The organism is Neisseria flavescens (assembly GCF_005221285.1).
Lineage (GTDB): Bacteria > Pseudomonadota > Gammaproteobacteria > Burkholderiales > Neisseriaceae > Neisseria > Neisseria flavescens.
This window is the reverse complement of sequence record NZ_CP039886.1, coordinates 286,163-343,293: the sequence shown is the minus strand read 5'-3', so window position 1 is coordinate 343,293 and position 57,131 is coordinate 286,163. Positions and strand designations below refer to the sequence as shown.

At 48.3% G+C, this 57,131-nt stretch carries 58 protein-coding genes and 1 pseudogene (2 of these 59 running past the window's edge); 19 read left to right on the top strand and 40 right to left on the bottom strand.

Going from position 1 to position 57,131, the window contains the following annotated elements; translation table 11 throughout:
* From FAH67_RS01815 to FAH67_RS01695, 24 genes are all read right to left on the bottom strand, one after another.
* On the bottom strand, window positions 1-1,503 hold the 5' portion of the coding sequence (locus tag FAH67_RS01815) for a CTP synthase (protein ID WP_003681948.1). The gene continues 132 nt to the left of window position 1, outside the view; the window shows 1,503 of its 1,635 coding nt (coding positions 1-1,503); it begins with the start codon at window positions 1,501-1,503; the stop codon falls past the left edge of the window.
* 124 nt (window positions 1,504-1,627) lie between these two features.
* Window positions 1,628-3,283 (bottom strand): AMP-binding protein, encoded by a 1,656-nt coding sequence (locus tag FAH67_RS01810; RefSeq protein WP_003681956.1) that lies wholly within the window; start codon window positions 3,281-3,283, stop codon window positions 1,628-1,630.
* Between the two features lie 92 nt (window positions 3,284-3,375).
* Window positions 3,376-4,479, bottom strand: coding sequence for a tRNA 2-thiouridine(34) synthase MnmA (mnmA, locus tag FAH67_RS01805; protein ID WP_003681958.1), 1,104 nt, complete (start codon window positions 4,477-4,479; stop codon window positions 3,376-3,378).
* A gap of 126 nt (window positions 4,480-4,605) precedes the next feature.
* On the bottom strand, window positions 4,606-5,085 hold the full coding sequence (locus FAH67_RS01800; protein WP_003681960.1) for a copper chaperone PCu(A)C: 480 nt from the start codon (window positions 5,083-5,085) through the stop codon (window positions 4,606-4,608).
* A gap of 131 nt (window positions 5,086-5,216) precedes the next feature.
* Window positions 5,217-5,600: a diacylglycerol kinase gene (locus tag FAH67_RS01795; protein WP_070838421.1), complete on the bottom strand. Its 384-nt coding sequence runs from the start codon at window positions 5,598-5,600 to the stop codon at window positions 5,217-5,219.
* 64 nt (window positions 5,601-5,664) lie between these two features.
* On the bottom strand, window positions 5,665-6,621 hold the full coding sequence (gene gshB, locus FAH67_RS01790) for a glutathione synthase (RefSeq protein WP_112890703.1): 957 nt from the start codon (window positions 6,619-6,621) through the stop codon (window positions 5,665-5,667).
* A 115-nt stretch (window positions 6,622-6,736) separates the two neighbouring features.
* Window positions 6,737-8,398: a DNA repair protein RecN gene (recN, locus tag FAH67_RS01785; protein WP_003681966.1), complete on the bottom strand. Its 1,662-nt coding sequence runs from the start codon at window positions 8,396-8,398 to the stop codon at window positions 6,737-6,739.
* Between the two features lie 199 nt (window positions 8,399-8,597).
* On the bottom strand, window positions 8,598-10,613 hold the full coding sequence (locus FAH67_RS01780; protein WP_003681969.1) for a BCCT family transporter: 2,016 nt from the start codon (window positions 10,611-10,613) through the stop codon (window positions 8,598-8,600).
* A gap of 246 nt (window positions 10,614-10,859) precedes the next feature.
* Window positions 10,860-11,468 carry an SMC-Scp complex subunit ScpB gene (scpB, locus tag FAH67_RS01775; protein WP_003681972.1) on the bottom strand — a complete coding sequence of 203 codons (609 nt, stop codon included), beginning with the start codon at window positions 11,466-11,468 and terminating at the stop codon, window positions 10,860-10,862.
* Window positions 11,469-11,537: 69 nt separating this feature from the next.
* Window positions 11,538-11,771 carry a glutaredoxin family protein gene (locus tag FAH67_RS01770; RefSeq protein WP_039864303.1) on the bottom strand — a complete coding sequence of 78 codons (234 nt, stop codon included), beginning with the start codon at window positions 11,769-11,771 and terminating at the stop codon, window positions 11,538-11,540.
* Window positions 11,772-11,920: 149 nt separating this feature from the next.
* Window positions 11,921-12,121 (bottom strand): (2Fe-2S)-binding protein, encoded by a 201-nt coding sequence (locus tag FAH67_RS01765; RefSeq protein ID WP_003681978.1) that lies wholly within the window; start codon window positions 12,119-12,121, stop codon window positions 11,921-11,923.
* Window positions 12,122-12,348: 227 nt separating this feature from the next.
* Entirely contained in the window at window positions 12,349-13,227 is an 879-nt protein-coding gene (gene xerD / locus FAH67_RS01760; protein WP_003681980.1) for a site-specific tyrosine recombinase XerD, read from the bottom strand.
* 75 nt (window positions 13,228-13,302) lie between these two features.
* The gene (locus FAH67_RS01755; protein ID WP_003683206.1) at window positions 13,303-13,746 is read right to left on the bottom strand and encodes a peroxiredoxin; all 444 of its coding nucleotides are present in this window, start codon (window positions 13,744-13,746) and stop codon (window positions 13,303-13,305) included.
* Between the two features lie 36 nt (window positions 13,747-13,782).
* A complete protein-coding gene (locus FAH67_RS01750) occupies window positions 13,783-14,418 on the bottom strand; it encodes a deoxynucleoside kinase (RefSeq protein ID WP_003681985.1) in 636 nt (211 codons plus the stop codon).
* Window positions 14,419-14,515: 97 nt separating this feature from the next.
* Entirely contained in the window at window positions 14,516-15,004 is a 489-nt protein-coding gene (folK, locus tag FAH67_RS01745) for a 2-amino-4-hydroxy-6-hydroxymethyldihydropteridine diphosphokinase (protein ID WP_003681987.1), read from the bottom strand.
* 15 nt (window positions 15,005-15,019) lie between these two features.
* Window positions 15,020-15,394 (bottom strand): SirB2 family protein, encoded by a 375-nt coding sequence (locus tag FAH67_RS01740; protein WP_003681989.1) that lies wholly within the window; start codon window positions 15,392-15,394, stop codon window positions 15,020-15,022.
* A gap of 55 nt (window positions 15,395-15,449) precedes the next feature.
* Window positions 15,450-16,019, bottom strand: coding sequence for a tRNA 5-(aminomethyl)-2-thiouridylate-methyltransferase MnmM (gene mnmM, locus FAH67_RS01735; protein WP_003681991.1), 570 nt, complete (start codon window positions 16,017-16,019; stop codon window positions 15,450-15,452).
* 78 nt (window positions 16,020-16,097) lie between these two features.
* Window positions 16,098-16,394 carry an RNA chaperone Hfq gene (hfq, locus tag FAH67_RS01730; protein WP_036491923.1) on the bottom strand — a complete coding sequence of 99 codons (297 nt, stop codon included), beginning with the start codon at window positions 16,392-16,394 and terminating at the stop codon, window positions 16,098-16,100.
* Between the two features lie 298 nt (window positions 16,395-16,692).
* Window positions 16,693-18,150 carry a ribosome biogenesis GTPase Der gene (gene der, locus FAH67_RS01725; RefSeq protein WP_039864300.1) on the bottom strand — a complete coding sequence of 486 codons (1,458 nt, stop codon included), beginning with the start codon at window positions 18,148-18,150 and terminating at the stop codon, window positions 16,693-16,695.
* Window positions 18,151-18,291: 141 nt separating this feature from the next.
* Window positions 18,292-18,921: a YfgM family protein gene (locus tag FAH67_RS01720; RefSeq protein ID WP_003681999.1), complete on the bottom strand. Its 630-nt coding sequence runs from the start codon at window positions 18,919-18,921 to the stop codon at window positions 18,292-18,294.
* A complete protein-coding gene (hisS, locus tag FAH67_RS01715) occupies window positions 18,922-20,217 on the bottom strand; it encodes a histidine--tRNA ligase (protein WP_003682000.1) in 1,296 nt (431 codons plus the stop codon).
* Between the two features lie 117 nt (window positions 20,218-20,334).
* Window positions 20,335-20,991, bottom strand: coding sequence for a C39 family peptidase (locus FAH67_RS01710; protein ID WP_003682002.1), 657 nt, complete (start codon window positions 20,989-20,991; stop codon window positions 20,335-20,337).
* 55 nt (window positions 20,992-21,046) lie between these two features.
* Window positions 21,047-21,271, bottom strand: a complete 225-nt coding sequence (locus FAH67_RS01705; protein ID WP_003682004.1) for a hypothetical protein — start codon at window positions 21,269-21,271, stop codon at window positions 21,047-21,049.
* Between the two features lie 273 nt (window positions 21,272-21,544).
* Complete coding sequence (locus FAH67_RS01695; protein WP_003682008.1) at window positions 21,545-21,832, bottom strand: hypothetical protein; 288 nt, start codon at window positions 21,830-21,832, stop codon at window positions 21,545-21,547.
* Between the two features lie 219 nt (window positions 21,833-22,051).
* Between FAH67_RS01695 and FAH67_RS11715 the strand changes: the two genes are divergently transcribed.
* From FAH67_RS11715 to FAH67_RS11705, 3 genes are read left to right on the top strand one after another with little or no spacing between them, the layout of a single operon-like run.
* Complete coding sequence (locus FAH67_RS11715; RefSeq protein WP_115287603.1) at window positions 22,052-22,315, top strand: transposase; 264 nt, start codon at window positions 22,052-22,054, stop codon at window positions 22,313-22,315.
* A gap of 17 nt (window positions 22,316-22,332) precedes the next feature.
* Window positions 22,333-22,539, top strand: coding sequence for a transposase (locus FAH67_RS11710; protein ID WP_112890721.1), 207 nt, complete (start codon window positions 22,333-22,335; stop codon window positions 22,537-22,539).
* Window positions 22,496-22,816, top strand: coding sequence for a transposase (locus tag FAH67_RS11705; RefSeq protein WP_208648188.1), 321 nt, complete (start codon window positions 22,496-22,498; stop codon window positions 22,814-22,816). The genes FAH67_RS11710 and FAH67_RS11705 overlap by 44 nt, the downstream gene beginning before the upstream one ends.
* A 24-nt stretch (window positions 22,817-22,840) precedes the next feature.
* On the opposite strand, the pseudogene FAH67_RS01675 reads toward FAH67_RS11705, so the two are convergent.
* From FAH67_RS01675 to grxC, 3 genes and pseudogenes are all read right to left on the bottom strand, one after another.
* A pseudogene (locus FAH67_RS01675) lies at window positions 22,841-23,578 on the bottom strand (TonB-dependent siderophore receptor); the annotation flags it as partial.
* A gap of 257 nt (window positions 23,579-23,835) precedes the next feature.
* Window positions 23,836-24,270 (bottom strand): protein-export chaperone SecB, encoded by a 435-nt coding sequence (gene secB / locus FAH67_RS01670; protein WP_003682271.1) that lies wholly within the window; start codon window positions 24,268-24,270, stop codon window positions 23,836-23,838.
* A gap of 21 nt (window positions 24,271-24,291) precedes the next feature.
* On the bottom strand, window positions 24,292-24,549 hold the full coding sequence (grxC, locus tag FAH67_RS01665; RefSeq protein WP_003684090.1) for a glutaredoxin 3: 258 nt from the start codon (window positions 24,547-24,549) through the stop codon (window positions 24,292-24,294).
* A gap of 237 nt (window positions 24,550-24,786) precedes the next feature.
* Here grxC and FAH67_RS01660 point away from each other — a divergent pair, with 237 nt between their 5' ends.
* A complete protein-coding gene (locus FAH67_RS01660) occupies window positions 24,787-26,280 on the top strand; it encodes an Rne/Rng family ribonuclease (protein WP_039864361.1) in 1,494 nt (497 codons plus the stop codon).
* A 57-nt stretch (window positions 26,281-26,337) separates the two neighbouring features.
* On the opposite strand, the gene FAH67_RS01655 is transcribed toward FAH67_RS01660, so the two are convergent.
* From FAH67_RS01655 to FAH67_RS01640, 4 genes are all read right to left on the bottom strand, one after another.
* On the bottom strand, window positions 26,338-27,006 hold the full coding sequence (locus tag FAH67_RS01655) for a membrane protein (RefSeq protein WP_003682278.1): 669 nt from the start codon (window positions 27,004-27,006) through the stop codon (window positions 26,338-26,340).
* A 30-nt stretch (window positions 27,007-27,036) separates the two neighbouring features.
* The gene (gene purN / locus FAH67_RS01650; protein WP_039864363.1) at window positions 27,037-27,663 is read right to left on the bottom strand and encodes a phosphoribosylglycinamide formyltransferase; all 627 of its coding nucleotides are present in this window, start codon (window positions 27,661-27,663) and stop codon (window positions 27,037-27,039) included.
* Between the two features lie 96 nt (window positions 27,664-27,759).
* Window positions 27,760-28,575: an FKBP-type peptidyl-prolyl cis-trans isomerase gene (locus FAH67_RS01645; RefSeq protein ID WP_003682282.1), complete on the bottom strand. Its 816-nt coding sequence runs from the start codon at window positions 28,573-28,575 to the stop codon at window positions 27,760-27,762.
* Window positions 28,576-28,735: 160 nt separating this feature from the next.
* Window positions 28,736-30,001 (bottom strand): Glu/Leu/Phe/Val family dehydrogenase, encoded by a 1,266-nt coding sequence (locus FAH67_RS01640; protein WP_039864365.1) that lies wholly within the window; start codon window positions 29,999-30,001, stop codon window positions 28,736-28,738.
* Window positions 30,002-30,422: 421 nt separating this feature from the next.
* On the opposite strand from FAH67_RS01640, the gene FAH67_RS01635 reads away from it, so the two are divergent.
* The 3 genes from FAH67_RS01635 to FAH67_RS11465 all read left to right on the top strand — a co-directional run bounded on the left by FAH67_RS01635 (window position 30,423) and on the right by FAH67_RS11465 (window position 31,934).
* Complete coding sequence (locus FAH67_RS01635; RefSeq protein WP_003682286.1) at window positions 30,423-31,136, top strand: phosphoglycolate phosphatase; 714 nt, start codon at window positions 30,423-30,425, stop codon at window positions 31,134-31,136.
* A 99-nt stretch (window positions 31,137-31,235) separates the two neighbouring features.
* Window positions 31,236-31,697 carry a recombination regulator RecX gene (gene recX / locus FAH67_RS01630; protein ID WP_003682288.1) on the top strand — a complete coding sequence of 154 codons (462 nt, stop codon included), beginning with the start codon at window positions 31,236-31,238 and terminating at the stop codon, window positions 31,695-31,697.
* 75 nt (window positions 31,698-31,772) lie between these two features.
* A complete protein-coding gene (locus tag FAH67_RS11465; RefSeq protein ID WP_003682290.1) occupies window positions 31,773-31,934 on the top strand; it encodes a hypothetical protein in 162 nt (53 codons plus the stop codon).
* A 96-nt stretch (window positions 31,935-32,030) separates the two neighbouring features.
* Here FAH67_RS11465 and FAH67_RS01625 read toward each other — a convergent pair whose 3' ends face one another.
* The 3 genes from FAH67_RS01625 to gmk all read right to left on the bottom strand — a co-directional run bounded on the left by FAH67_RS01625 (window position 32,031) and on the right by gmk (window position 35,168).
* Window positions 32,031-34,187 carry a RelA/SpoT family protein gene (locus tag FAH67_RS01625; protein WP_115287602.1) on the bottom strand — a complete coding sequence of 719 codons (2,157 nt, stop codon included), beginning with the start codon at window positions 34,185-34,187 and terminating at the stop codon, window positions 32,031-32,033.
* Window positions 34,188-34,291: 104 nt separating this feature from the next.
* Complete coding sequence (gene rpoZ / locus FAH67_RS01620) at window positions 34,292-34,498, bottom strand: DNA-directed RNA polymerase subunit omega (protein ID WP_003682294.1); 207 nt, start codon at window positions 34,496-34,498, stop codon at window positions 34,292-34,294.
* Between the two features lie 52 nt (window positions 34,499-34,550).
* Complete coding sequence (gmk, locus tag FAH67_RS01615) at window positions 34,551-35,168, bottom strand: guanylate kinase (protein WP_003682295.1); 618 nt, start codon at window positions 35,166-35,168, stop codon at window positions 34,551-34,553.
* Window positions 35,169-35,336: 168 nt separating this feature from the next.
* Between gmk and FAH67_RS01610 the strand changes: the two genes are divergently transcribed.
* Window positions 35,337-35,897 carry an adenine phosphoribosyltransferase gene (locus FAH67_RS01610; protein ID WP_003682296.1) on the top strand — a complete coding sequence of 187 codons (561 nt, stop codon included), beginning with the start codon at window positions 35,337-35,339 and terminating at the stop codon, window positions 35,895-35,897.
* A gap of 47 nt (window positions 35,898-35,944) precedes the next feature.
* On the opposite strand, the gene FAH67_RS01605 is transcribed toward FAH67_RS01610, so the two are convergent.
* The 3 genes from FAH67_RS01605 to FAH67_RS01595 form a co-directional block, all read right to left on the bottom strand.
* Entirely contained in the window at window positions 35,945-36,682 is a 738-nt protein-coding gene (locus FAH67_RS01605) for a toxin-antitoxin system YwqK family antitoxin (protein WP_039863680.1), read from the bottom strand.
* Window positions 36,683-36,907: 225 nt separating this feature from the next.
* Window positions 36,908-37,807 (bottom strand): 50S ribosomal protein L3 N(5)-glutamine methyltransferase, encoded by a 900-nt coding sequence (prmB, locus tag FAH67_RS01600; protein WP_003679938.1) that lies wholly within the window; start codon window positions 37,805-37,807, stop codon window positions 36,908-36,910.
* Between the two features lie 95 nt (window positions 37,808-37,902).
* Complete coding sequence (locus tag FAH67_RS01595) at window positions 37,903-40,158, bottom strand: nitric-oxide reductase large subunit (protein WP_003679936.1); 2,256 nt, start codon at window positions 40,156-40,158, stop codon at window positions 37,903-37,905.
* Between the two features lie 399 nt (window positions 40,159-40,557).
* On the opposite strand from FAH67_RS01595, the gene nirK reads away from it, so the two are divergent.
* From nirK to FAH67_RS01575, 4 genes are all read left to right on the top strand, one after another.
* On the top strand, window positions 40,558-41,739 hold the full coding sequence (gene nirK, locus FAH67_RS01590) for a copper-containing nitrite reductase (RefSeq protein WP_003679935.1): 1,182 nt from the start codon (window positions 40,558-40,560) through the stop codon (window positions 41,737-41,739).
* Window positions 41,740-42,007: 268 nt separating this feature from the next.
* Complete coding sequence (locus tag FAH67_RS01585) at window positions 42,008-42,763, top strand: formylglycine-generating enzyme family protein (protein WP_003679933.1); 756 nt, start codon at window positions 42,008-42,010, stop codon at window positions 42,761-42,763.
* A gap of 213 nt (window positions 42,764-42,976) precedes the next feature.
* On the top strand, window positions 42,977-43,246 hold the full coding sequence (gene rpsO, locus FAH67_RS01580; RefSeq protein ID WP_003679932.1) for a 30S ribosomal protein S15: 270 nt from the start codon (window positions 42,977-42,979) through the stop codon (window positions 43,244-43,246).
* 178 nt (window positions 43,247-43,424) lie between these two features.
* Entirely contained in the window at window positions 43,425-45,518 is a 2,094-nt protein-coding gene (locus FAH67_RS01575; protein ID WP_003679931.1) for an AsmA family protein, read from the top strand.
* A gap of 270 nt (window positions 45,519-45,788) precedes the next feature.
* On the opposite strand, the gene ubiD is transcribed toward FAH67_RS01575, so the two are convergent.
* Window positions 45,789-47,267 (bottom strand): 4-hydroxy-3-polyprenylbenzoate decarboxylase, encoded by a 1,479-nt coding sequence (gene ubiD, locus FAH67_RS01565; protein ID WP_003679929.1) that lies wholly within the window; start codon window positions 47,265-47,267, stop codon window positions 45,789-45,791.
* A gap of 324 nt (window positions 47,268-47,591) precedes the next feature.
* Window positions 47,592-48,101 carry a DUF2199 domain-containing protein gene (locus FAH67_RS01555; protein WP_039863678.1) on the bottom strand — a complete coding sequence of 170 codons (510 nt, stop codon included), beginning with the start codon at window positions 48,099-48,101 and terminating at the stop codon, window positions 47,592-47,594.
* Between the two features lie 286 nt (window positions 48,102-48,387).
* Here FAH67_RS01555 and FAH67_RS01550 point away from each other — a divergent pair, with 286 nt between their 5' ends.
* From FAH67_RS01550 to trmA, 7 genes are all read left to right on the top strand, one after another.
* A complete protein-coding gene (locus FAH67_RS01550; protein WP_003679925.1) occupies window positions 48,388-49,050 on the top strand; it encodes a DedA family protein in 663 nt (220 codons plus the stop codon).
* A gap of 66 nt (window positions 49,051-49,116) precedes the next feature.
* The gene (locus tag FAH67_RS01545; RefSeq protein WP_003679923.1) at window positions 49,117-50,100 is read left to right on the top strand and encodes an asparaginase; all 984 of its coding nucleotides are present in this window, start codon (window positions 49,117-49,119) and stop codon (window positions 50,098-50,100) included.
* A 13-nt stretch (window positions 50,101-50,113) separates the two neighbouring features.
* Window positions 50,114-50,881 (top strand): TatD family hydrolase, encoded by a 768-nt coding sequence (locus FAH67_RS01540; RefSeq protein ID WP_003679921.1) that lies wholly within the window; start codon window positions 50,114-50,116, stop codon window positions 50,879-50,881.
* Window positions 50,882-51,168: 287 nt separating this feature from the next.
* Window positions 51,169-52,437, top strand: coding sequence for an Nramp family divalent metal transporter (locus FAH67_RS01535; RefSeq protein WP_003679917.1), 1,269 nt, complete (start codon window positions 51,169-51,171; stop codon window positions 52,435-52,437).
* Window positions 52,438-52,592: 155 nt separating this feature from the next.
* Complete coding sequence (gene prfA, locus FAH67_RS01530) at window positions 52,593-53,669, top strand: peptide chain release factor 1 (protein WP_003679915.1); 1,077 nt, start codon at window positions 52,593-52,595, stop codon at window positions 53,667-53,669.
* A 161-nt stretch (window positions 53,670-53,830) separates the two neighbouring features.
* On the top strand, window positions 53,831-55,333 hold the full coding sequence (gene pta, locus FAH67_RS01525) for a phosphate acetyltransferase (RefSeq protein WP_003679913.1): 1,503 nt from the start codon (window positions 53,831-53,833) through the stop codon (window positions 55,331-55,333).
* A 117-nt stretch (window positions 55,334-55,450) separates the two neighbouring features.
* On the top strand, window positions 55,451-56,533 hold the full coding sequence (trmA, locus tag FAH67_RS01520) for a tRNA (uridine(54)-C5)-methyltransferase TrmA (protein ID WP_003679911.1): 1,083 nt from the start codon (window positions 55,451-55,453) through the stop codon (window positions 56,531-56,533).
* Between the two features lie 69 nt (window positions 56,534-56,602).
* Here the strand turns inward: trmA and FAH67_RS01515 are convergent, their stop codons facing one another.
* Window positions 56,603-57,131, bottom strand: the 3' portion of a protein-coding gene (locus FAH67_RS01515; RefSeq protein WP_003679910.1) for a zinc-dependent alcohol dehydrogenase family protein. 512 nt of this gene lie beyond the right edge of the window; 529 of the gene's 1,041 nt are visible here — the last part of the coding sequence; its start codon lies beyond the right edge, outside the window; it ends in the stop codon at window positions 56,603-56,605.

Here is a 57,131-nt window from a genome sequence, read left to right as displayed (position 1 = left end):
TTCGACCAAACGTTCGCGTCCGGCAGATACGCCGCCGATAACCAAGCCTGCTTTTTCCAACTGAGGAACGTAGTTGTTGTTGACTTCGTAGCGGTGGCGATGACGTTCGCGGATATGTTCGCTACCGTAGATTTTTGCCGCAAGGCTGCCCGGTTTGAGATCAACTTCTTGCGCACCCAAACGCATGGTACCGCCCAAATCGGCAGATTCGTCACGGGTTTCTACGCTGCCGTCGGCAGTTTGCCATTCGTCAATCAGGGCAACGACAGGCGCGGCGCATTTCAAGTCAAACTCGGTAGAGTTCGCACCCTTCAAGCCTGCAACATCGCGGGCGTATTCGATCAGGGCGATTTGCATGCCCAAGCAGATACCCAAGTATGGTACGTTGTTTTCACGCGCATAGCGTACGGCGGCAATTTTGCCTTCCACGCCGCGTGAACCGAAGCCGCCCGGCACCAAAATCGCGTCCATGCCTTTGAGCATGGAAACATCGCCATTGCCCTTCTCGATGCTTTCGCTGTCGACAAAGGTAATTTGTACATCGGTTTCAGTGTGAATACCCGCGTGTTTCAGGGCTTCGATCAATGATTTGTAGGACTCGGTCAAATCAACGTATTTGCCGACCATCGCGATTTTGACGGTATGTTTCGGATTTTGAATCGCGTGAACGATTTTCTTCCATTCGGTCAAATCGGCTTGTTTGACATTCAGTTGGAGCTGCTCGGTGATAATGCTGTCGATGCCTTGGTTATGCAGCATTTCAGGGCATTCGTAAATACTGTCCACATCGTAGCTGCCCACGATGGCACGTTCTTCAACGTTACAGAACAATGCAATCTTACGGCGCTCGTCCGCAGGCATTTCTCTGTCCATACGGCAGATCAGGATGTCCGGTTGCAAACCGATGCTCAACATTTCTTTGACGGTATGTTGGGTCGGTTTGGTTTTAATTTCACCGGCAGCGGCAATGTAAGGCACATAGCTCAGGTGGGCAAACAATGTATTGTTGCGACCGAGCTGGCTGCGCATTTGGCGGATGGCTTCCAAGAAAGGCAAAGATTCGATATCGCCGACCGTGCCGCCAATTTCGACAATCGCCACATCGTAACCTGCCGCGCCTTCGTGGATGCGGCGTTTGATTTCGTCGGTAATGTGCGGGATGACTTGAACCGTGCCGCCGAGGTAGTCGCCCCGTCGTTCTTTGGCGATGACGTTTTCGTACACCTGCCCCGTGCTGAAGCTGTTGCGGCGGGTCATCGTGGAATCGATAAACCGTTCGTAGTGTCCCAAGTCGAGGTCGGTTTCCGCGCCGTCGTCGGTTACGAACACTTCGCCGTGTTGAAACGGGCTCATGGTACCCGGGTCAACGTTGATATACGGGTCGAGCTTAAGCATGGTCACGTTCAAGCCACGCGACTCGAGAATAGTAGCAATAGAAGCGGCGGCGATACCTTTACCCAAAGAAGATACAACGCCGCCGGTTACGAAAATAAATTTAGTCATGATGTGATACCCATGTTGGAATGTGTGATTTTAACTTGAAGCAGCATATTCTGGCAAACGGCAAAAGTTTCAGGCCGTCTGAAAATAGCGTTTTCAGACGGCCTTATCATACTGATTCTATATATCAGCGCAGCTCGCGGCGCAGGATTTTGCCAACGTTGGATTTTGGCAACTCGTCGCGGAACTCGATGTCTTTCGGCACTTTGTAAGCCGTCAGTTCTTTGCGGCAGAAATCGATCAGCTCTTCCTTGGTCAAAGACGGATCTTTACGTACAACAAAGACCTTAATCGCTTCGCCGGTTTTCTCACTTTTTACGCCAATACAGGCGACTTCCAAGACTTTGTCGCTGCCGGCCACCACTTCTTCGATTTCGTTCGGATACACATTAAAACCGGATACCACAATCAAATCTTTTTTGCGGTCAACCAGCTTCAACCAGCCTTTTTCATCCATCACGGCAATGTCGCCGGTCTCCAAAAAGCCGCGCGCATCGATTGCTTTGGCGGTTTCTTCCGGACGGTTCCAATAGCCTTTCATCACTTGCGGGCCGCGCACCCACAATTCACCCGGTTGTCCGATCGGTACTTCCTTACCGTCCGCATCGCGCAATTCGACTTCGGTGGAAGGAACGGGCAATCCGATGCCGCCGCTGTATGATTCGATGTTTAAGGGGTTGCAGCAGACGCCGGGGCTGGCTTCGGTCAGACCGTAGGCTTCGACAATAGGCGTGCCGGTAATTTTTTTCCATTTTTCGGCAACGGCTTTTTGCGTTGCCATACCGCCGCCCAAAGTCAGCTTCAAACGGGAAAAATCAACTTCGGCGAAATCCGGACGGTTGACCATCGCATTAAACAGAGTATTCACACCAATAAACACGCTAATCGGCTCTTTTTTCAATTCACCGATAAATCCTTTCATGTCACGCGGATTGGTAATCAAGATGATTTTAGAACCAATATTAGCGAAAATCATCAGGTTTACCGTCAAGGCAAAGATGTGGTAAAGCGGCAGCGCGGCGATGACAGTTTCTTTGCCTTCGTGCAGGCTGTTTTTAATCCATTCTTTTGCCTGCAACATATTGGCGCAGATATTGCCGTGACTGAGGACGGCGCCTTTTGCCAAACCGGTCGTACCGCCTGTATATTGCAGCAAGGCAGTATCGTCGCGCGTCAACTCGACCGGTTTGAACGTATTGGCCGCACCTTGCTTCAAGGCCGTCTGAAAAGTGATGGTATTGGGAATGCGGTATTCCGGCACCATTTTTTTCACTTTGCGGATGACGAAGTTCATCAACGCGCCTTTAATCATGCCGAACATTTCGCCAACCGACGCGACAATCACATGTTTGATTTGCGTACGCGGCAACACCAACTCCAACGTATTGGCAAAGTTCTCCAACACGACAATCGTTGTCGCACCGCTGTCTTTCAACTGATGCTCCAACTCGCGCGGCGTATAAAGCGGATTGGTATTCACTGCCACCAAACCTGCCTGCAGAATACCGAAAAGCGCAATCGGATACTGCAAAACGTTCGGCATCATAATCGCCACGCGCTCACCTCGCGGCAGTTTCAATACGTTTTGCAGGTAAGACGCAAAATCGGTCGCCAACTTGCCCACTTCGGCATAAGTCAGCGTTTTACCCATGTTTTGAAAAGCAGGTTTATCCGAAAATTTCTCGACACTTTGACGGAATACGTCGCTGATGGAGCTGTATTGAGAGATATCGATTTCAGGGTTTACACCTTGTTCGTAGCTATTGAGCCAGAGTTTTTCCATATTGTTCAGTCTTTTATTGAGTCGTTTTTTGGAATCGAGGCCGTCTGAAGGCTTTATTCAATCTGCCACTTCGTTTTCAGACGGCCCTTTTATTAAGCAATAATAATGACAGGCTTGTCGGTGGACATGATGATACCGCCGCCCAAGCACACATCGCCGTCGTACAGTACCGCAGATTGTCCGGGGGTTACCGCCCATTGTGGCTCGTCAAAGACAAGCTCGATGTTTTCATCATCCAAGTAACGCAACGTACAAGGCGCGTCGGCCATACGGTAGCGCGTTTTGCAGGTATAGCGTCCTTCTGTCGGACGTTCGGGCAATGTGAAACTCAAATCGTTCATAATCAGGCTTTGCGTATAAAGCAAAGGATGGTCATGGCCTTGTACGACAATCAGTTCGTTTTTGGTCAAATCCTTGGCCGCGACAAACCATGGTTCGCCTGCGCCGCCGATACCCAAGCCTTTGCGTTGGCCCAGCGTGTAAAACATCAAGCCGACGTGTTCGCCGACTACTTTGCCTTCAGGGGTAACCATTTTGCCATTATTGGTCGGCAGGTATTTTTGCAGAAATTCGCGGAATGGGCGTTCGCCGATAAAGCAAATACCGGTACTGTCTTTTTTGGTTGCAGTCGGTAATTTGAATTCTTCGGCAAGACGGCGGACTTCAGGCTTTTCCAACTCACCCAATGGGAAAATCGCGCGCTCGAGTTGGAAAGGTTTGAGGCGGTACAGGAAATAGCTTTGGTCTTTGTTTTGATCCAAGCCTTTGAGCAGGTAATGCACGCCGTTGCGCACTTCTTTGCGGGCATAGTGTCCGGTGGCAATGGTATCGGCGCCCTGCTCTATGGCGTAGTCCAAAAAGCATTTGAATTTGATTTCGGCATTGCACAAGACATCCGGGTTTGGCGTACGGCCTGCGCTGTATTCTTTGAGGAAATAGGCAAATACGTTGTCTTTATATTGTGCGGCAAAATTGACGATGTCGATATCGATTCCGATGATATCGGCAACGGCAATGGCATCAAAAGAGTCTTGTTTGATGCTGCAATATTCGTCGTTGTCGTCATCTTCCCAGTTCTGCATGAACACGCCACTGATTTGATGGCCTTGCTGTTTGAGCAGGGCCGCGGTAACGGATGAATCGACGCCACCGGAAAGGCCGACGATGATGTTTGTTGGTGTGTTGGTAGTATTCATGAAGGGAATGTGGGTTTCAAATACATTTTTTAAAGCGTAATTTTAGCACATTTTGATTTAACGACAGAAAAGGCCGTCTGAAAGCCCAATGACTTTCAGACGGCCTTTATATGCAAATTCAAGCAATTAGTGCTGATGCGCACCACCATGACCATGGCCGTGACCGTGATCCATACCGGATTGCGGTGCAGTTTTCACTTCCAGCTCGACAGTTTGAGGTTTCGCGTTTTTGAATTTCAGGGTTACAGGTACTTTTTCGCCTTCTTTCAATTGCTTTTTCAGACCCATGAACATAACGTGGTAGCTACCTGGTTTCAGCTCAGTTACGCCTTTTGCAGCCAAAGGCACGCCGCCTTTAACTTCGCGCATACGCATAACGCCGTTGTCGTTCAAGTGAGTGTGTACTTCAACACGTTCGGCAACAGGGCTGCTGCCGCCTAGCAAGAAGTCTTGTTTGGCTTCATCGTTTTGGATTTTCATGAATGCGCCACCCATTTTCATACCTTCAACGGTAGAGCGTGCCCAACCGTCTTCAACATGGATACCGGCTGCAGATACGGAAGTTGCCAAGCCTGCCAGAATCAGGGTTGCCATTAATTTTTTCATGTTTTGCTCCTTATGTTTGCCAAATGGCTGGGATATACGGCCTTCATCTTACAACCGAAGGCCGTCTGAAAACTTTGATATAGATTAACTAATACTATCTAATCCTAATGAATTACCATATTACCACATTTCTAAGCAGTTAATGCAACAATCCAAACAATAAATAACATTAACAAAGCCATCAGTTGCGCGGCCGAACCGGCATCTTTGGCACGCTTGGCCAGCTCGTGTTTTTCAGTAGAGGTATGGTCAACGGCTGCCTCGATGGCGGTATTAAACAATTCAGTAATCAGTGAAATAAACGATGCAACAACAAGCACCATTTTGGTAGCCGAGCCGAAATCAAGAAACAACGCCAAGACAATTAAAATCAGGTTCAACCAAAAAACTTGGCGAAATGCGCTTTCATAACGATATGCGGCAGCCAGTCCGTCTTTGGAATAACCAAACGCATTGATAATGCGCTTGATGCCGTTTTTGCCTTTTTTTTCAGATGCGTAGGAAGATGGTTTCATCATATACTCAACATAAAAGGCCATCTGAAAAACGATCGAATCAATTTTCAGACGGCCTTTGGATTTATTGTTTTGCCCAAGATGCCACGGCATCTGCGAACATGGCGGCAACGTCAAAATCTTTTTGCTTCATGATTTCTTGGAATCCGGTCGGGCTGGTCACGTTGACTTCGGTCAGGTTGCTGCCGATAACGTCCAAACCGGCCAGCAGGATGCCTCGCCGTTTAAGCTCGGGAGCCAGAGTCTCTGCGATTTCTCGGTCGCGCTCGCTCAACTCCTGCGCCACGCCGCGGCCGCCGGCAGCCAAGTTGCCGCGCGTTTCGCCGTTTTGCGGAATACGCGCCAAAGCATACGGAACAACTTCCCCGCCGATAATCAGAATGCGCTTGTCGCCATGTACGATTTCAGGAATATAACGTTGTGCCATGATGGTGCGTGAATCAAGCTGCATCAGGGTTTCCAAAATACTGCCGATATTGGGGTCGGATTCGGTCAGGCGGAAAATGCCCATACCGCCCATGCCGTCCAAAGGTTTGATGATGATGTCGCCGTGTTCTTTCAAAAAGGCACGGACATCGGTGGAACGTGTGGTAACCAAAGTTGGCGCGGTAAACCGGCTGAAGTTCAAAATCGCCAATTTCTCATTGAAATCGCGCATTGCCTGCCCGCTGTTAAATACTTTTGCGCCCTGCTGCTCTGCCAACGTCAAAAACTGGGTCGCATACAGATATTGCATATCAAACGGCGGATCAGTGCGCATAATGACCGCATCGAAATCTTTTAAGGCCGTCTGAACTTTTGCCTCTGCTTTAAACCATTCATGATCGTCATCGTTCTTCGCGCCGACAAACTCAAATGCCGCTGCCTGAGCCACCACCAAGCCTTCACGGACGGACAATTCTCCGCTCAAGGTATGAAAAAGCTGCCAACCGCGCTTTGCCATTTCACGCATCATGGCGTAAGTAGTGTCTTTATAGGTTTTAAAACTTACCATCGGATCGGCGATAAACAGGACTTTCATCAAAATTTCCTTGTAAACAGACGATATAATCATACCTTGTATTCTGCCTGCCTGAAAAGATGGCAAAATATAGAAAAGGCCGTCTGAATTCTATTTTAAGACGGCCTTGAGGCTTTTAGGCGGCTGCCAAATGCAAGAGTTCGGCGGCATGGCTGCGTGTGGTATCGGTAATGATTTCGCCACCCAGCATACGCGCGATTTCCTCAATGCGCTGATGATGGTTCAATACGCTGATTTCGCTGACGGTTTGTTCGCCTTCGCTATGCTTGCGCACCTGCCAATGGTTTTCACCGCAAGAGGCGACTTGAGGAAGATGGGTTACCGCCAAGACTTGATGTTTTTTACCTAAGGCACGCAAAGCTTTACCGACCATTTCAGCAACGCCGCCACCAATACCGGTATCCACTTCGTCAAAAATCAATGTCGGCACTTGCGTGTATTGGCTGGCAACCACTTGCAAAGCCAAGCTGATACGCGCCAATTCACCACCGGAAGCCACTTTATTCAAAGGACGGGACGGATTGCCTTTATTCGCCGCCACTTGGAATTGTACTTGTTCCAGACCATGTGCGGTCGGCGAAGACGGCAACAAGACGATGTCAAAACGTGCACCCTTCATGGCCAAATGCTGCATATGCTCGGTGGTCTCTTCGCCCAAACGGCCGGCCGCCTGATGGCGCATGGCGGAGAGAATATGCGCGGCTTCGTGGTATTCGGCAAGATTGCGTGCGACTGTATTTTCCAAGGCCTCCAAATCGGCAGCCGCTTGCAGATTTTGCAGGCGCTCGTCGATTTCTGCCAACTTTTGCGGCAACTCTTCCGGCTCAATGCGGTATTTGCGCGCCATGCTCATCAATTCGCCCATACGGCTTTCTTGTGCGGCCAATTCATTAGGATCGATGTCACTGCGACCGGCCACATCGCGCATATTGGCACTGATTTCACCCAATTCTGCTTCAATACTTGCCAACATATTCAGGCTCTCGGCAAAGCGCGGCTCAATGTTTTGCAGATTGCCCAGCAGTTTTTGGCATTGGTAGATTTGACGTTGGATGCCGTTGTCTCCGTCTATGCTGTCGCCCACCTGCTCGGCGGTTTGCAGCAACTCGGCCGAATGCGCCAGGCTGTCGTGGCTTTGGCTTAAGATTTCCCATTCGTTGGGTTTGAGCTCCAATTGGTTCAATTCATTAAACTGCCATTCCAAACGCTCGCGTTCGATGGCCATGGTTTCTGCCTGCTCTTGCGCCTCTTGCAGTGCCTTTTTTGCATTGACCCAATTTTGATAAAGCTGCTTGACTGTTTCTGCCTGCTCTTTGCTGCCGGCGAACGCATCCAGCAACTCGCGTTGCGCAGATTCTTGATTCAATGAGTGATGGGCATTTTGGCCGTGAATATCGATTAGCTGCTCGCCGATGGCTTTCAGCTGCGCCAATGTTGCTGCCTGATTATTGATATAACTGCGGCTTTTACCCTTGGCATCGATAATACGGCGGATGCTGAGCTCTTCGGCATCTTCTTCCAAAAGGCCTTGCTCCTGCAGCTGCGCTTTCAGTTCGGGCGAACCGCTGATATCGAACAAAGCCGACAACTGCGCTTCTTTAGCGCCACTGCGCACTTGGCTGTAATCGGCTTTATCGCCCAACAATAGGCCAATCGCATCCAGAGTAATCGATTTGCCTGCGCCGGTCTCGCCCGTCAATACGGTAAAGCCGTTTTGAAAATCAAGATTCAGGTTTTCAACAATGACAAAATCACGCAGAGAAAGTGCCAACAGCATTGCAGTATTCCTTAGTAAATTACCCGCGCCTATGCGGAATAGCTTTAGATAAACTGATTATAGCTAAGATTTTTTATATTTTAAATTAGATTTTTCTTATAATTTATCTAAGATATTTATTTTAAACAAATTATTTTTAAAGCAGGCAATAAAAAGGCCGTCTGAATATTGCTACATGTTCAGACGGCCTAAATTTGCTTTACTCTGCCAACTCTACTTGTTCATGCCCCATCAATTCCTGCCCTACTCCGGCAAGCAGGTTCAGATAACGCTCATACTGCTTGAGCATATCGGCAATCAATTCTTTTTGCGTCATATATTGCACATCGTACCCATCGCGCCCATCTGAGAAATACGTCAACGGTATGAACGTTGCCGCATATTTGAAATGAGGCAGGCCGTCTTCGTGAATCAACTGGTCGGTAATTTCCCGCTTTACGGATTTAATCCCATAGACAAAATCCCTTACCGTCCCTTTATGTACCACCAGCTCCACCGACGGCTCATCCTGTTGCAACAGGCAATGGATTTCTACGTCCATATTGTATTTTTCGGTCAATTCGTTTTTCAATTCCTGCATTGCCGGAAGCGCCGTATTTTTCATAAATTTGATGATATCGACTTCCTGCGTCTGATTCATCATTTGGCCAAGTCGTTTCCTCCAATGATCGCCCGACCAGAAAATACTGCCCGGATTGACGGCGGTCGCAAAATATTTGGCATCGTTGTTCAGGGCTTTCCATAAAGATACCATCATAAAAATCAACAACACCGCAAACGGCAGAGACGCAATCAGGGTCATGGTTTGCAAGATGGGCAAACCGCCGGCACCCAGCAACACAATGGCCACGGCCGAAATCAACACGCCCCACATAACCGATTGCCACTTGGGCGAAGCCAGCCCTTTATCGCGCGAAGCAATATTGTTCAGCACATAAATGCTCGAGTCGGCAGAAGTGATAAAAAACAGCGCAATCACCAGCAATGCCACCAAGCTGCTGACAACCGGCCACGGCAGATAGCTCAAAAAGGCAAACAACAATTTTTCAGGCTCGTTGGTCAAGGCAGACAAGGCGCCGTTTGCCACATTCGTGTCCAGCCACAAGGCCGAATTGCCAAATACAGTAAACCACAAAATACTCATCAGGCTAGGCACTGCCAATACGCCGAAAATAAATTCGCGGATGGTCCTGCCTCGTGAAATTCGGGCAATGAACAAACCGACAAAAGGCGACCACGAACACCACCAAGCCCAATACAACACCGTCCAGCCGGTAAACCATTTTGTATGCTCAGGCTCATAGGTATATGACTTGAAGCTGAACGAAACGAAGTTGCTTAAATAAACGCCCAAATTGTCGCTGAATGCTAAAATCAAATACGTCGTCGGCATACTCAGCAAGACAAACAGCATCAAAGCCAGTGCCAATACCATGTTGGTTTCGCTCAAAATTTTTACGCCTTTGCCCACGCCCGAAGTCGCAGAAAATACGGCAATTGCCATGATAACGACGATGATGCCGACCTGCAAGACATAGCTGTTGTCCTGCACCCAGCCCATCTTCAGCAAACCGGAACCCATTTGTGCCGCGCCAAATCCCAAGGTTGGGACAATACCGAACAAAGTCGCAATCAAAGCCATCACATCAATGGCATCGCCCATTTTGCCGTTGATTTTGTCTTTTAAAATCGGGTAAAAGCAGGAGCGCAACGCCAGCGGCAATTTATAGCGGAAACCGAAATACGCCAAGGCAAGCGCAATGATTCCGTAGATTGCCCAGGCATGAATCCCCCAGTGGAACACCGTATGCAGAATCGCCTCTTGCGCATTGCCTTTGGCAATCGGGGAAGAGAAATGCGATAAAGGTTCGGCTACACCGAAAAACATCAAGCCCACGCCCATACCGGCCGCAAACAGCATGGCCAGCCATGATAAAAACGAAAATTCAGGTTCGTCCTCGTTTGTACCCAACTTGATACTGCCGAGACTGCTGATGGGAAGCACCAATAAAAAAATAAGGAATACAGAGAAAGTCAGAATATAAAACCAACTGACATTTTGAAAAACGAACTGCTTCACTGCATTTAACAAAGCCTCAGTATTTTGAGGCCAAACCAAAGCAGCTGACAAAAGCAAAAGGACAAAGAAAAGCGTAATACCGACCACGCTAGGGTTGAAAGAAGATTTGTTTTGAATGAATTGTTTGAATTTCATATCGGTTCCGTAGTTGATACAGCGCATATTTGAAGAACAAACGGGCTGCCGATTGATAAAGAGAGAAACGTTTCCGTATATCTTCTCAAACTATTCCAGAACGAGAGATATTTATTGATTTTTTAAATTATACCACAAAATCAATAAGTTATTAAATTAAATGAAAATTATATTTAAAATCATGATGTTATGTAACAATAAAGGCCGTCTGAAACACGATTGTTTCAGACGGCCTTTGCATTCAAATCAGTTAATCAGTCTGCTTCCTGATGCAACTGCTTCTTCAGCCTCCTCATCGCCTGTTGGCGGCGTTTCCATCAAATCAGGCAACACCAGCTCGCCCAATTCAGTCAGCGGCGGCAATTCTTCCAAACTTTCCAAACGCAAATCACTTAAGAATGTTGCCGTCGTCGCCCACAAAGCCGGACGGCCGACAGAATCACGGTGGCCGATGACTTCAATCCAGCCTCTATCCTGCAAGGTTTGCATGACATTTTGCGACACCGCCACGCCGCGTATGCCTTCGATATCGCCACGCGTTACAGGTTGCTGATAGGCAATAATCGCCAACGTTTCCATCACGGCGCGGGAATACCGCGGCGCGCGTTGCTCTTGCAGGCTGCCCAGTCGTTCAAACGCGGCTTGGGCGATTTGGAAGCGCCAGCCCTCATGGGTATGCACCAGTTGCAAAGCCCTACCCTGCCAACGGGCCTTCAGTTGCGCCAATACGTCAATCAGCTTGTCTTGCGACAACGGCGGCACGCACAATTCGCGCATGGCTTTTTCGTTTAGGGGTTCGATTTGCGTCAACAGCGCCGCTTCAATCAGCGCATCGGGAGAAAGTTTTTCAGTCATAATAAAATCAATGTTCAGACGGCATAAACAACCAAAGGCCGTCTGAAAGACAATATGGTCAACGGTTTGTTACGCGCTCAAATGCGCTTTCAGTTTTTTTTCGTCCAAAAACCAATGGCAGATTTCGGTATCGCCATCCAGCAAAACAGGCACCAGCTCATTGTACTTTTCTTCTAAAACCGGATCTTCATCAACATCGACAATATCCAGCTCAAATCCAAACTGCTCCTGATAAGGCTTTAATTGTTCGCGCATTTTGTGGCACAGGCTGCAATATTCCCGAAACATCAAGGTCAGTTTCATGGCGGTTACTCTCGGAGGGACAAAAACGGCCATTGTATAGCAAAATGCTTCCAAACCATACAGGCATGACAAAGGCCGTCTGAACAGGCGCGAAACGAAATCAAGGATTTCTATCACACCTTCAGACGGCCTTTGTGTATATTCTAAAATTAAGACTGAACGTTGATACCGGCAGTCACGGTATTTTGGGCACTGCTTGCAGTCAAAAATGACGCTGCCAATTCGCCGCAGCAACCGCAACAAGTCGCCACGCCTAATTGAGCCTGCAAATCGCTCATGGTGGTTGCACCGGCGGCGATAGTCTCTTTGATGTCGTGGTCAGTAATGGCATTGCAGATGCATACGAACATGATGTGCTCCAATTATTTTGTTACCCTCTGTAATTGAGAGTAGGATTTATTCTTGAACGTAAATATAAATAAAAACGGTTTGCATTGCAATATTGACACAGCCCTTTTACTTTGAAATTTTTCTATGGAATTTTATATTTTGATTGATATTTTATAATTTTGAAGTTTGATAAGCTTTCAGACGGCCTTAATAACAAAAAGCGGCATCTTCGAGATACCGCCTTTATTTATGAACGGGAATGGTGTTCATCGACCATATTTTTCAAACGGATATTGGCAACATGGGTATAAATCTGCGTGGTGTTGATATCAGAATGTCCCAACATCATCTGGACTGAGCGCAAATCGACGCCGTGATTGACCAAATGCGTGGCAAAAGCATGGCGCAAACCGTGCGGACTGAGCGAAGCAATACCGGCCGCTTCGGCATATTCTTTGACTATCATCCATGCAAGCTGACGGCTGATGCCGCTGCGTTTCTGGCTGACAAACACTTCGTCACAGATTTTGTTTTTCAGCAACAATGGGCGCGATTCGTTGCAATAGCGTTCCACCCAATACGCCGCTTCCTGTCCCAACGGAACCAAACGCAATTTGTCACCCTTGCCTATGGTACGGATACTGCCGCGATGTAAATCGATATCGCTGAGCGTCAATTTGACGGCTTCGGTCACGCGCAAGCCTGTTGCATACATGACTTCGAGCAAGGCTTTGTCGCGCAGTCCGTGCGGCGTTTCCACATCCGGCGCAGCCAGCAGCGCATCGATTTGGGCTTCGGTAATCAGCGTGGGCAGTTTGCGTTCCGATTTCGGCGCTTTGAGAAAACGGGTGGGATTGTCTGCTCTTTGACCCGTTTCTTCCAACCAGACGTACATGCGCTTGCAAGCCGACAATGCCCGCGCTTGGGACGTACTTTTTTCCCCTTCCGCATACACGGCATCAGACAGGGCAAATTCATCGGCGCTCAACCAATCCTGCCCGCCCTCGGCCAAACGCGCAGCAACTTTGACCAAATCACGGCGGTAACTTTGCAGCGTATTGTGGCTGAGCCTGTCTTGCAGCCAAAGGGATTCAAGCAGCTTGTCTATTAAATCGTCCATACTCATCAAACTGTATTGAAAGGCCGTCTGAACGGCATGACTTTACATCCGTTCAGACGGCCTTAGGTTTTCAAAGCCCTATTAAGAGGCTTGAGAGATTGTATCCAAAACTTCCTGCGCGTGTCCGGCCACTTTGACTTTGCGCCACTCATGGGCGATTTCGCCGTTTTCGTCCAGCACAAACGTGCTGCGCTCGATGCCGAGGGATTCTTTGCCGTAAAGCTTTTTCAGCTTGATCACGTCAAACAGTTTGCAGACGGTTTCTTCTTTGTCGCTCAACAATTCAAACTGAAAGCCTTGTTTGGCGCAGAAATTCTGATGCGATTTGACACCGTCGCGCGAAATGCCGACAACGGTATAGCCCAACGCTTTGAATTGCTCCAATCGGGCATTGAAATCCAAGCCTTCGGTGGTACAGCCGGGTGTGCTGTCTTTAGGATAAAAATAGACAACCAACGGCAAATGTTCGGCGGAGTTAAAATCGCTGCCGGAAGAAGATGGGAGTGTGAATTGATATTTTGACATATTATTCCTTTCAGACGGCCTAAACCTAGCCTGCATTTATTTTTCGCTTAAATTCAAATAACTGCGCGTACCTTGAAAATCTTCCAATGCGCGCAACAAAAGCTGGAAGTGGTCGTCATTGCCGGCCAAATCCAACTCATCGGCATTGACGGTCAGCAAAGGTGCGCTTTGATACAAATGGAAGAAATGACTGTATTCGTCATGCACCCGTCCCAAATAGCCTTCGGGAAACAAGCTGATGATGCCTTCGTGACGTTTTTGCAGGCGTTTGCGATTGTTTTCGACGGCGGTTTGCAGATAAATCACCACATCGGGCTCCACGTATTGCGGCAGAATGCGTTGCTTCATATCGGCAAAAAGCTGCTGCTCGTCATCATTCAAAACGATAGGCGTAAAAATACGGTCTTTTTCCGGCAAAAAATCAGCCACAACCATTCCGCCTTGCGCACATTGGTCTTCAATAATATTCACGCTTTCAGCGCGGCGTGTCAGGAAGAAAAGCTCGGCAGCCAAGCCATTATTGGAAACATTGCTGTAAAACTTCATGAGAAACGGATTGTGATCCGGATTCTCCGACAACAGCAACGCGCTGAAATGCTCTGCCAAGCGGCGGCTCAAAGCGGTCTTGCCACTACCGATGGCGCCTTCGACGACAATATAACGAGGATTCATAGTAACTCTTTGTAATGTGTTTCCCAACAATATTTTATAGCAAAAAAGGCGTGTCCAACACGCCCTTTCTTGTTTTCGTCCGTTTTTCAGACGGCCTTTATTCTTTCAACAGGCGAATACCCTGCCCGCCCAAAGCCTGAGCCAAATCAGCCGCACGGCCATGCTCGCCCAACTCGAAATCCGGAAGGATTTCGGCCAGCGGCAACATAACGAAACTACGCTCATGCGCGCGCGGATGAGGCAAAGTCAGATGCGGGTCATCGCTGCGGATACCGTCAAAATCGATGATGTCCAAATCCAAAGTACGCGGCGCATTGCGGAAGGTACGTTCGCGCCCAAATTCGGCCTCGATGCGGTTTAACTCCGCCAACAGTGCCACGCCGTCCAATGAGGTTTTCACGGTACAAACGGCGTTCACAAAATCGGGCTGATCATCATAGCCGACCGGCGCAGTCAGATACAGGGAAGATGTTTTTTCGAGCCGGATATGCGGATGCGCGTCCAATTCGGCCAATGCAGCACGAACCTGTTCGGCAGGATTGGCGAGATTGCTGCCCAAAGCGATAACGGCAAAATGCGGATACATTTCAGACGGCCTCTTTTAAAACGGCAGCGTTTTGGTTTTGGCAAGGAAAACAATCGTGGCAACACACGACATGGCCAAAACGTAGACGATATAGAATTTCGGCGAACGCGGACGCGAACGCATCATAATCATACCCAACACAATATAAACCAGCAACAGCAGGATTTTCATGCCGAGCCACGGCGCATTAAACGGCGAAAAATGGGTAATCTTCATCAGCCACAAGCCGGTAAACAGCAACATGGTGTCGTTCAAATGCGGCATGGCCTTCCAAATGCCTGCCAACGGCTTCTCAGGATGACGCCAAAGCAGGAAAAAACGGATGTTGAACAACAGGATGGTAATGGCAACGAAAATCTGATGGCTGTATTTTACAAACAGATATTGCATGGCAGTTTCTTATATTGAGGGTTGAAAAACAAAGCAGCTATTTTACCGCAAACATCTATTTCTGACGCAACTTTTCAATCGCCAGCAGATAGGGCGGCGCATTGCGGCGGTTGACAAAGCCATAGCGTAACACGGCAAAGGCTTCCTGCGGCAAAGTTTCCGCCCATTGCACAATCGCTTCAGCCTCTACTCGGCCGGCTTCATGCCCCGGGTACAATACCGCCACGGCAAGCCCGCCCTCTTTCAGCAAACCCAAAGTATCCGTCAGCGCACGGATGCTGCTTGCCGCTTCAGTCGTGCAGCTTTTATCTCCACCCGGCAGCCAACCGAAATTAAATACTGCGGCATCTAAAGGCTCATCGATATAAGACGAAAGGTTTTCATGGCCGTCATGTATCAGGGCTACCCGACCATCTACGCCGTTTTCTTTCAGACGGCCTTGGGTCTGCATTAATGCTTTAGATTGCACATCAAATGCCCACACCCTACCCGTTTCACCAACCGACTGCGCCAACAGCAAAGTATCATGCCCATTTCCGGCCGTCGCATCCAAAGCGCGGCCGCCTGCTTTTAAGGCTTGTCGTAAAAGGCAGTGGGCAAAGGGAAGAATATTTTCAAGCAGCATGATAAAGGTCGTCTGAAAATAAAAATACCCTACCGCAAAAGCGGTAAGGTATTGAAAAACAGGAATGCGTTACATCATTTATTCGGCAGGTTGTTGCACAGTCTCAACTTGAACCGGAGCAGCTGCGGTAGCGGCTTGAGGTTGTTTGTTTTCGTGTTGCAGGCTGACTGCGCGTGCAGGAACGATTGTTGAGATAGCGTGTTTGTAAACCATTTGAGTGACGGAAGTATTACGCAGCAGAACAACGTACTGGTCGAATGATTCCACTTGACCTTGCAGCTTGATGCCGTTTACCAAGTAGATTGAAACCGGAACGTGCTCTTTACGCAACGCATTCAAAAAAGGATCTTGTAACATTTGTCCTTTAGCTGTCATATTCTTGAGCTCCATTATTATGATTGTAAAGACGCCAAAATCGGCGTTTGATGGGATTGTAGCCCCGAATAGGATAAATTACCAACTATTTTTTTCTATCACACCGTTTAGGAATCCAGCAATAAGGGAACTTCCCGTCAAACCGACTGTTTCATTTCCATATTCACAACAATCCCCAATCCAAATTTGATGTTTTCTTTAAATTCGGCAAACCCTGTCGAAAATATGCCATGAAGCTCTAATGAGCTGTTTTTCATTATAAAAAGGCCGTCTGAAATGGTTCAGACGGCCTTTGTGCTTATTTGCTGAATTGTTTTTTCACGCTGACTTTGGTTTTTTTCTTGAAGCGGTTTTTCTCTTCCTTACGGCCTTCGCGTTTCTCAATACGGTTGCTCAAGCTGACACGGCGCAGCGGTTTTTTCTTCGGTTTGTCTTCCGCATTTTCATACGGATTTTCCGAAACATTGTATTGAATTCTGAGCGGCGTACCTTGCAGATTGAAGGCTTTACGGAACGTTTGGGTCAAATAGCGCGTATAGCTGTCAGAAATGGCATGCAGCGAATTGCCGTGCACCACAATCACCGGCGGATTCATGCCGCCTTGGTGCGCATAACGCATTTTCGGACGCACCAAGCCGGCACGCGGCGGCTGTTGACGCTCAATCGCGCTTTGCAATACACGCGTAATTTTCGGCGTCGGCATCTTAATCATTGCCGCATTATAGGCAGCCTGAATGCTCTCAAACAAACCGTCTATACCGCGCTCTTTCAACGCAGAAATAAAGTGGAACTTGGCAAAATCAAGGAAATACAGTTTGCGGTTGATATCGCGTTTCACTTGCTCGCGCCGCTCTTCGCTGATGCCGTCCCATTTATTGACCGCCACCACCAAGGCACGCCCTGCTTCCAAAGCGAAACCTGCAATCGTCGCATCTTGGTCGGCGATATCTTGTTGCGCATCCAACACCAAGACGGCAACGTTTGCTGCTTCAACCGCCTGCATAGCTTTAATAACGGAGAACTTTTCCACCGCCTCATCCACTTTGCCACGACGGCGCACACCTGCGGTATCGATGATGGTAAACGGTTTGCCTTCACGTTCAAAATCGATGTGGATACTGTCGCGCGTAGTGCCTGCCATATCGAAGGCAATCACGCGCTCTTCGCCGAGAATGGCGTTTACCAAGGTCGATTTACCGACATTGGGGCGGCCGATTACAGCGAAAACAGGATGTTTCGCTGCTTCCTCTTCCTTTTCAGGCTCAGGGAAGGTTTCCAAAATATCTTCAATCAGATAATACACGCCATCGCCGTGCGCACCTGAAATCACATAAGGGTCGCCCAAGGCAAGTTCGTAGAACTCGGCGGCAAGCACGGCCCTATTACCGCCCTCGCCTTTATTCACGGCCAAATAAACGGGGCGTGGGCTTTGGCGCAAACGGTCGGCAATAATTTTGTCTTGCGGCGTCAAACCGGTACGGCCGTCCACCAAGAACACAACCGCATCGGCTTCATCGACAGCCTGCAAGGTTTGTTTTGCCATTTCGTGCAAAATGCCGCTATCGACAACCGGCTCAAAACCGCCGGTATCGATGACCAAATAAGGTTTGCTGCCGACTTTGCCATGACCGTAATGTCGGTCACGCGTCAGACCGGGCAGGTCGTGCACGAGCGCGTCTTTAGTGCGCGTCAGGCGGTTGAACAAGGTGGATTTGCCGACGTTCGGGCGGCCGACAAGAGCGATAGTGGGTTTCATCATTGAGTCTTTCTGTGTCAAGTGCCGCCTAAAAACGGGAGCGGAACACAAGCAGGTGTTTTAAAAACACGGTTGATAAGGATAAGTGTAGGCCGTCTGAAAAGTCATTGCAACTTCAGACGGCCTTGATTTCAAACAAACTTATTTCAAGCTGTCGATTTTCATTTGCAGCAATTCGCGGCCTACTGCGGTTTGCGGCATTTTGCTCAAAGCAGCTTCGTAACTTTGTACGGCTTCTTTGGTTTTGTTTTGAGCAACGTAAACATCGCCTTTGGTTTCCAGCATCAAAGGCTCGAAATCAGCCTCAACCTGAGTATTCAGGGCATTGATGGCGGCATCGTATTTTTTCTGCTGCAACAGGACAACGCCCAAACGCTGCGCCGCCAAAGCTTGAACCAGCGGTGCATTTTGGTTTTTCAGCACCCAATTCAAATGACCTTCCGCCACATCATAACGGCCGGCATCAAACTCGGTTGCCGCTACCATTAAAGTGGCTTGTGCTGTCGAAATAGAATCAGGATAGTTTTTTTGCAATTCAGCCAAATCGACATTGATGGCTTTGGGGTCAGTTTTTTGCTGCGCCTTTTCCACCATTTGCGCCAATACGGCGGCAGCTTCCTGATCTTTTGAAGCTTTTTGGCCTTGGTAAATGGTGTAACCCAAATATCCCAAAGCCGCCACGATCAGCAAGGCGAAAATCCAACGGCCGGTTTTTTTCCAAAAATATTTAAAGTTGTCTAACTCTTGTTGTTCTTCCAAATGGGCTGCCATTTATGCGTTCTTCCATTGTTGTAAAGTGTCTGTCAAATCAGCGGCGGCAACGGTTTGTTGTTCGTGTTTGCCCTGCATATCTTTCAGGGTAACCGTACCGTTTGCCAGTTCGTCTTGCGCGACAATCAGGGCAAAGCGCGCGCCGCTGTTGTCGGCTTTTTTCATTTGCGCTTTCAGGCTCTGATAGCCGGAATGCTGCATCACATTGAAACCTTGGGCGCGTAAGGCTTGCGCGTATTTCATCACCTGCAAGTCCGCCCCTTCGCCTTGGTGCATTGCATAGACATCAGGCGCGGCGTTTACTTCCAGCGAGCCGTATTCGCCCACCAAAAGCAGCAGCCGTTCGATGCCCATTGCAAAGCCGATAGACGGCGCAGGCTTACCGCCAAGTTCCTCAATCAAACCGTCGTAACGGCCGCCGCCGCACACAGTTGCCTGCGCGCCGAGTTTGTCGGTCGTCCACTCAAAAACCGTTTGATTGTAATAATCCAAACCACGGACCAAGCGCGGATTTTCAACATATTGAATACCCAAACCGTCCAACATCGCCTTGAAGCGAGCATAGTGGTTTTGCGAAGCCTCGCCCAAGTAATCCACCAGACGCGGCGCCGCGTTACAGATTTCCTGCAAATCAGGGTTTTTCGTATCCAAAACACGCAAAGGATTGGTTTTCAGACGGCGTTTGCTGTCTTCATCCAGTTGCGCCTCATAGTGGGTCAAATATTCAACCAATGCCGCACGGTGTGCCGCGCGTTCCTCACGGTTGCCCAAGCTGTTGATTTCCAAAGTCAGGTATTCGCGAATACCTAATTTTTCCCACAAGTCGGCAGACATCGCGATGATTTCCGCATCGATATCCGGCCCTTCAAAACCCAAAGCCTCGATACCGACCTGATGGAACTGACGATAACGGCCTCTTTGCGGACGCTCGCGGCGGAACATCGGCCCCATATACCACAGCTTTTGCGGGCTGTTGTACAGAAGGTTGTGTTCGACCACCGCACGCAGACAAGAAGCAGTACCTTCAGGACGCAGGCTCAAACTCAAAGAATCGTTTGAATCGGAAAAGGTGTACATTTCCTTGCCAACCACATCGGTTTCCTCCCCGATGGAGCGGACAAACAAACCGGTTTGCTCGACAATCGGCGTACGGATTTGCCGGTAACCGTAAGCGCGTGTCCAGAGGTTTACCGTATCTTCAAACGCCTGCCAAAACGCAGCCGTCAGTTTGAAATCTTTTTGTTCGACAGGTAAAAGGTCGTTCATACCTTTGACGGATTGAATTTTTTGTGCCATTTCAATATGGGATAAGCGAAAATCAAATAGTTGGGCATTATAGCTGATTTTTAAGGGTTTGTGAGGTTGGGAACAAATCAAAAGGCCGTCTGAAACAGTTTTCAGACGGCCTTTGACTCACTCTACACGCCTTAGCCTGATTTGTTTGACTGCAAATTCCGTCTGCAGCTTGGGATGATGTGTAAAAAACAATTGATTTGAAATCGTCTCAGCTTTTTTCGGTACAACAGCCAAGATCTTACCTGCCAAATTTCCCTCACGGGTTTTCCAAGCATCCAAAAACTGCGCCCTGCTCATGGAAACATGACCCAGCGACGTGTCGGCAAGCAAAACCGTATTGCTGTCTATGCCGCGCAATACCGGGAAATGATCATCCTTGCGGTATTTCAGATACACGATGATGGGGATTTTCAACTGCGCGAGCTGCTCGAAAGACAGGGCATAGCCTTTCGCTTCAAAACCCAAATCGGGCATAATGCGCCGCATATCCTCAAACGACGCACGCATCTGCCCCTTATCCAGTTTTTCCAACACTTCTTCTTCCGTCAGCTTTTGTCCGTAAAAATTATTCAAAAGCGTCGCCACCGAAGCCGCCCCGCAGGAAAAATCCAAATCCTGCTTTACAATATTGAAATCCCGCCGCGCTTTCCAGCTTTGTATTTTGACTTTGCCGTAGGCTATGGGGCTTTCTTCCGCAAAAGGAAAAGAATGCGCATAAAGCGGCAGGACGGCGGCGAGGAGCAGGGCGGCGGCAAACCGCCTTTTTTGTTCCATCAAAATCCTCCTGAAAGGCTGCCTGAAATTTCCAAGCAGCCTTTTTGATTGCTTATTAATCGGATAGTGCGACAAATATAAAGTAGGCGGCAATCATTGCCGTAACGGCAGCCATAACTGTTTTATTTTTTTCAAACCAAAGCGAGTTGAGAAACATGGCCATCAAGAAATATGATGGTTTTTCAGTTTTGCCGCTGCTTTCTTGAATTAGAAGATAAAATATTAATATGGCAGTTATGCTGATTGCTGCTTTTATTAAAATATATTTGTTTTTTATCATATTTTATGATTTTTAATGCAAGTTTCAACAATAAAATTCGGAATAATACAGAGAGATGTTGATATATCAGATAAATATACAAAACAATTAAGAAAACTATTGGCGGTATGTATATTTTGAATTTCTTTTTTGATGAAATTAAAATAATGAGATATATGGTAAACGTTACAACGGAAGCCTTAGCCTCCCGATTGCAGTATTTCAAATCCAAGATAAATGCCGCATAGAAAAGATAAAATACTCAAATGGTTTTTTAGCGGCTTAAATATCTTCTTATTTAATCTTATTAATTGTTTTTCCAACTGATTCGGCAGTAAATAACAAAAAATAGCATAATAAAGTAACAGAACATGAAAATAAAAATAAATCTTTCATTATCTCGGTAATAAAATTCCAAAGATTTTCCTTATTTCCATCAATAATAAAAATTATCAGTTCATGAATAAAGAATACTGCAAAGAAAATGCTTCCTGCCGTTAGGGATATTCCTAACCTGCTTATTTTACCTTCACTGTATTTACCTGATAAATAGCCTAAAAAAGCTGCAATCAAATCATCCATTTTAAAAATTTCTGCAAAAACAGGTAATGTCTTTAATTCATTTTGTCCAATCCGTTTGCCATTGAGGGGGCGATAATAGACAGCATCATCACGGCTGCGGTGATTTGTTTTTTCATAACAACTCCCTTGGATTGCAACGTTGGAAAATCAAAACCTGCTTAAAACGTATGCTGTATAGAAATTTAGAACCTGTATTCACAAAAATGATAAAATATCTTTATGACTGGAAAATCCTACCCAACAGACTTAACAGATGCCCAATGGCAAGCGATTGAGCCGCATTTTAACCGGCTACGCCACTACAAATGGGATAAACGTAAATTAGTGAATGCCGTTTTGTACATTACCAAAACAGGTTGCCAATGGCGTATGCTGCCCAATGATTTTCCACCTTATCCAACCGTATGGAGTTTCTATCGCAGAGCCAATCAATCAGGCTTATGGGATAGGATTCTTTTGGCATTGGTTCAAAAAAACGTTTAATCCATCAAAAACAAGCGATGCCGACTTATGCCATTATTGATTCACAAAGTGTCAAAACAGCTTCCGGCGCACATGATAAAGGTTTTGACGGAGGTAAAAAAATCAAAGGCCGTAAGCGGCATATAGCTGTTGACACGTTGGGTAACCTATTGTCTGTTGTGGTTCATGCAGCCAATATCCATGACACAAAAGCAGGTATTTTTTGTAGCAAAAAAAGCGTTTGAGACCTATCCTGGTTTAAAAGGTTTCTGTGCAGACGCAGGTTATCGGAATACATTTGAGCGCGAAGTATCGGAGCAATTGGGTTTAACTGTTGAGATTTCAAAGAAAATTCAAGATATTTCTTGGCATATTCTGCCCAAACGTTGGATTGTAGAACGAACGTTTGCATGGTTAGGTTGGTCTCGACGTTTGGCAAAAGATTTTGAGCAGACGAATTTATCTGCTGAAAATTTTGTCAAACTAGGGTATATTTCACAAATATTAAAATTTATCAAATAGTTGTTTGTGAATACAGGTTCTCAAATCCGTATCAATCACACCATAAATCATGTCTTTCTTGTTCCATACACCCTCTTTAAAAGAGCGGTGATCCTCATGAACACCAACCAGCCTACCGCGTACCGTATGTTCATTATTCAAGCTTCCAGATACATCCAAAGCCAAACGCTTGCTGCCCCTATGGTCAGTGCTGATTTCACCTGTATGCTTAAACAGAGCTGTTGGCCGCTTACGGATTAAATTAATGGTTCCACCCGGTTCGGAATTGGACTGAGTAAGACCGGTCGCACCTCTGACAACCTCAATGTGATCATAAACAGCAAGGTCTGTACTGGGTGAGACATCGATTTTTGCCGTATAGCCCGAACGTCCAGACACATTAGTGGTAATCCCGTCTTCACCAATCTGATCCACATAGAAACCACGAGACAAAAAACGAGTTTGTAGGCCTGAATCGCGAACCACGTTGATTCCCGTGGTGTTTTTCATTGCATCTTCTAAAGAATATATTGCTTTATCATCTAGCTGCCGACGCGTCATTACGCTCACCGACTGCGGCGTATCCTTGCCTGAAATACGCAACCCGGTCGCCGTTGCCATCGTTCCGATTGTATAAGACTGACTGCGCTCGGTATTCCTTTGTGCCTGCCGTTTGCCACTGACCTTGACCGTATCCATATCTACATGTTCAACTTCTTGATGTCCCGTATCTGCCAAAACAGTTTGGCAAGGCAGCACCAATAACAAACAAATTGTTTTCATTTGAAAATCAGGTTTCACAACTATTTCCTTAATTAATAGAATCTACTTATTGGATAAAATTCTAATTTGTTGATTTTAAATGATATATAAGCCTATAAAATTTAAAATATTATCGTAATGATAAACGGTATCATTATATACTTATTACATTAATATATGAACTTTTTATTATAGATTTTTCTTATGTCCTAATTTTCAAATAAAAAAGGCCGTCTGAACGCAATGTTTCAGACGGCCTTAATTTAGGTATAACGCGATTAAGCGTTAGCTCCCTGTTGTTCTTGGTAGATTGCTTCGAAGTTGATCGGAGCAAGCAGTACAGGTGGGAAGCCGGCGCGGGTTACGCTGTTGGAAATGGCTTCGCGTGCGTAAGGGAACAGGATGTTCGGACAAGCAACGCCCAACAGCAGTTGTACGTCTTCTTCAGGAATGTTTTCCAGACGGAAGATGCCGCTTTGGGTTACTTCGTTCAAGAACATGGTGCGCTCTTCGTTCAGTTTGGCAGTTACGGTAACGGTCACGTCAACGCTGTAGAAGCCGTCTTCCAGTTTGGTGTTGCCGGTAGAAACGCGCATATCGACTTCAGGCTCGCCTTGTTCCAAGAAGATTTGTGGTGCGTGAGGCACTTCCAAAGACAAGTCTTTTACATACAGACGCTCAACGCTGAATACGGGTTGCAATTCTTCGCTCATTTTATTTTCCTAAGTTAGGGGTTAAGGATTCAGTAATTCGTCCAACTTGCCTTCCTGCTGCAAGCGGTACAAATCGGTAAAGCCACCAACATGGGTGTCGCCGATAAAAATCTGCGGCACGCTGCGCTGGCCGGAAAGCTGCTGCATTTCGGCAAAAACTTCCGGATTGCCGTCGATGCGGATTTCGTTGATTTCTTTCACACCTACCGCCTGCAACAGCCTTTTCGCCATGGTGCAGTACGGGCAATACGGACCGGTATAAACAGTAACGGTTTGCATGATTTCTTCCAAAATACCAATGTTCATGACTATATGGGCATAGGTGTGATTTTACAAGTGTTCCCGCCGTACGGTTGTAAAAAACATTCAGACGGCCTCTTGGCCATAAACATTTGTACAGATGCGGAAAAACCATAATTAAAGTATGATAAGCGCTTTCGCAGAATGACTTTTGCCATTTGTTTTTTGGAGAAGAACACATCGCAAAAGTTTTTCTATTCAAAATCAGGTATCCCCATGCTTTCAGGAATTCCCATCCCCAAAGACGCCGTGCGTCCGTCCGAAACCGTCCTCGTCAACATTACGCCGCAAGAAACGCGTGTGGCCGTTTTGGAAGAGAACAATATCTGCGAGCTGCACATCGAGCGCAACAGCGGCCATAGCTTGGTCGGCAATATTTATTTAGGCGTTGTCAAACGCGTCCTTCCCGGCATGCAAAGCGCGTTTATCGATATCGGCTTGGAACGCGCCGCGTTTTTGCATATCGTCGATGTCCTCGAACAACGCCGCAATCCGGACGAAACCCAACGCATCGAACACATGCTCTTTGAAGGCCAGTCCGTCTTGGTTCAGGTCATCAAAGACCCCATCAATACCAAAGGTGCGCGCCTGTCCACCCAAATCTCACTGGCCGGCCGTTTCCTCGTCCATCTTCCGCAAGAAGACCACATCGGCATTTCCCAACGCATTGAAGACGATGCCGAACGCAGCAGTTTGAGGGAGCGCCTCAACAACCTGCTGCCCGAAAACGCCTGCCACGGCTACATCATCCGCACCAACGCTGAAAATGCCTCCGATAACCAACTGCAATCAGACATCAACTATCTGACCAAAGTGTGGGAACACATTCAAAAACAGGCAAAAATTCAGCCGCCCGAAACCCTGCTCTATCAAGATTTGCCTTTGAGCCTGCGCGTATTACGAGATATGTTCAGCCTTGATACGCACAAAATCCTGGTCGACTCGACTGAAAACCACCGCCGCATGACCCAGTTTGCCGAACAATACGTTCAAGGTGCATTAGGCAGAATCGAGCTGTTCAAAGGCGAACGCCCCCTATTTGAAACCCATAACATCGAGCAGGAAATCGCCCGCGCCCTGCAACCGCGCGTCAACCTCAACTTCGGCAGCTACCTCATCATCGAGTCCACCGAAGCCATGACCACCATCGATGTCAACACCGGCGGCTTTGTCGGTGCGCGCAATTTTGATGAAACCATCTTCCGCACCAATCTCGAAGCCTGCCACACCATTGCCCGCGAACTTCGCTTGCGCAATCTCGGCGGCATCATCATCATCGACTTCATCGATATGGCGCAAGAAGTCCACCGCGAAGCCGTCCTGCAAGAGCTTGCCAAAGCCCTCAGTTTCGACCGCACCCGCGTTACCCTCAACGGCTTTACCAGTCTGGGCCTTGTCGAACTGACCCGCAAACGCTCGCGTGAAAACTTAAGCCAAATCCTCTGTGAACCCTGCCCTTCCTGCCAAGGCCGGGGCCGTCTGAAAACGCCGCAAACCGTGTGCTACGAAATCCAGCGCGAAATCGTCCGCGAAGCGCGCCGCTATGATGTCCAAGCCTTCCGCATTTTGGCCGCTCCGAATGTCATCGACTTGTTCCTAGACGAAGAATCGCAATCGCTGGCAATGTTGATAGACTTTATCGGCAAACCGATTTCGCTGGCAGTCGAAACCGCCTACACGCAGGAACAATACGATATTGTGTTGCTGTAAAGATAAAAGGCCGTCTGAAAACTTTTCAGACGGCCTTCTTGTTTGAGCAAATAAAGATTACGGTTTCACTACTTTACCGTTGATTTTAACGGAAGTCAGTTTCAGGTTGTAGGTTTTGCCGTCATCGGTATAGCTGATTTGCGCAGGGATATTGTCGATATCGGAAGCAAAAGAGTAAGTAACGGTATCGTCGCCACGGCGGACGCGATATTTGCTCACAGGCGTTGTACCGCCGTTCAGTTTATAGCTTTCGCTGCCGATTTTGTTCATGCTGCCGACGGTGTACAGTTTTTTACCGTTGGTAATTTTCAAACCTGACGGCAGGCGCACGTCATTGGCGGCCAGTTGCCATGCCAAAGTAAACAAGTCCATGGCCGGGCCGGATTTTTCGGTTTTCAAATCACCTGCTTTGCCGTAAGTGATGTTGCCGCCGGAGAATTTGGCCTCGGCATACAATTTACCGCCGCGTACATCTTTGTAGTAAGACGGATGCAGGGTCGTGCCGTTGATGCTGCCGCCGGATTCAAAGCGGATATTGTAAAGCGGTACTTTGATGGTAGAGACGATTTTGTATTGGTTGCCGCTGCGTGTGAAGGTCATGGTCGCTGGAATACCGTAGCTGCCTGAGTATTGCAAAACGGCAGATTGCGGCAATTCAGCGGCTTGTGCACCGATAGAGGCAGTAAGCAAGGAAAGTGTCAGCAGGGTTGTTTTAATCGGATTCATGATGTTTTCCTTGTGTGTATCGTGTTTTCATTAAGCCAACAGGCTTTGACCGGCGGCATTGCGTTGTGCATTCAAAACGCGGTTGCCTTCGATTTTCAGACGGCCTGCAACAAAATCGGCAACGGCTTGCGGGAAAAGCCGGTGTTCAACCGTCAGCACGCGTGCGGCAACGTCGTCAGCGGTATCGCCGTCCAAAATAGGAACAATGCCTTGTGAAATAATCGGACCGCAATCCAGCTCGGGCGTCACGAAATGGATGGTGCAGCCTGCCACTCGGCAACCTGCTTCCAATGCGCGTTCGTGGGTATCCAAACCGGTAAAGGAAGGCAGGATGGACGGATGGATATTGATCAGGCGGTTTTCATAATGGGCGCAGAACTCCGGAGTCAAAATGCGCATAAAGCCCGCCAATACAACCAAATCGGGCTGATAGGCATCGATCTTTTCCATCATGGCCTGATCAAATGCCAGACGCGAGTCGAAGTTTTTATGGTTTAAACTGTCAGTGGCAATACCGCGTTCTGCCGCCCATGCCAATCCGGCTGCGGTCTCGCTATTGCTCAATACGGCTGCAATGTTGGCATCGGGAATATTGGCATTCACAATCGCCTGCATATTACTGCCGCGTCCAGAAATAAGTATGACGATATTTTTCATCATAATTCCTTGTTTGTTTGGAACAAAGGCCGTCTGAAACGGAATTTTTCAGACGGCCTTTTATCCGTTGTTTAAGGGCGTAAGCCTTGATTCGGATTATTGAACTTTTTGTACGTCAACTTGTACAGGTTGTTGTGCAGCGGCATCAGGCGCGCCGACTTTAACCAGTTTCACGTCGAATACCAAAGTAGCGTTCGGGCCGATTTTATCGCCGGCACCCACTTCACGGTAAGCCAATTTGGCAGGGATGTAGAATGTTGCTTCGCCGCCTTCTTTCAAGAGTTGGATACCTTCAGTCCAACCTGGGATTACTTGGCTTACAGGGAAGCTTACCGGGCCACCGTTGGCTTTGCTGCTGTCAAATACGGTACCATCAATCAGACGGCCTTCGTATTCAACGGTAACGACGTCGTCTTTAGTCGGTTTTTTGCCTTCGCCTTCTTTGGTGATTTTGTACTGCAGACCGGAAGCGCTGGTTTTCACGCCTTCTTTAGTCGCGTTTTCTTTCAAGAACGCTTCGCCTTTTTCCAAGTTTACTTTGGCATCTTCAGCACGTTTGGCAACAGCTTTTTCTTGTTGCTCTTGCAGGAACTTCATCATCACTTCCTGAGCTTGGGCTTCAGTCATTTTGACTTCTTTACCTTCAAACATGGCTTCCATGGCTTCGGTGAAGACTTTCAAATCGATTTCCGTACCTTGGTCTTTCATTTGTTTCAATGAACGGCCGATGTCCACACCCATTGCGTAGCTGGCTTGTTGGGCAGTAGAACCGATGGCAGAAGCATCTGCAGCCGCATTTGAAGCTGCGGAAGCAGCAGGGGCGTCTTTAGCGGCAGTGTCTTTTTGGTTGCAAGCAGTCAGTGCCAACAAAGCAGACAAAGCCAATGCGCTGAATTTGAAAGTTTTGTTCATGATTATGTCTTTTCCGGAAAGGTCAAAAAAGGGGATTATAGCTGAGTTTGAATGAAATGGAATCAAGGTGGATTAAAATTTGTAAAGGCGCTTATCAAAAACATTAAGGCCGTCTGAAAACAGGTTTCAGACGGCCTACTCTTAGCTATCGGTCAAACAATTAGTACCAGCCGCGCAGTTTCATTGCTTTTTCAACACGACGGATACTCATCATGTAAGAAGCGGTACGCAGATCGACATCGTATTCTTGAGCCAAGTTCCAAATATCGCGGAACGCACGGCGCAGGACAACGGTTTCTTTCTCTTGAACTTCGTCAAACTCCCAGTAATAGCCTTGCAGGTTTTGTACCCATTCAAAATAGGATACCACCACGCCACCGCAGTTTGCCAAAATATCAGGAACAACCAATACGCCGTTTTTACGCAGGATAACGTCTGCCTCTGGAGTAGTCGGGCCATTTGCGCCTTCAACCACGATTGTCGCGCGGACTTTACCGGCATTTTCAGAAGTCAGTTGGTTTTCCAGCGCGCAAGGGGCGAGTACATCCACATCCAAAGCCAAAAGTTCGGCATTGCTGATTTCTTTACCGTAGCCGGCTTCATTGGTGATGAAACCTTTGGTTTGGAATTCTTTGATGATTGCTTCCATATCCAAGCCGTTTTCGTTGTAGATGGCAACGTCAACAGTAGATACGGCAACGATTTTCGCACCGGCTTTGTGTGCATAGTAACCGGTGTGGTAGCCCACATTACCGAAACCTTGAATGGCGTAAGTGGCACCCTTCACGTCTTTGCCCAGTTTTTCCAAAGCTTGGACAGCAGCGAAGTTTACGCCGTAACCGGTAGCTTCGGTACGCGCCAAGGAGCCGCCAAACTCAACCGGTTTGCCGGTGAATACGCCCGGTGCAGAATGTTTCACCACATTTTCATAGGCATCAACCATCCAAGACATAATTTTGCCGTTGGTGTTCACATCAGGGGCTGGAATATCGATTTTCTCGCCGATCAACGGAGAAATAGCTTCGGAATAAGCGCGGGCGATGCGTTCCAATTCCGCTTCGGAATAGTTACGCGGATCCAAAGTGATACCGCCTTTACCGCCGCCGTATGGAATACCTGCCACGCAGCATTTGATGGTCATCCAGATAGACAGGGCTTTAACCTCGTCTAGATTCACATTGGGATGGAAACGCACACCGCCTTTGTAAGGGCCGACGGCATTATTGTGTTGTGAACGGTAGCCGGTGAAGTTTTCTACTGTACCGTTGTCGAGTTTGACAGGAAAGTTGACTTCCAAAACACGTTGCGGCTTTTTCAAGATTTCAAATACTGCTGGGTCGGCATTCAGACGGTCACAGGCAATTTTCACTTGTTTTTGCGCAATTTCAAACGGATTCAGCGTTTCTTTTACAGCAGATGCGGACATGTATTTTTCCTTTTCATACATATGATTAGACGAGAGCCATACACGTTACTATATACAAAAACGGACAAAAATGTAATAGCATGTAGTCGATAAAAAGCAAATCTATTCATTTATATATGAATTTAGTTTGGGACCGTCTGAAAATATCGGCACACTGACCAAAAAATTTTCAGACGGCCTAGTATAAATGCTCATCAAATCATTCAAAAACACACACAAACCCTTTGTTTTTTAATGCCTACCAAACCACCCTTTTTGTTGACAAAATCCCTTCCACATTCCCAATAGGCTGACAGCCTTACACCAACAAAAATTGTTAACAATTTAAACAAATATCCCTTTAAAGAATCAGCAAAACATCGGCAAATCAGGCAAACAATGTTAAAATAACCGCTTAAATAATATGACAGAAAGTTACTCAATGACCACTGCTGCTTTAGAACACGTTCAAGCTGTTGCTTTTGATTTGGACGGTACCTTATGTGATTCCGTTCCCGATTTAGCCGCAGCAGCCCAAGCCATGTGTGCGCACTTGGGTTTACCTGTTTTACCTACCCAAACGGTTGAAAGTTATGTCGGCGACGGCATCAGCAAGTTGGTTCATCGCGTCATTACCAATGATCGTGAAAAAGAAGCCGATCCTGAAATCTGGGAAAAAGGTTTTGTGTTCTTTATGCAATATTATCGCGAGCACTTGAGCGACTTTACCCGCCCCTATCCTGAAACCGAAGCCGGTCTCGGCCTGCTCAAGTCCTTGGGTATTCCATTGGTTGTCATTACCAACAAAAATGAAATTCTGGCAGCCGAGTTGCTGAAACAGCTTAATCTCGATGACTACTTCAGCTTGGTTCTTGGCGGCGACAGCCTGACCGAGAAAAAACCCAGCCCATTACCGCTTCAACATGCGGCTGAAGTTTTGGGCATCGACGTTGCCAATATGCTGATGGTGGGCGACTCTAAAAATGACATTCTTGCCGCCAAAGCGGCCGGTTGCTTTAGTATTGGCGTAACATTCGGCTATGGCGACATGACCTTGCTCTCTCAAGACAAAGCAACCAAACCTGATTTGTTGATTCGCACCCTGCCTGAAATCTACGAAAATCTGCAACCGCAAAAAAACAAAGACGAAGAATAATTCGGCTTTATTTTCAGACGGCCTTTTCGGTGCTTTCACCCAATCAGGCCGTCTGAAATGTAATTCAATGTAGTTAAATCCCTTCCCTTCCATATCCCCATGAAACCTCCCAAAACCTTACGCGCCCGCGCCTTGGATATTCTTTCCCGTCAGGAAGTCAGCCGTGTCGGCTTGAAACGCAAACTGGCCCCACACGCTGAAAGCGAAGAAGAATTGGAAAAGGTTTTGGACGAATTTGCCGAACGGAATTGGCAATCCGACCAACGTTACGCAGAAGCCTATATTCACAGCAAGAGCAACCGTTACGGCACGCTCCGCCTCAAGCAAGCCTTGGCGCAACAAGGTATCGATGCTGATGACTGTCGGGAGTTTCTACCCGATAGGGAGGACGAGCTGCAAACCGCCATTTCCGTCCTGCGTAAAAAATTCAAGCAAGAAGCTCAAGATTTGAAAGAAAAACAAAAACAGGTGCGTTTCCTTGCCTATCGCGGCTTTGGTGCCGACACCATTCAGACGGCCTTAAAAACCGCGTGGAATGAAGACGAAGACTTCTATCAATAATCATTCCCACTTGAATCTTTGCTTCTATCGGCGTACCCTTACGCTTTTATTCAATAATTCAATCAGAGCTTCATCATGTCCGACAAACCGCACGATACATCCACCCCCCTACTCGAAGACGAACGCAAAAATCCTGTTTACCGCTTGGGTCAGGCAGTAGCCGGATTCATGTTGTTGGTTTGGGCCGGCGTTTTGGCCTTGGTTTTCTTCTTGGTTTTCCGTTTTTGGTTGAATTAAACCCAATCCAATTACAAAAAAGCCAACAGCTTTTATTTGTAAACATCAAAAAGGCCGTCTGAAAACGCTTTCAGACGGCCTTTACTTATAACGAGATTATCCTCGAATCACTTTACGGATATTCGGATTGGCATGCATTGCATGAATAATCTGATTAACCTGATCCAAGTCTTTGACTTTAATTGTGAATTTAAATTCTACAAAACCTTCCGTTCCTGCTTGCGCTTTGGTTGGCGTATCGACAGATTCGATGTCCGCACCGGAATTGGAAATCGCTTGCGCCATTGAGGCCAGCAAACCATGCGCATCTTCGGATTTGACGTTGAGGATGGTTCGATACGTTTGATTGCGCAAACTGTCCCAACCCGCATCAAGTTGCTCTTCCGGATCGGCTTTGACCAAAGTTTGACAGGTATCACGGTGGATAATCATACCCTTATCTTTGACCAATAAGGCGCGGATCGCATCGCCGGGAATCGGATGGCAACATTCGGCAAAATGAATCCGGCCGGTTTCCTGATCGTTGACTTTGATCGGGCTGAGTTTGACCGCGCTGCCAAAATGTTGGCCTGCCAACTCGGCAATGTGCATGGCAACGTGTACCGGCAAAGTATGCCCCATACCGACATTGTAGAGAACCTCTTCAAACGAGGTTTGTTTGGTGTTCAAATCGGCAAGGTATTTTTCTTTGAGGTCGTCTGAAAGCAGGATGTCTTTAGGCAACAGGCTGGATAAAGCTTTTTGCAGCAGGTTTTCACCCAAAACAACGGCATCGTGACGATTCAGATTTTTAATGTATTGGCGGATGGCGCTGCGTGCACGGCTGGAAACGGTAAAGTTCAGCCATGCTACATTAGGCTTGGCATGCTCGGAAGTAATGATTTCTACCGTATCGCCGGTTTTCAGCTTGGTACGCAACGGCATCATGACGTTATTGATACGCGCGGCAACGGTTTTATGACCGATATTGGTGTGAACGGCATAGGCAAAGTCAATCGGCGTCGCACCTTTCGGTAAGGTAAGGATATCTCCTTTCGGGGTAACGATATAGACTTCGTTGGGGAACAAATCGACTTTGACATGCTCCAGAAACTCGATGGCATTTGAGCTACTGGCCTGCAGGTCAAGAATATTTTTCATCCACCGGTTCATATGGAGGACGGCTTGGTCCGGAGTATTTCCACCGGATTTGTAAATCCAATGGCCGGCGATACCGCCCTCAGCCACAGCATCCATTTCACGCGTACGGATTTGGACTTCAATCGGCAAGCCGTAAGGACCGACCAAGGTCGTATGCAGACTTTGATAACCGTTGCTTTTCGGAATGGCGATATAGTCTTTAAAACGGCCGGGCTTGGGGTGGTATAAATTATGCAATGCGCCCAACGCGGCATAACAGGCAGGAATGCTGTTTACAATGACCCGAAAGCCGTAAATATCCATCACTTCGGCAAAACGCAGCTTTTTAGCCAGCATTTTTTGATGGATGCTGTACAAGTTTTTCTCGCGGCCTTTGATTTTGGCTTCAATATTGACACCGACCAAACGCTGACCAAATGCACGCAACACTTTGCCGACAACATCGCGGCGATTTTTGCGGCTGTTGTTCATGGCTTTTTTCAGGGTTTCGTAGCGTCTTGGGTGGAGGTTTTGGAACGATAGGTCTTGAAGCTCTTGATACGCATTGTTCAGGCCAATGCGGTTGGCGATTTGAGCATAGATTTCGAGGGTTTCTTTGGCGATACGGCGGCGTTTTTCCGGACGCATAGAGCCAAGGGTGCGCATATTGTGCAATCGGTCGGCAAGTTTGACGACGATGACGCGCACGTCTTTAGTCATGGCGAGGATAAGTTTGCGGAAACTTTCCGCCTGATGCTCGGCATGATCTTCAAATTTGAGTTTTTCCAGCTTGGAGAGGCCGTCTACCATTTCGGCAATGGTATCGCCGAATTCTGCCGCCATTTCGACTTTGGTTACACCCGTATCTTCCAATACATCGTGCATAACGCCTGCGCAGAGGCCTTGAACATCCATGTGCCAAATCGCAAGTTGCGTTGCAACGGCAAGGGGATGGGTGATGTAGGGTTCGCCGCTTTTACGGGTTTGTCCGTCATGGGCGTGGAAAGCGTAGGCAACGGCTCTTTCAAGCTCGGCCTGCTCATTGGTATTGAGATAGGATGCGGTGCGAAACAGAAGCTCGCGCGCTTCTGCTGTCAACGGATCATAGGGGGCGGTAGGCAGTGGGGCTGGCATTTTCAGACGGCCTTTTATGGCTATTTTTAAGCCGTCAGACTGTATCGGTTGTGATATCGCACCGATACAGTCCGCGCGGTGATTTTATCGGTTTGCCGGTTGGTTTATTTGTTGCGGGTCAGCAGCTCGGTTCCGATTTGTCCGGCAGCGATTTCGCGCAGGGCGGTTACGGTTGGTTTGTTGTTGCGTATGTCGTCAACCAAAGGCGTGTTGCCGTTTTCTAATTGACGTGCGCGACGGGCGGCAACGAGGGTAAGGTCGAAGTGGTTAGGGATTTTACCTGTGCAGTCTTCAGTAGTAATACGGGCCATGTTTGCTTGCTTTCTTTCTATGTTTCAAATAAACGGTTATTTTCGCTGTTTTTTACGAATTTTCCAACAGGTTTGAGATAAATCCCTGTTGAGAGGATTTTTTCAGACGGCCTGCTTTAATAATGTGGAACAAATCGGCTTCGGCACGATCCAAATCGTCATTCACAACGACGTAATCGAACAAAACGGATTGCTCAATCTCATGACGGGCTTTTGAAAGGCGTGTTTGAATAACTTCTTCGCTGTCTGTACCACGGCCGATCAAACGTTGCGCCAATACTTCAAAGGAAGGCGGCAGGATAAAAACACTGCTGGCTTCAGGCAACGATTTACGCACTTGCGCCGCACCTTGCACATCAATTTCCAAAATGACGTCATAGCCCTCTTCGCTCAAGGAATTCACGCCGGCGATGCTGGTGCCGTAATAATTGCCGAACACATTGGCGTGTTCCAAAAAGGCTCTTTGCTCAATCAGTGATTCAAATTCTTCTTTGGGAACAAAGTGGTAATGCACACCATGTGCCTCACCCTCTCGTGGTTGGCGCGTGGTATGGGAAATGGAAACACGGATGTCGTCATGATTTTTCAATAGGCGCGACACCAAGGTCGTTTTACCTGTGCCGGAAGCGGCAGAAATGATGTAAATATTGCCTTTTTTATGATTTTGCATGATGGTTCAGCCGATGATATGTATCTGTAAATTATAACACAACACAATGTTTCTCGGAATTTCAGACGGCATGTTGCAAAATTTGGCTATTGTATCGATTAATTTGGCAAGTCCGCATATGACCGCTACAATATCGTGTTAAAAACTTTTTGATTTCGGAATGTCGAGATGTTGATTCATCCTGAAGTAATGGGCGTAGAAGCTTTGGCGGACAAAATCCGTAAAATTGAAAACTGGCCGCAAAAAGGGATTTTGTTTCATGACATTACTCCCGTTTTACAAAGCGCAGAATATTTCCGCCTACTGGTCGATTTACTGGTTTACCGCTATATGGGGCAGAAAGTTGATGTCGTGGCAGGCTTGGATGCACGCGGCTTTATTATTGGCGCTGCTTTGGCCTATCAGCTGAACGTCGGCTTTGTCCCCATCCGCAAAAAAGGCAAACTGCCGTTTGATACAGTTTCTCAAAGTTACGCTTTGGAATATGGCGAAGCAACGGTAGAAATCCATACCGACGCCATCAAGCCGGGCGCACGCGTTTTGTTGGTAGATGATTTGGTGGCAACCGGCGGCACAATGCTGGCAGGTGTCGAGCTGATCCGCAAACTGGGGGGTGAAGTAATCGAAGCGGCTGCCATTTTGGAATTTACCGACTTGGACGGCGGCAAAAAAATCCGTGAAAGCGGCGCACCGTTATTTACCCTATGCCAAAACAAAGGCTGTATGTAATAAAAAAACCGCAAGCTGATCAGCCTGCGGTTTTTTTATTGTCAAAATTATTCTAGAACGTATCCGTCCGTATCCCAGAACGTTTTTTTCACCAACCGGTCGTCTTTATAAACCAACTCGGATTTCTTCGCCCCATCATCATACCAATCCAAAATGATGCCGCTGCGTTTACCGTTGCGAATACTCAATTCAGACACAACGCGGCCATTTTCATCCCAACTGATAATCTCCGTCGGTTTGTCATTGCTCATCATCATTTCGGTTTTCGGGCTGCCGTCTGAATACCATTGTTTCCAATGACCATTGGCTTTATCGTGCTTAAATTGGATTTCGCTTTCTTTCACACCATTTCGGTAATAGCGGGAACCCACGCCCTCACTCAGGCCATTTTGATAAGGCATCACCGCAGATTTTTTGCCGTTTGGATACCAGTTGACCCATTCGCCATGCGGTTTGCCGTTGCGATAACTGCCAACCATCTTTTTCTGACCGTTGAAATGCCACAGGGTCAGCGTACCGTTATCCAAAGCCGGCACAAAAACCTTAATCTGACTGGCAGGTATTTCATAAGGATCAGAATATTTTTTCATCGATGGATAGTAAAAATCCTGCACCTGCGCCTTGCCTGCCTCAATCTTGTATTGGCGGACATAAGCAACCGAAGGCATGGTCGCCGTCAGTTTACCGTTTTGATTGAAATAAACGGTATGTTGCTGGGCAAAGGCAGCAATGGGCATACTGAACAAGGCAGCAGCCAATAGGCCTGATTTTAAATAATTATTCATAATATGGAGTTTGGCAGTATATGTTCTACAAAAAGTCAGTAATAAAAATCTACTGATATTAGAAACTATGACAAATATTATAAGCCATAGTTTTAAAGCCTGCTTGGATTTCATATTCAGCATACCATAGGCATTTGTATTTTCTTAAAATATTAAAAATTTTATAAAACAAAGGCCGTCTGAAACTTTTTCAGACGGCCTTTGTTTTATTTATATCAAAATAATCTACTCTTCACCCAATAACTGCTCGCGAGTCAACAAGAATACAAACCCATCGCCACCGCTGGTTTCCAACCAAGTAAACGGTAATTCGGGATAAGCCGCTTCCAATACCTCACGGTTGTGGCCGATTTCAACCAACAATACACCTTTCGGATTCAAATATTTCGCCGCTTGCAGAATGATTTGACGTGTAGCGTCCAAACCATCTTCGCCGCTACCCAAAGCCAATTCCGGCTCGTGCAGGTATTCATCAGGCAACGCTTCCACAGATTCCGCGTCAACATAAGGCGGATTGGAAACAATTAAGTCGTAGGTTTCATCCAAACCTTCGAATAAATCGGTATGCACCAAGCTGATGCGGTCTTCCAAGCCATAATCTTCAATATTGATCGCGGCTACTTCTAGCGCATCCAAGCTTAAATCAACGGCATCGATTTGTGCATCGGGATAGTGATGCGCCATTTGAATGGCCAAACAGCCACTACCGGTACACAAATCCAAAGCTCGATGCACCAACTCATCGTGTTCAATCCAAGGACGGATACCATTGCCAAGCAATTCATAAATAAAAGAACGAGGCACAATAACGCGCTCATCGACATAAAAATCAAACTCGCCCTGCCATGCCTGATGCGTCAGATACGCGGCAGGAATATGCTCAACTGCGCGACGTTCGATAATGGACAACACTTCTTCCTTCTCACTTTGCAACAATTTGGCATCCAAATAAGGCTCCAACGTATCCAAAGGCAGGTTCAAAGTGTGCAAAATCAGATAGGCTGCCTCGTCATGGGCATTATCACTTCCGTGTCCGAAAAACAATCCGGCATCATTAAAACGGCTGACGGCGAAACGCAATAAATCACGAACAGTGGTCAGCTCTTGAGCAGCTTGGTTGAACATAATGTTTTGTCTTGTCAATTTAAGAATGTTGAAATTATAACAGAAAGGCCGTCTGAAAACTTTTCAGACGGCCTTCGATTTAATTCAGCTTAAGATTATTTATCGCGGCTGAATACGATTTTGGTAGCTTGGATAGCAACGCAGACAGCACCACCGATGAAGATCAAGTCAGCAGCGGTACGAACCCAACGCAGGGTATCCAAGATTTCCATTTGCAGGAACTCTTCGCTACGCGCATACCACAGGCCGTGCGTGATAGAGGCGTATGCCTGAATCGCGCCGACAGGCAGCAGGCTGATGGCAATCATACCGACCAAGCCGCCGTTGAGCAGCCAGAAGCCCCAAGTCATCAGTTTGTCGTCAAACTGCGCGTTCGGTTTCAAATAACGGGCAACCAGCAATACGAAGCCCAATGCCAAGAAACCGTACACACCGAACAAGGCGGCGTGCGCGTGAACGGCAGAAGTGTTCAAACCTTGGATATAGAACAGGGAAATCGGCGGATTGATCAGGAAGCCGAATACGCCGGCACCGATCATATTCCAAAAGGCGACTGCCACGAAGCACATCAGCGGCCAACGCAGGCGTTTCGCCCAGTCGGACAGGTGTTGGTAAGACCAGTGTTCGTATGCTTCACGGCCCAGCAACACCAGCGGCACGACTTCCAAAGCGGAGAAGCAGGCACCGATTGCCATAGAGGCGGAGGTAGAGCCGGAGAAGTACAGGTGGTGCAGCGTACCAGGAACGCCGCCCAACATAAAGATGGCGGCAGCGGCCAAAGTGGAGGCAGTGGCGGTACTGCGGCGGACAAAGCCCATATTGTAGAAGACAAAGGCAAAGGCGGCAGTGGCAAATACTTCAAAGAAGCCTTCCACCCACAGGTGAACCACCCACCAACGCCAGTATTCCATCACTGCGATTGGAGATTTCTCACCGTAGAACAGGCCCGGCGCGTAGAACACGCCCACACCGACCATAGAAGCGACGAAGATAGCCAACAGGTTTTTGTCTGTACCTTTTTCTTTAAAGGCAGAGATAGTACAACGCAACATCAGGAACAGCCACAACAACAGACCGACCATCAAAAGGAGTTGCCAGAAACGTCCCAAATCGAGGTATTCGTAACCTTGGTGTCCGAACCAGAAGTTAAATTCCGGGGGAAGGATGTGCGTCAACGCGAAGAAGTTGCCCGCGTAAGAACCGCCGACCACGATGAAGAGGGCAATATAGAGGAAGTTTACGCCGGCACGTTGGAACTTGGGATCTTTGCCGCCGTTGACAATCGGCGCGAGGAACAAACCTGCCGTCAAAAAGCCGGTTGCAATCCAGAAGATGGCGGATTGGATGTGCCAAGTACGGGTCAGGGCGTAGGGGAACCAGTCGGACATTTCAAAGCCCAACGCCTCGTCAATGCCGTAGAAACCCTGGCCTTCGACGGTGTAGTGCGCGGTCAGACCGCCCAGCAATACCTGTACGACAAACAGGGCGACCGTCAGGAAGACGTATTTGCCCAATGCTTTTTGCGAAGGGGTCAGTTGGATTTTGGAAATCGGGTCTTCAGACGGCACTTCCACTTCTTCGTGTTTGGTCAGGAAGGAATAACCCCACATCAGCAAACCGATGCCCATCAGCAGAAGAACAACGCTGGTGAATGACCACATATAGTTTTCAGTGGTCGGCACGTTGTTGATCAAAGGTTCGTGCGGCCAGTTGTTGGTATAGGTAAAGACCTCGCCGGGACGGTTGGTCGAAGCAGACCAAGAAGTCCAAAAGAAGAAGTCGAACAGTTTTTCACGCGCTTCTTGGCTTGGCAATGTGTTGTTTTTCATTGCAAAGTGTTCGCGGGTGGTTTGCAGCTTGGGATCGTCGCCATAAACGCCGTGGTAGTAAGGCAGGATGCTTTCGATGGCTTTCACGCGCGTATCGCTGATGACGACGCTGCCGTCTTCCTTCACGCGGCTTTGGTTGCGGTATTCGTCGGCCAGGCGTGTTTTCAAGACGGCTTGTTCCTCGGGGGAAACCTCGTCGAATTTTTTGCCGTAAGTCTGTTGCGCGGTCAAATCCAACCAGGCGACCAACTCACGATGCAGCCAGTCCGCCGTCCAGTCCGGAGCCTGATATGCGCCGTGGCCCAGAATCGAACCGACTTCCATACCGCCAGTAGTCTGCCATGCAGACTGACCTGCCAAAATATCGTCTTTCGTCATCAAGACCTTGCCGGATGCGGAAACGACCTGTTCGGGGTAAGGCGGGGCTTTTTTGTAAACCTCGCTGCCCATATAGCCAAGAATGGTAAAGCATACCGCCAGAACGGCAAACAGCAAGTACCAAAGCTTCTTGTACTGTCCCATTTTAAGTACTCCTTAATTTTGGTAAAAAGTGGTTGGGTATTAATTCATCAAATATGAATGTTAAAGATTGTATCACGGTTTAATAAGTAAAGAAATATTTTGTCAATAATATTCCTTTAAAACCATTAACTTATATGATATTGATTCCCATTTTCTTATACAAACCCTCCTTTATCGTATTTTGTGTTAAGTTTCCGCTAACATTTTCACACAAAATTAAACTTTTCGATGTATTTTTTTATACTTCTAAAGGAGTATTTAGGTAGTAAAAGATTCATATTCCCTGAATAATTTGATTTACATCAAAATATGACCAAACAAGCGCCTACATAATCATACAAAACTTCGAACCATCCTATCAGGATTCTTAACTTTTCTTACTATAAGGAAACTTTAAACATGAAACGCCAAACCTTAGCCGCACTTATCGCTTCTGTATTTGCATTGGCCGCATGCGGCGAGCAAGCTGCTAAACCTGCTGAAACTCCAGCTGCTACCGCTTCTGCTGAAGCTCCTGCTGCTTCCGACTCACAAGCTGCTGCCGAGACTCCTTCTTCAGAACTGCCTGTAATCGATGCTATCATGACTCACGCTCCGGAAGTTCCACCTCCAACTGATCGCGACCATCCGGCTAAAGTACGCGTTAAAATGGAAACCGTTGAAAAAACCATGACTATGGAAGACGGTGTTGAGTACCACTACTGGACATTCAACGGCGACGTTCCAGGTCAAATGATCCGTGTACGTGAAGGCGATACTGTTGAAGTTGAATTCTCTAACAACCCTTCTTCTACCGTTCCTCATAACGTTGACTTCCACGCTGCAACCGGTCAAGGCGGTGGTGCAGAAGCTACCTTTACTGCTCCTGGCCACACTTCTACCTTCAGCTTCAAAGCACTGCAAGCTGGTTTGTACATCTACCACTGTGCCGTTGCTCCTGTAGGTATGCACATCGCCAACGGTATGTACGGTTTGATCTTGGTTGAACCTAAAGAAGGTCTGCCTAAAGTGGACAAAGAGTTCTACATCGTACAAGGTGACTTCTATACTAAAGGTAAAAAAGGTGCTCAAGGCCTGCAACCTTTCGATATGGATAAAGCGATTGCTGAACAACCTGAATACGTTGTATTCAACGGTCACGTAGGCTCTATCGCAGGCGACAACGCTCTGAAAGCTAAAGCTGGTGAAACTGTTCGTATGTACGTTGGTAACGGTGGTCCTAACTTGGTATCTTCTTTCCACGTTATCGGCGAAATCTTCGACAAAGTATATGTTGAAGGTGGTAAACTGATTAACGAAAACGTACAAAGTACAATTGTTCCTGCCGGTGGTGCCGCTATCGTTGAATTCAAAGTCGACATTCCAGGCAGCTACACTTTGGTTGACCACTCTATCTTCCGTGCGTTCAACAAAGGTGCTTTGGGTCAATTGAAAGTTGAAGGTGATGAAAACCCTGAAATCATGACCAAAAAACTGAGTGACACCGTTTACCAACCTGCCGGTGCTGCTGCTTCTGCTCCAGCAGCTGCTTCCGCAGCAGCGCCTGCTTCCGCAGCATCTGCAGATAAAGGCGGCTACTAATCCAGTCATCTCGGCATAGAAACAGAAAAAAGCCACTGCTGTTCCGGCTGATGCAAGGACAACAGTGGCTTTCTTCCACGACCAATCGAAAGATTGGTTTTTCAGACGACCTCTGAAGCATCGAAGGTCGTCTGAAAAACCGGTTTCAAGCATTCACGAACCCGACAAGCCAAAAGCACAATAATCAGAAGGCTTCTCAGGATTTTTATCCGGTTCCGCTATATAATCAAAGCCTAATAATCCCCGTATTCAGATTAGAAAGCCCGTTATGAAACTCATACCACTCATCGCCCTATTTACCCTTGTCGCAAGCGGCAGTGCAGCGGCGGCCGAAATGGTAAAAATCGAAGGAGGCAGCTACCGTCCTCTCTATCTCAAAAAAGAAACTTCCCTTATTAAAGTCAAACCCTTCCAGCTTGACAAATATCCGGTAACCAATGCCGAATTTGCCGAATTTGTGAAAACACATCCGCAATGGCAAAAAGGCAAAATCAGTTCCAAACATGCTGAAAAAGCTTACCTGAAACATTGGGTAAAAAACGGCAGCAACAGTTTTGCGCCTAAAGCCAGCGAACTCAAACATCCGGTAACCAATGTTTCGTGGTTTGCCGCGAATGCTTACTGCGTTTCCAAAGGCAAACGTCTGCCGACTATTGACGAGTGGGAATTTGCAGGCTTGGCTTCCGCCACTCAAAAAGACGGCTCTGCCGAGCCTGGCTATAACCGCACCATCTTAGATTGGTACGCAGACGGCGGCCGCAACGGCCTGCACGACATCGGTAAAAACAAACCCAACTACTGGGGCGTGTATGATATGCACGGCCTGATTTGGGAATGGACTGAAGATTTCAACAGCAGCCAACTCTCTGCCGGCTCGTCCAACACACAAATGTTCTGTAGCGGCGCATCCGTGGGTTCAAGCGATCCGTCTAACTATGCGGCATTCTTACGCTACGGCATCCGCACCAGCCTGCAGTCCAAATATGTTTTAAATAACTTGGGCTTCCGCTGTGCGAGCAAATAAAGTTTAGTTTTTTATCACCAAAGCAGCTTTGGCGGTACTGAAAGGTATCGCCGCTTTTTTTTTGGCCGTCTGAAAAGATGTGGCATACCAAGACAAATTGTGGCATAATCCGCCGGTCTTTATAAAAAGGCACTTAGGAGTTTGCTTAGGTCGTTCGGCTTGGCAAACTTGTCCGAACCTGAAAAGGTTCTTTTATTTTCGGAGTTATCCATCATGGCATTGACCGTAGAACAAAAAGCACAAATTGTTAAAGATTTCCAACGCAAAGAAGGCGATACCGGCTCTTCTGAAGTACAAGTCGCTCTGTTGACTTTCCGCATCAACGACCTGACTCCTCACTTCAAAGCCAACCCTAAAGACCACCACAGCCGTCGCGGCCTGTTGAAAATGGTTAGCCAACGTCGTCGCCTGTTGTCTTATCTGCGTCGTACTCAACCTGATACTTACCGTACACTGATTACCCGCTTGGGTCTGCGTAAATAATTTATGCTTAAATCAACACCGCCTTCGGGCGGTGTTTTTTATTAACATACCGATGCCGTCTGAAACACAGACCCACGCTCTGTGTTATACTTTCACACGCTTAAGCAGCAAGGCTTAAACTTCCAATTACTCCTTAAAGCTCCCATCAAAGCGAGAATCTGAATTGTCTGTTCATTCCATGTTGCACTCAGGAAAATTCTGGCTGAAAACCCTGGTTTTCAGCATTGCCGTGCTTTTATGCCTCGCGGCGGTATTGAGTGCCTTAATGTTCCGCATATTCAATACAGAAAACATCGACGCATTCATACAGAAAAACTTTTCCGCCCATGGCTGCCAAGTCAAATACAATGCCAATATCAGCAGAAAATGGCTGCCTCGCCCTACGCTTATTTTAAAAGACCTCAACCTTTCATCTTCTGAACCAGATACGCCGACGCTGAACATTGCCGAGTCCAAAATGGGCTTTGGCTGGAGCAGCCTATGGTCAGACGCCCCCATTCTTGAAAAATGGATTCTTTCCAATCCGTCGCTAACATTGGGGCCCAAAAACCACCTGCCTGCCTGCCTGCAACAAAACCAAGCATCAAAAGAAAGCTTTCAGCTCAACCGCATCATCATCAATAGCGGCAGCATCCGCTATCACAATAAAGAGCAGGATATTGCCTTAAACGATCTGCAATTTTCCCTGCGCAGAGCCAATTCAGACGGCCGTCCATTCAATATCAGCGGCACACTGCAAAACATAGGCAGCCCCATCAGTTGGCAAGGCGCCGGCCATCTTGTACAAGATGATGCCGGCTGGAGCGTTCCCGCCCTCAAATTAAACCTGCAAACCGTATTACTCAAAAACAAGCTGGATGCCCAAATCGCAGGCAGCCTTAATTGGCAAAACCAAACCGCCCTTTTCCGCGATTTCAATCTGCAAGCCGAAAGCGACTATCAAAACTTGCATATCAATGCACGTTCGCCCCTCTTGCAATTCAAAAACGGCTATTTGCACCTCAACACACTCAACGGCGCATTAACTGCCGGCAGTGAAAACAACCAATGGGACGGTTCATTCAAACTGGACAAAACCAACCTCTACGCAACCGTTTTGACCGCTGCCAATTTTGAACTCAAAGGCAGCCATAAAAACGACCGCCTCCAAACCAACTTTACCTTTTCCAGCCCGTTGGTTTGGCAAAAAGGCAAAGGCATCGATGCGCCCAAACTGCACCTCAGTACCCTGCAAGACACCATCAACCGCCTTCCCCGCCCCCGATTCATCAGCACCCTCGAAGGACAGGCCAATTTCAGCCTCAATACATGGGAAGGCCGTCTGAAAGGCGCATTTGACAGACAAGCCCTTGCATTGGTCTTTAAATACCAACGCGATGCCCAGCCGCGCCCACACCTTGACGCCGGTATCGCCTTACAAAAACTCAATCTGACCCCTTACTTGGAAGATCTGAAAACCCAGCCATCACTGAATCTTCCTTCCCTGTTGGCCAAATCCTGGTTGCCCGACATTGAGGCCAACCTCCAAATCGGCAGCATTCAAACTGCCGGCCTGCAATTGGAAAACATCGAATCCCTGCTCACCGCCGATAAAGAACATATCGCCCTGCACCGTTTCAAAGCCGGGCTTTATGGCGGTAAAACCGAGGGCGGCCTGAGTATTGCGGCGACCCAACCTGCTTCCTACCACCTTCAGCAAAACGCAAAAGGCATACAAATTCAGCCGCTGCTGCAAGACCTGTTCGGTTTCCATAGCTTCAGCGGCAGCGGCGACGCCGTTATCGACATTAAAACCACCGGCAACGACCGCGCCCAAATGATACAAGCCCTAAACGGCAGCCTGCTCCTTGATATCACCAACGGCGCATGGCACGGCATCGATATGGACAGCATTCTGAAAAACGGCATCTCTTCGGAAAAAATCGACAACAGCAACCTCAAAACCCCTTTCCATCATTTCATCCTCAATAGCGAAATCGAGAAAGGCATCAGCCATCATATCAACACCGAACTGTTTTCCGACAGCCTGCACGTTGTCAGCAGCGGCTATACCGATTTGAATACCCAAAAGCTGTCCGAAAACCTGCTTATCAGCAACGTACTGCAGCCCAAAAACAAATCGATTCCCCTAAAAATCGGCGGAACCGTACAAAACCCGTCCATTACCCTTGATTACAGCCGCTTGACCAATGGCATGAACACACCTGCAGAAAAACAAAAAGCCCTGCAAGAAACCATACAAGAACAATGGAAGTGGCTCAAACCGCGCTAAGTTTTCACATCAAAGGCCGTCTGAAACCCAAAAAGTTTCAGACGGCCTTTTAACAGATACCTTGTCAGAATAAGATGTTTACTTAGGAATGACCATATACACAATCAGTGCAACAATGATGGCAAACCATATGACCAACATTATCAAGCCTTTTTTGGAGAGTTTTCTTTTTCTCCAATCGAGCCTCAATATTTCTACCGTACCCTCAAACATCATAGACCCAATCATTTCCATCAATATTTGAAGTAGAAATTCCAATAAACCCGACATCTACAAACCCAAACTCTCCCAAATTTCATCGATTTTGGCAGTAACGGCAGGGTCTTTTTTGATCACACGACCCCATTCGCGGTCGGTTTCGCCCGGCCATTTGTTGGTTGCGTCCAAGCCCATTTTGCCACCGAGTCCGCTGACGGGGCTGGCGAAGTCGAGATAGTCGATGGGCGTGTTTTCCACCAAAACGGTGTCACGCACGGGGTCCATGCGCGTGGTTACCGCCCAGATAACTTCTTTCCAATCGCGCACGTTCACATCGTCATCCACCACGATGATGAATTTGGTGTACATAAACTGGCGCAGGAACGACCAGCAGCCCATCATCACGCGCTTGGCGTGGCCGGCGTACTGTTTTTTCATGCCGACCACCGCCATGCGGTAGGAGCAGCCTTCGGGCGGCAGGTAGAAATCGGTGATTTCGGGGAACTGCTTTTGCAAAAGCGGTACGAACACTTCGTTCAACGCCACGCCCAAAACGGCAGGCTCATCGGGCGGTTTGCCCGTGTAGGTCGAATGGTAAATCGGGTTTTCGCGCATGGTGATGCGCTCAACCGTAAACAGGGGGAAATGATCCTGCTCGTTATAATAGCCCGTGTGGTCGCCGTATGGGCCTTCCAGCGCGGTTTCGTTCGGATGAATCACGCCTTCCAACACAATTTCGGCGCGTGCAGGCACTTGCAAATCGTTGCCGATACATTTCACCAGCTCCGTCCGCGAACCGCGCAGCAATCCGGCAAACTGGTATTCGCTCAAGGTATCGGGAACAGGCGTTACCGCGCCCAAAATGGTGGCGGGGTCGCAGCCGAGTACGACGGCGACAGGATACGGCGTATCGGGATTGAGTTTGCGGAATTCCTGATAATCCAACGCGCCGCCGCGATGCGACAGCCAACGCATAATCAGCTTGTTTCTGCCGATTAATTGCTGGCGGTAAATGCCGAGATTTTGGCGTTTTTTGTGCGGACCGCGCGTTACGGTCAAGCCCCACGTTACCAGCGGCGCAACGTCTTCCGGCCAGCAATGCTGAATCGGAAGTTTATACAAATCAACATCTTCGCCTTCCCACACGATTTCCTGACACGGCGCGTTTTTCACCACGTTCGGCGCCATGCTCCAAATGTCTTTCAACAGCGGCAGTTTGGAAAACGCGTCTTTGATGCCTTTGGGCGGTTCGGGTTCTTTCAGATACGCCAGCGTCTGCCCGATTTCGCGCAGCTTGGACACGCTGTCCGCACCCATACCCATCGCCACGCGTTCGGGCGTGCCGAACAGGTTTGCCAACACGGGATAACCGTAACGCGTACCGTCAGGCTTGATCGGGTGTTCAAACAGCAACGCCGGCCCTTCGGCACGCAGCACGCGGTCGGCGATTTCGGTCATTTCCAAATGCGGGGAAACGGGATGCGCGACGCGCTTGAGTTTGCCCTGCTGTTCGAGCATGGCGATGAAGTCGCGTAGGTCTTTGTATTTCATGTTGATCCTTATTTGAGGCCGTCTGAAAACCAAATTTTGGATTTCAGACGGCCTGAATCATATATTGCAATATGGTTTTTGAGCATTCACTGTTTTCAGCAAAAACCAATATTTACCATATGGGTTGCGAATACTGAACTTCCAGCCCTTGTAACAGAAATCTATCCACGTTTCACCTGTAATCGTATCAGACACGAAGGCAGTAGGCATTCCGCCGAAGTGGACAATTTGCTCAATAGCGGACAGGTTTACAATAGTTGTAGGGAAAGGCAGGAAATATCAAGTATGGTTTCGTTCAAGAGAAGAATGTTTACCTTTTTGTCCTTAGTAATCCGATCCGAATACCGCATCTACCCTTGCCTGCGCTTCAGCGTATTCTATGCCTTGGTAAAAGTCGCGTACCAGCGGATGTTCGCCGCTTTGATGAAGTTGCAGCAGGGGGCGTTGGTTATTAGACCGGGTAACGACATTGCAGTGCAGACCGAAGGTGTCGGTTTCATAAGGGGGCAGCCGGTTGCAGATCATGCCGAAATAAACGACGTTTTCCGGATTGTCGTGAAAGCGGCTTTGATAGTCGTTAAAACTCTTTTCGCTGACGGATACCCACACGCCGTATTCCAGCGTTTCCTCATGACCGATAATCGGGATCGGCAGCACCGCGCGGATAAAGCGGTCAGTTTGATCAGGATAGCGGATAATGCAGAAATCACCGTTACACTCGGCTCGGTAGGTGCTACGTTCGTCCTCGCTTAACTCATTATAGGGATCGGGGGTGATAAAGCCGATTGCGGGCATATCTTCATGTTTTTCGCCGCAGGAAGTGCAAGTGTACATAATGGGTTCCTTTTGGATTTTAGATTCTTTAAATTCCACAACCAACTTTCCAAACAGGCCGTCTGAAAACAGACTGCCATTTCGGGTTTAAAAGATAAACCAGCGGCTATTGTACCTGCCAAATCTGTTCAAATCCCAACTTTCCACGTCCGAATTTTGAGATTTTTTGCAAACTACCGTCAAATTTAAACAATATCTGCTTGTGATTGCTTTCAGACGGCCTTATCTTTGGTAAAATTCCAAATTAATCCAGTCATCAATCAATATCTATCGTGGGACAGCGGCCATGTTTGCATTTTTAGAATCTTTTTTCGTTGAATACGGCTATGCGGCCGTGTTTTTCGTTTTGGTTATTTGCGGCTTCGGCGTGCCGATTCCTGAAGATTTGACACTGGTAACCGGCGGCGTGATTTCCGGCCTGGGTTATACCAATTCGCATATTATGTTTCTTGTCGGTATGCTCGGCGTATTGGCCGGCGATGGTTTTATGTTTGCGGCCGGCCGGATTTGGGGGCAAAAAATCCTTAAATTCAAGCCGATTGCACGCGTGATGACGCCCAAACGCTATGCCCAAGTACAGGAAAAATTCGACAAATACGGCAACTGGGTTTTATTCGTCGCCCGTTTTCTGCCCGGCCTGCGTACCGCCGTTTTCGTGACTGCAGGCATCAGCCGCAAGGTTTCCTACCTGCGCTTTATCCTGATGGACGGCTTGGCCGCGCTGATTTCTGTCCCGGTTTGGATTTATCTGGGCGAATACGGCGCACGCAATACCGACTGGCTGATGAAAAAAATGCACAGCCTGCAATCCGGTATCTTTGCGGTACTGGGCATCGGCGCAGTCATTATCGGCTGGATTTGGTGGAGAAAACACCGCCGCCATACTTTCTTCCGTGAAAAATTACACGAAAAACGCGCTGCAAAAGCCAAAAAACAAGCCAATCAATAAACCATTCCAGGCCGTCTGAAACACTTCCCCGCTTTCAGACGGCCTCAATCATTCATCAGAAACACCATGAAACAAAAAATCTTCGTCCTCTACACCGGCGGCACCATCGGCATGACCCAAAGCAGCGCCGGCCTGCGTCCCGATACCGCTCTCGTCGATAAAGCCCTTGCCCCCTTTTCAGACGGCCTTGATTTCGAATGGCACGTTTGCCAGCCGCTCATCGATTCTTCCGCAGTAACGCTGCAAAACCAACGCGACTGGTTGGAGCTTATTATCGCCAAACTGCCTGACTATGACGGCATTTTGGTGCTGCACGGCACGGATACCATGGCATACACTGCCAACCTCTTCGCCCTTTCACTGCAAGGTTTGGACAAACCCGTTATCCTGACCGGCTCGCAATGGCCTTACGATGCCGCCAACAGCGATGCGCCGCGCAACCTTGCCACCGCCGTTTCCGCTTTCTCGCTCAAACTCAAACAAGTGGAGATTGCCTTTGACGGCAAGCTCTTCCCAGCCGTCGGCAGCAGCAAGGTCAGCACCGAAACCGCCGCAGGTTTTGACAACCTGCATTTTGGCGCGCTTGCCGAATGGGAGGAAAATAAAGGTTGGCACAATATCCGTACCGCCCCGACCGAACATTCAGACGGCCTCAAACCGCGTCTTCCAAATCCTGAAGCCAAAGTTTCCGTCCGCACGCTGATTCCCGGTTATGCCGCGCAAGAACTTTCAGACGGCCTACCCCACCTTTCCACACAAGCCCTAATTCTGCAAAGCTACGGCCACGGCAATGCGCCGAGCGACGATGCGTTTGTCCGAGCCGTCCAAGCCTTTACGCAACAAGGCAAGTTGCTGCTCAACATCAGCCAAGTGCCGCAAGGTTGCGCCGCCGCCGTCTATGCCCAAGGCGATGCTTTGCGTCAGGCAGGCATCATCAACGGCGGCAAATGCAATCTGGAAACCGCCTCTGCGCTGATGACCCTTGCCGTATCCCATGACTGGAATGCGGATAAGGTGCAACAAGAATTGCGACAATTAAATCTGCTGTAAACCGCCATTTAACATGACTTTCACCGACACCCACTGCCATCTTGCCGACCCTAAAATTGCCGACACGCTGCCTGCCGTACTTGCCGAAGCGCAAGCCGTCGGCGTAGCGCGTTTTATCGTACCGGCTACCTCCCCCAAAGATTGGCAGGCAGTTGCGCAGTTGGAAAGGCCGTCTGAAAACATCCATATCGCTTTGGGCATTCATCCGTGGTTTTCAGACGGCATTGATGAAACAGCGTTTCAACAATTAGAAACCGAACTGATCCAACATCCGCAAGCATGGGTTGGCGAAATCGGTTTGGATTTTTATGGCAAAGCGCAAACCCAAGCACAACGCGACACACAAACCGACGTCTTTATCCGCCAACTCATCCTCGCCCAAAACCTCAACCGCCGCGTCATTATCCATAATCTGAAAGCCACCGCCGCGATTGCAGCCGCCGTCAAAACCGCCGGTTTCACACGAGGCGGTATCGTTCATGCCTTCTCCGGCAGCGTAGAAGAAGCGCGGATTTTGGTGAAACTCGGCTTCAAAATCGGCATAGGATCGCTGCTGCTCAACCCAAATGCCAAAAAAGTCCGCGTTGCCTTAGAAGCTTTAAACGACACGGATTTCGTTCTCGAAACCGACAGCCCTTTCATGCTCGGCCATGAAACCAATACACCAGCCAACATCCGACGTATTGCCGAAATTGCCGCCGAATTGCGCGGCATATCGCTGGCACAACTGGCAGAAATAACCGAGCAAAACGTGAATTCCCTGCTCCATACTTCCCCTTGATATACCGACTTCAAGGCATCAAAAAGCCTTGCCCTGCCATTTCGTTTCCAAACCGACACACTCTGCCCTCCCTACCCCATATTCATGAATAAAAAGCGATACAAGGCCGTCTGAAAAAATGTTTTTGGCACAAAATATCGCTAATTCCCCTATTTCAGCTTTTTCAAACCGTATTTTCCCCTTGATTGATAAAAAGTATTACGCATATTATTGGGCAAACTTTTTATTTACGTTAAAATATGCTTTTTTTTGATAATAAGGCCGTCTGAAACAGGCGGAAAATACTTATGGCAGAACAACATACACACTCCTCTACTTGGAAGAGCAAAATTAATGCCCTCGGCCCGGGCATCATGATGGCTTCGGCAGCGGTTGGCGGATCGCACCTGATTGCCTCCACGCAGGCAGGCGCACTTTACGGCTGGCAGCTTGCGCTGATTATCATTCTGACCAATCTGTTCAAATACCCTTTTTTCCGCTTCAGCGCACATTACACGCTGGACACGGGCAAAAGCCTGATTGAAGGCTATGCCGAAAAAAGCCGCGTTTATTTGTGGGTATTTTTGATTTTATGTATTGCATCGGCAACGATTAATGCCGGCGCGGTCGCCATCGTTACCGCCGCCATCGTCAAAATGGCAATCCCATCACTGACTCTCGATACCGGTATAGTGTCCACCCTGATCATGGTTTCCTGCCTGCTAATTCTGGCAAGCGGCCGCTATAAAGCATTGGACAACGTTTCCAAAATCATCATCGTCAGCCTGACCATTGCCACCGTCGCCGCGGCAGCCGTGGCCATGTCTCGCGGTATGCAGATGAAACCCGACTTTATCGAGCCTACCCCATGGACACTGGCAGGCTTGGGCTTCTTAATCGCACTGATGGGCTGGATGCCTGCGCCGATTGAAATTTCCGCCATCAACTCTTTGTGGGTAACCGAAAAACAACGCATCAACCCTTCCAGCTACCGCGACGGTATTTTCGACTTCAACGTCGGCTACATCACCAGCGCAGTGTTGGCGGTCGTCTTCTTGGCCTTGGGTGCATATGTTCAATACGGCAACGGCGAAGCCGTACAAATGGCCGGTGGCAAATATGTCGGCCAGCTGATTAATATGTACGCCGTGACCATCGGCGAATGGTCGCGTCCGCTGGTGGCATTTATTGCCTTTGCCTGCATGTACGGCACCACCATTACCGTAGTGGACGGCTACGCTCGCGCGATTGCCGAACCGGTACGCCTGCTGCGCGGCAAAGACAAAACCGGCAATGTCGAATTGTTTGCTTGGAACGTCTGGGTTGCAGGCTCGGGCTTGGCCGTAATTTTCTGGTTCAACAGCGCGATGGCAGAGCTGCTCAAATTCGCCATGATTACTGCCTTCGTTGCCGCTCCTGTGTTCGCTTGGTTGAACTACCGCCTCGTCAAAGGTGACAAACGCCACAAACTGACCATGGGCATGAACTTCCTCGCCATTATCGGTTTGATTTATTTGACAGGCTTTACCGTTTTGTTCCTGCTGAACCAAACAGGCATCTTGGCTGCGCCTAAATAAGCCCATATGAAAAAGGCCGTCTGAAACTCAAAAACAGGTTTCAGACGGCCTTTCCAATCAATCATATCTTTTTGAATTTTCATTCAAACCCATTATAATGACTCCTTATTTCGCCGTTGCAGACCACTCGACGGCATCCGTATTTTGGAAAATTTATGAAGCCGTCTATCTTAGAAAAACTACAACAACTCAGCGACCGACTGGAAGAAGTCACGCACCTGCTCGGCCAGCCTGAAGCCACGTCCGACATGGACAACTACCGCAAACTCACACGCGAACACGCCGAACTGACCCCCGTCGTCGAAGTCTTCCAAAACTATCAGCTGGCGCAAAGCGACTTGGCGGATGCCGAAGAAATGCTGTCCGATCCCGAAATGAAAGACTTTGCCGCCGAAGAAATCGAAGCAGCCAAAGCCAAAATCGACGAACTCGATACCGAACTGCAAAAACTGCTGCTGCCAAAAGATGCCGACGACGATAAAAATATCTTTATCGAGGTACGCGCCGGTACCGGCGGCGACGAAGCCGCGCTGTTTGCAGGCGATTTGCTGCGTATGTACAGCCGCTACGCCGAGCGCAACCGCTGGCAGGTTGAAATCGTTTCCGCCAACGAAAGCGAATTGGGCGGCTATAAAGAAGTCATCGCCCGCATTATCGGCTTGGGCGCATACAGCCGTCTGAAATTTGAATCCGGCGGCCACCGCGTGCAACGCGTCCCTGCTACCGAAAGCCAAGGCCGTATCCATACCTCCGCCTGCACCGTTGCCGTCATGCCCGAAGCGGACGAACTGGAAGACATCGAATTGAACCCAGCCGACCTGCGCATCGATACCTTTCGCGCATCCGGCGCAGGCGGTCAGCACATCAACAAAACCGACTCCGCCGTCCGTATTACCCACTTGCCGACAGGCATGGTGGTCGAATGTCAAGACGGCCGCAGCCAACACGCCAACAAAGCACAGGCGATGAAAGTCCTCGCTGCCCGCCTGAACGACGCGCAAAAACGCGAAGCCCAAGCCAAAGAAGCCGCCGAACGCAAATCCCTGATCGGCAGCGGCGACCGCAGCGAACGCATCCGCACCTACAACTACCCCCAAGGCCGCATTACCGACCACCGCATCAACCTCACCCTGCACAAGCTGGATTTTGTGATGGACGGAGATTTGGAAGAAATCACCAATGCCCTGATTGCCGAGCATCAAGCCGAGCTTTTGGCAGCAATGGGGGATTGATGGATTTGGTCCATTGCGTTTATACTTTTCAGACGGCCTGATGACATATGTTAATATGACCGTGAATACATTAAAGAAACTTCAATCCTGAAGTGTTAAAATGCAGCACCAGCTGCGCCACAGCAACACCCTTCTACAATCACCGAAAGAGAGGACACAAAATGGCAAAAATCCTGATCGCACCGGTATCCGCCGGCCTGAGCGCCGATGCAGCGGCAAAAGCATTTGCAGCAGCATTGAATGCGCAAGTTTTCCAAGCCGTTGACTCCACTACAGAAGCCCTGTTGGCTCAAGGCAAGAGCGACGACTGGTTTGACGCGCTTGTCGGTAAAGTTGCAGCATTGAATGCAGACAATCTCGTTATCGAAGGCATCACTCCTGATGCGGACAAATTGTTCTTGGCAGGCAAAAACGTCGAATTGGCGCTGTCTGTAGATGCCGGTGTTGTGTTGGCACTGAAATCCGACAACACTGATGCCGCTGCCGTCACCCAACAATTGAATCTTGCCAAACAGCTCTATACCAACTCTCCAGGCTTATTGGAAGGTTTCATCATTGACGGCGCAGCCGCTGCTTTGGGCGCACAAGTTGCCGAGCAAACCGGCCTGACTTTCTTCGGCTCCAGCGACAAACTGAAAGACGTATCCGCTTTGGCCAAACGCGAAGCCAAACGCCTGTCTCCAGCCCAATTCCGTTACAACCTGATCGATTTTGCCCGCAAAGCCGATATGCGCATCGTTCTGCCTGAAGGCGCAGAACCGCGCACCGTCGCCGCTGCCGCCATCTGCCACGAAAAAGGCATCGCCCGTTGCGTACTATTGGCTACCCGCGAAGAAGTTGAAGCCGTAGCTAAAGAGCGTGGCATCTCCCTGCCTGATTCTTTGGAAATCATCGATCCTGCTTCTTTGGTTGAGCAATACGTCGAGCCAATGTGCGAATTACGCAAATCCAAAGGCCTGACTCCTGAAGATGCACGCAAACAGCTGCAAGATACCGTTGTACTCGGTACCATGATGATGGCTCAAAACGACGTAGACGGTTTGGTTTCCGGCGCAGTCCACACTACTGCCAACACCATCCGCCCTGCCCTGCAACTGATTAAAACCGCTCCGGGTGCAAGCCTCGTATCCAGCGTATTCTTCATGTTGCTGCCTAACCAAGTATTGGCATTTGCCGACTGCGCGGTTAATCCAAACCCAACGCCTGAACAACTGGCCGACATTGCTATCCAATCTGCCGACAGCGCCAAAGCTTTCGGTATCGATCCAAAAGTAGCCATGATTTCCTACTCTACCATCAACTCAGGCAGCGGCCCTGATGTCGATGCAGTGATCGAAGCAACCAAACTGGCTAATGAAAAACGCCCTGATTTGGCCATTGAAGGTCCGTTGCAATACGATGCGGCTACCGTTCCATCTATCGGTCAAACCAAAGCCCCGGGCAGCGCTGTTGCCGGTCAAGCAACCGTTTTGGTTTTCCCAGACCTCAATACCGGCAACTGTACTTACAAAGCCGTACAACGCAGTGCCAACGTCCTGAGCGTAGGCCCGTTGTTGCAAGGTTTGCGCAAACCGGTTAACGACTTGTCCCGCGGCGCATTGATTGAAGACATCGTATTCACCATCGCCCTGACTGCCGTTCAAGCCAAACAAATGCAAGGCTGATTGACAAGCTGATGCGTTAAAATCAAAGGCCGTCTGAAACCGATGTTTCAGACGGCCTTTCGTATCTTTGCGCCAACTATATTATAATTCGCCATTATTTTCCGAAAGATTGCCCCAATGACTGCCTACCAGCAACAACTAGCCGACAAAAAGCAATATCTTCAGCAACTTTTCCAAGGACTGGATTGCCCTGAAATCGAAGTCTTTGAATCTCCAGAACAGCATTACAGAATGCGCGCCGAGTTCCGCATCTGGCATGAAGGCGGCGAAATGTTTTACGCCATGTTTGAACGCGGGCAAAAGGCAAGCGGGGCAAGCCTGATCCGTTGCGACCAATTTCCTGCCGCGTCCGAATCCGTCAATGCCTTGATGCCAAAATTGATTGAAGCTGCATCCAATCATCCCGAGCTGAAAAACCGCTGGTACGCCGTCGAATTTTTATCCACTTTAAGCGGCGAAATGTTGGTTACCATGATTTACCACAAGAAGCTGAACGAAGCATGGCAACAAGCCGCGCAAGAGTTGGCGCACAATTTGGGCATCCACATCATCGGCCGCAGCCGCGGACAAAAAATCGTATTGAGCCAAGATTTTGTGACCGAAGCATTGGAAGTCAACGGCAAAACCTTCCGCTATCGTCAAATCGAGGGCAGCTTTACCCAACCCAATGCCCAAGTGTGCCAGAAAATGCTGACTTGGGCGTGTGATGCTGCGCAAAACTTAGGCAAAGACCTGCTTGAGCTGTACTGCGGCAACGGCAATTTCACCCTGCCGCTTTCGCAACATTTCAATCAAGTGTTGGCGACCGAAGTTTCCAAAACTTCCGTCAATGCCGCCCAATGGAATATTGAAGCCAACCAAATTACCAACCTCAAAATCGCCCGCCTGTCTGCTGAAGAATTTACCGAGGCCTACACGCAAAACCGTGAATTCCGCCGCCTGCAAGAACAAGGCATCGACTTGAAAAACTATGATTTTTCAACCATTTTCGTTGATCCTCCACGCGCCGGTGTTGATGATGAGACGCTCAAATTGGTTGCCCAATTCGACAACGTCCTCTATATTTCCTGCAATCCTGAGACCCTGCGTGCCAACCTCGACACACTCTGTCAAACCCATACCATCGAACGCGCCGCCCTGTTCGACCAATTCCCATTTACCCACCATATCGAAAGCGGCGTTTGGTTGAAGAAAAAATAAAACCATACAAAAAGGCCGTCTGAATGTTCAGACGGCCTTTAATTAAGGGCATATTAAGCGATTTTCAAATCAATCCGCTTCCAAAACCACTTTCATGGCTTGGTTTTCAGCAGCGTGTTTGAATACATCGTAAGCTTTTTCCAATTCGCTGAATTTGAAATGGTGGGTCATCATTTTGGTGTAATCTACCGAGCTGCTGGAAATGGCTTTCATCAGCATTTCGGTGGTATTGGCATTTACCAGGCCGGTAGTGATGGCAAGGTTTTTAATCCACAATTTTTCCAGTTTGAAATCAACGGATTGACCGTGTACGCCGACAACGGCGATATGACCGCCGGGTTTCACGATGTCTTGGCACATATTCCAAGTCGCAGGGATACCGACCGCTTCGATGGCGCAATCCACGCCGTCTTCGCCGACGATGGCAAAGACTTGTTTGGATACGTCGCCGGAAGCAGGATTAATGGTATGGGTCGCACCCAATTCTTTCGCCAGTTTCAAACGGTTTTCGTCCATATCGCAAACGATGATGGCGGCAGGGCTGTACAGTTGCGCGGTCAACAGGGCGGACATACCGACAGGGCCGGCACCGGCGATA

Bases quoted from the DNA above. Each gene is read 5' to 3' on its own strand.
- FAH67_RS11465 (WP_003682290.1), top strand. From the start codon at position 31,773: ATGTCCGACAAACCGCACGATACATCCACCCCCCTACTCGAAGACGAA.
- FAH67_RS01545 (WP_003679923.1), top strand. From the start codon at position 49,117: ATGAAACAAAAAATCTTCGTCCTCTACACCGGCGGCACCATCGGCATG.
- folK (WP_003681987.1), bottom strand. From the start codon at position 15,004: ATGTATCCGCATTTTGCCGTTATCGCTTTGGGCAGCAATCTCGCCAAT.
- FAH67_RS01695 (WP_003682008.1), bottom strand. From the start codon at position 21,832: ATGGATGATTTGATTGCAGCTTTTTTAGGCTATTTATCAGGTAAATAC.
- FAH67_RS01800 (WP_003681960.1), bottom strand. From the start codon at position 5,085: ATGAAAAAATTAATGGCAACCCTGATTCTGGCAGGCTTGGCAACTTCC.
- prmB (WP_003679938.1), bottom strand. From the start codon at position 37,807: ATGTTCAACCAAGCTGCTCAAGAGCTGACCACTGTTCGTGATTTATTG.
- ubiD (WP_003679929.1), bottom strand. From the start codon at position 47,267: ATGAAATACAAAGACCTACGCGACTTCATCGCCATGCTCGAACAGCAG.
- FAH67_RS01540 (WP_003679921.1), top strand. From the start codon at position 50,114: ATGACTTTCACCGACACCCACTGCCATCTTGCCGACCCTAAAATTGCC.
- FAH67_RS01555 (WP_039863678.1), bottom strand. From the start codon at position 48,101: ATGTACACTTGCACTTCCTGCGGCGAAAAACATGAAGATATGCCCGCA.
- pta (WP_003679913.1), top strand. From the start codon at position 53,831: ATGGCAAAAATCCTGATCGCACCGGTATCCGCCGGCCTGAGCGCCGAT.
- FAH67_RS01710 (WP_003682002.1), bottom strand. From the start codon at position 20,991: ATGGAACAAAAAAGGCGGTTTGCCGCCGCCCTGCTCCTCGCCGCCGTC.
- FAH67_RS01810 (WP_003681956.1), bottom strand. From the start codon at position 3,283: ATGGAAAAACTCTGGCTCAATAGCTACGAACAAGGTGTAAACCCTGAA.
- FAH67_RS01595 (WP_003679936.1), bottom strand. From the start codon at position 40,158: ATGGGACAGTACAAGAAGCTTTGGTACTTGCTGTTTGCCGTTCTGGCG.
- FAH67_RS01660 (WP_039864361.1), top strand. From the start codon at position 24,787: ATGCTTTCAGGAATTCCCATCCCCAAAGACGCCGTGCGTCCGTCCGAA.
- nirK (WP_003679935.1), top strand. From the start codon at position 40,558: ATGAAACGCCAAACCTTAGCCGCACTTATCGCTTCTGTATTTGCATTG.
- FAH67_RS01585 (WP_003679933.1), top strand. From the start codon at position 42,008: ATGAAACTCATACCACTCATCGCCCTATTTACCCTTGTCGCAAGCGGC.
- mnmA (WP_003681958.1), bottom strand. From the start codon at position 4,479: ATGAATACTACCAACACACCAACAAACATCATCGTCGGCCTTTCCGGT.
- gshB (WP_112890703.1), bottom strand. From the start codon at position 6,621: ATGAAAGTCCTGTTTATCGCCGATCCGATGGTAAGTTTTAAAACCTAT.
- FAH67_RS11705 (WP_208648188.1), top strand. From the start codon at position 22,496: ATGACACAAAAGCAGGTATTTTTTGTAGCAAAAAAAGCGTTTGAGACC.
- FAH67_RS01720 (WP_003681999.1), bottom strand. From the start codon at position 18,921: ATGGCAGCCCATTTGGAAGAACAACAAGAGTTAGACAACTTTAAATAT.
- FAH67_RS01705 (WP_003682004.1), bottom strand. From the start codon at position 21,271: ATGATAAAAAACAAATATATTTTAATAAAAGCAGCAATCAGCATAACT.
- FAH67_RS11715 (WP_115287603.1), top strand. From the start codon at position 22,052: ATGACTGGAAAATCCTACCCAACAGACTTAACAGATGCCCAATGGCAA.
- scpB (WP_003681972.1), bottom strand. From the start codon at position 11,468: ATGACTGAAAAACTTTCTCCCGATGCGCTGATTGAAGCGGCGCTGTTG.
- FAH67_RS11710 (WP_112890721.1), top strand. From the start codon at position 22,333: ATGCCGACTTATGCCATTATTGATTCACAAAGTGTCAAAACAGCTTCC.
- FAH67_RS01750 (WP_003681985.1), bottom strand. From the start codon at position 14,418: ATGAATCCTCGTTATATTGTCGTCGAAGGCGCCATCGGTAGTGGCAAG.
- recN (WP_003681966.1), bottom strand. From the start codon at position 8,398: ATGCTGTTGGCACTTTCTCTGCGTGATTTTGTCATTGTTGAAAACCTG.
- recX (WP_003682288.1), top strand. From the start codon at position 31,236: ATGAAACCTCCCAAAACCTTACGCGCCCGCGCCTTGGATATTCTTTCC.
- FAH67_RS01550 (WP_003679925.1), top strand. From the start codon at position 48,388: ATGTTTGCATTTTTAGAATCTTTTTTCGTTGAATACGGCTATGCGGCC.
- FAH67_RS01605 (WP_039863680.1), bottom strand. From the start codon at position 36,682: ATGAATAATTATTTAAAATCAGGCCTATTGGCTGCTGCCTTGTTCAGT.
- grxC (WP_003684090.1), bottom strand. From the start codon at position 24,549: ATGCAAACCGTTACTGTTTATACCGGTCCGTATTGCCCGTACTGCACC.
- rpoZ (WP_003682294.1), bottom strand. From the start codon at position 34,498: ATGGCCCGTATTACTACTGAAGACTGCACAGGTAAAATCCCTAACCAC.
- FAH67_RS01640 (WP_039864365.1), bottom strand. From the start codon at position 30,001: ATGTCCGCATCTGCTGTAAAAGAAACGCTGAATCCGTTTGAAATTGCG.
- FAH67_RS01765 (WP_003681978.1), bottom strand. From the start codon at position 12,121: ATGTTCGTATGCATCTGCAATGCCATTACTGACCACGACATCAAAGAG.
- purN (WP_039864363.1), bottom strand. From the start codon at position 27,663: ATGAAAAATATCGTCATACTTATTTCTGGACGCGGCAGTAATATGCAG.
- prfA (WP_003679915.1), top strand. From the start codon at position 52,593: ATGAAGCCGTCTATCTTAGAAAAACTACAACAACTCAGCGACCGACTG.
- FAH67_RS01755 (WP_003683206.1), bottom strand. From the start codon at position 13,746: ATGTCAAAATATCAATTCACACTCCCATCTTCTTCCGGCAGCGATTTT.
- FAH67_RS01625 (WP_115287602.1), bottom strand. From the start codon at position 34,187: ATGCCAGCCCCACTGCCTACCGCCCCCTATGATCCGTTGACAGCAGAA.
- secB (WP_003682271.1), bottom strand. From the start codon at position 24,270: ATGAGCGAAGAATTGCAACCCGTATTCAGCGTTGAGCGTCTGTATGTA.
- FAH67_RS01635 (WP_003682286.1), top strand. From the start codon at position 30,423: ATGACCACTGCTGCTTTAGAACACGTTCAAGCTGTTGCTTTTGATTTG.
- FAH67_RS01575 (WP_003679931.1), top strand. From the start codon at position 43,425: ATGTTGCACTCAGGAAAATTCTGGCTGAAAACCCTGGTTTTCAGCATT.
- FAH67_RS01740 (WP_003681989.1), bottom strand. From the start codon at position 15,394: ATGCAATATCTGTTTGTAAAATACAGCCATCAGATTTTCGTTGCCATT.
- trmA (WP_003679911.1), top strand. From the start codon at position 55,451: ATGACTGCCTACCAGCAACAACTAGCCGACAAAAAGCAATATCTTCAG.
- FAH67_RS01655 (WP_003682278.1), bottom strand. From the start codon at position 27,006: ATGAATCCGATTAAAACAACCCTGCTGACACTTTCCTTGCTTACTGCC.
- FAH67_RS01645 (WP_003682282.1), bottom strand. From the start codon at position 28,575: ATGAACAAAACTTTCAAATTCAGCGCATTGGCTTTGTCTGCTTTGTTG.
- FAH67_RS01770 (WP_039864303.1), bottom strand. From the start codon at position 11,771: ATGAAACTGACCTTGATGTTTCGGGAATATTGCAGCCTGTGCCACAAA.
- hfq (WP_036491923.1), bottom strand. From the start codon at position 16,394: ATGACAGCTAAAGGACAAATGTTACAAGATCCTTTTTTGAATGCGTTG.
- mnmM (WP_003681991.1), bottom strand. From the start codon at position 16,019: ATGCTGCTTGAAAATATTCTTCCCTTTGCCCACTGCCTTTTACGACAA.
- rpsO (WP_003679932.1), top strand. From the start codon at position 42,977: ATGGCATTGACCGTAGAACAAAAAGCACAAATTGTTAAAGATTTCCAA.
- hisS (WP_003682000.1), bottom strand. From the start codon at position 20,217: ATGGCACAAAAAATTCAATCCGTCAAAGGTATGAACGACCTTTTACCT.
- FAH67_RS01780 (WP_003681969.1), bottom strand. From the start codon at position 10,613: ATGAAATTCAAACAATTCATTCAAAACAAATCTTCTTTCAACCCTAGC.
- FAH67_RS01795 (WP_070838421.1), bottom strand. From the start codon at position 5,600: ATGAAACCATCTTCCTACGCATCTGAAAAAAAAGGCAAAAACGGCATC.
- xerD (WP_003681980.1), bottom strand. From the start codon at position 13,227: ATGAGTATGGACGATTTAATAGACAAGCTGCTTGAATCCCTTTGGCTG.
- der (WP_039864300.1), bottom strand. From the start codon at position 18,150: ATGAAACCCACTATCGCTCTTGTCGGCCGCCCGAACGTCGGCAAATCC.
- gmk (WP_003682295.1), bottom strand. From the start codon at position 35,168: ATGCAAAATCATAAAAAAGGCAATATTTACATCATTTCTGCCGCTTCC.
- FAH67_RS01535 (WP_003679917.1), top strand. From the start codon at position 51,169: ATGGCAGAACAACATACACACTCCTCTACTTGGAAGAGCAAAATTAAT.
- FAH67_RS01610 (WP_003682296.1), top strand. From the start codon at position 35,337: ATGTTGATTCATCCTGAAGTAATGGGCGTAGAAGCTTTGGCGGACAAA.